Genomic DNA, 52,764 nt, shown 5'->3' on the forward strand with positions numbered 1-52,764 from the left:
TTTATAAGCGAAAGGAAAGGTTTTATAAGTCTAAAGGAAAGGTTTTATAAGCATAGGGAAAGGTTTTATAAGCCGGAAGGAAAGGTTTTATAAGCCAAAAGAAAGTTGCCAGGGGGAAAACTTTCCTTTCTGCTTTCTTTTCGGATTCGGCTGCTTACTTTTGCTTTCACCACCACTTTCCGAAGGCTATGCAAGGTCTTGATACTGCGGCAGCTATCAGCCATTCCACGGGGCTGGAGATTCGTCAGCACAACGCTATTACCACGGCGCGCTACGAGATGACGGCCTGTGAGATGGACATTGTGTTCTACCTGCTTTCGCTGCTCAAGAAGGAGGACCGCATCGGTACCTTCTACCGGGTCAAAGTCCTGGACCTGCAGCACCTGACCGGCCGGCAGTGGAACTACCAGCAATTTCTGGAGGCCACCTCGGCGCTGCGCACTCGCGAGTACGTGATTGAGGACAACAAGCGCATCCTGCAGGTGGGTTTGCTGGCCTCGGCCGAGTACATCAAGGGCGAGGGTGTCATCGAGCTGGAAATCTCGGAGAAGATTCGCCCCTACCTGATTGACTTGAAGCGCAACTTCACCTCCTTCCGGCTGCAGGCGGCCTTCAGCCTGAGCAGCAAGTACGCCAAGCGCATCTACCAGATTGCCTCGCAGTGGAAGGACAAGGCCGAAACCCGCACCTTCTCTCTGCACGACCTCAAGGTCATGCTGGCGCTCAAAGACCCCAAGGGGGTCGAGCCCGAGCAGTACACCAAGGTGTCGATGTTCCAGAAGTACGTGCTCGACGTGGCCGTCACCCAAATCAACCTGAACACCGACCTGCACATCGGCTACGAGCTCGTCAAGAAGGGCCGCTCGTTCGAGAGCATCCGCTTTCAAATCAAGCAGCAGGAGCCCCAGCAGCTCCCCCTGCCCTTTGAGCAGCCCCTGGACGACTCGCGGCTGCAAATGGCCCGGCAGCGCCTGGCGGAGCTGGATATCCGCGATGCCCGGCTCACGGAGCAGATTCTGGGTGAGGCCCGGATGGTGGACGAGCTGTTTGCGTTCTGCTACAAGCTGAAAACCGGTAAAATCAAAGCTTCCTCCAACCCCGGCGGCCTGTTTCTGACGGTCGTGGGGTTGCGCAAGCCGACCCCGGCGCCGGTTAAAAACTAACGCAGAAGTGGTACAAAATACTGCATAAACCTCCCCGATTCTAGAGCTTTTAAGCACCTAGTGATTTAGTAAAAAAAGGCACAAACGTGATTAACATTTTTTACTTTTTAATACTTTATTATCAGCGTGTTAAGCACTAGTTGACAGTTGAGCTTAAGTGGCTTAGTCAACGGTCCGCGCCGTTATCAATGTAGTACCTCCCGCGGCCCTTGCAGCGGCGCAGTGCGCCGGCTGCAAGGGCCGCTCCGGCTCGGCAGGATTACCCCGACCAAGCCGGGACTCCTCCCCTACTCGCTAGCCTTGTTCCCAGGCTCGGCCTCTGGGGTTTCGTAGCTGGGCACGATGCCCAGAATGTGGTTGGCCGCTCGCTGGGCCTGGCTGGCGGCGGAGATAATCAGGCGCTTGTCGTTGCGCAAGGCCTGCAGCCAGTTGGCGAGGTAGCCGGCGGTGCTTGGCTCGGTCCGGGCCAAGTCCAGGCCGGCGGCGTTGCTCAAGAAAGCGGCGCCCAACTCGGCCACCAGCTCTTCCTTAGCGTAGGTTTCGCTGCCGAAGGAGGCCTTCTCGGTGAGCGTAGCCCGGTCCAGGCGCTTGGCGTGGCCGGTGGAGTGGGCCAGCTCGTGAAACAGGGTTGCGTAAAAGTCCTCGGGCGTGTGAAAGTTGCCGGCCTCGGGCACGGTTACGGTGTCGGTGCTGGTGCGGTAGTGGGGTTCGCTGCCCGCGTAATGCACGCGCGGTCCGTCGACATACCCGGCCAGTATCTGCTCGGCCGCCTGCTGGGGGGTGTGCTCGCGCTGGGGCAGCTCGGGCAGCTCCCAGTCCACCCCGTCAATCTGGGCGATGTTGAACACGGTGGAGTACTGCAGGATGGCCACCTTCTTCTCCTGGCCTTGGGCGTCCTCCTTCTTGGAAACCTTGTAGAACACTACGGGCATGCCCTTTTCGCCTTTGCGCACTTGCCCGCCGAGCTCTTTGGCCTGGTTGAAGGTCAGGTAATAGGGCTGCTCGTGGGGCAGCATGCCCAGCAAAAAAGCGTTGATGCCCTGGTACACGTGCTTGCTGCGGTAGTTGCGGGGGGCACCGTGGGCCGCGTTCCAGCTCTGCTTCCAGGGCGCAACCCCGTTTTCCAAGGCCAGAATAATGCGGTTGGTGATAATGTCATACACGTCGGCGCGCGGGGTGGTTGAAGAGGCAGCTTTCATAACGAGGGGGGTTAGAATGAGCAAAGCGGGTTAGTAGGCGTAATCGGGATGCGCGGCGGGGCCTAGCTCCCGGGCTTCCCGGGCCAGCTCGGCATCTTCCCAGGCCTCGCACTCTTTCAGGGCCAGCAGCTTCCAGCGCAGCAGCTGGCTGGCGTTGGTGCTGGCGGTGAGTAGTAGCTCGGCTTGCTGCCGGCGCTCGGGCGTGAAGGCGGGGTGATTCAGCACTTGCCGCAGGTTGCGACGGGCCGAGGAAACCAGCAGCAGCGCGGCGGGGGAAATAGCGGCGGGCGGGGCGGTGAATTCCATAAGTAAGAGGCTGCTTTTGTGGGCGTTGCTTATACCTATTAAACGTAAAACGCCTGCTTATTGTTGCTTATTTAGCTTATTTATTTATGCTTATTTAGCTTATTTTATGGCATGCCTGTTGCTTTTTCCCTTTTGTTCCCCTCCCCCTTGACTTCAGTCTGTTGCCCCAGGGAAGGGTAGGGACAAGCGGACCTTTGGCAAAGGCAAGCAGTACGGAAAGCCCCTAATGGTCCATTTCAATCAATGCCGCCGCTGCGTCTTCTGCCGTTTTCTCCTTCTCTGCCAACTGCGCGGCTGGTTACGCTGCTCGCAAAATTCCAGGTGAGCCCTTTATGAACCCTTTAGCAGCCATTTCCAACACCCCATAAATTGCCCGCAGACATCCTAGCCGGTGGTTTTACCGCATCGCAGCATCTTCTCGGGAGCCCTTGCTGAACCCATTGATTCGTGTCCCGTGCCTACGGCGTTTCCATAGGGTGCAGCCTGGTCAGCGACCGGGGCTACCAGCACCAAAGTATCCGAAGGGCTTAGCACTTGACGTTCGACCCTACTTTCAAAAAGCCGTATCTTCGCCATGCAAAAAAAGTATCTGCCTCATCGGCTTGGTCGGTGCTGTTTGGTTGGTACCGTAATTCTGTTCTCTCACAAGCTTCGGCTTGCTGTTTGACCGGAAGCCCACCCCGCTGAGGGTGGTTTTTTTTGCCTATCCACCAAGCTGCCCCGGGCCCTGCGCAGCGGTAGCAAGCCGGCCATGAACTATGCACCGCAGCAAACGCGGGAACTGGCGCAATCTGGCCTTCATCCAGTTTCCCCGCCTAAGGGGCTGCGGCTAGCGCGCTTACTGGCGGCGCTGTCACCCCGTGGCGCAGGCTGCATTACTTATCCGGTATAGCGTACCGGGTAAGGAGATTACGATAGAGTAACAGTCCAAAGCTTAGTTTTGGAACGGTTAAAACTAAGCTTTGGACAGGTGATGCGCGGGCCTAATCCAAGGGTCTGACAAATCTTGGCCTTGGTTAAAACACGCCGGCGGCCGGGCGGTTGAGCAACGCCACCAGCAGGGCCGCGCCGGGCAGGGCCACGGCCGACGCGCGGCCGGAGCGGCGAAACCAGCCGATGGGCGGGGCTTTCCGCAGCCACTGCACCGCGCCGGCACCTAAAAACAACAGGACGGGCTCGGTGTAGGTAATGATGGTGACGGCCGCTGCCACGGCGTAGTACACCCACAGCCAGGGGTCGCGGCCCATGGACTTGCGGGTGAGCTTAACCGAGCTCACGGCGACGAGGCCGATGACGCCGGCGCCCACGCCGTAGAACACGGCCTGCATCCAGGGCAGGCCCCCGTGGGCGGTGTAGGCCACGCTCAGGGCCAGCACCATGAGGAACGACGGCAGCACGAACGCCAGACCCACCAGCGTGGCGCCCAGCAGCCGGTAGTGCACGTAGCCGAGGTGGATGGCCAGCTGCGCGGCCAGCGGCCCGGGCGCAATCTGGGCCAGGGCCAGGCCCTCGTGGTAGTCGGCGTCGCAAATCCACCGGCGCTCGGCCCCCAGGTCGCGGTGCATGGAGCCGATGAGGGCCACCGGCCCGCTGAAGCCCAAGCTGCCGAGGCGCAGAAAGTAGCGAATCAGCGCCCACAGCGGGTAGGACGCGGCCGGCGCTTGGGCAACGGGCAGGGGCGTTTCCATGGGGTAAGGGCATCAGAGGTCCGGGAGGAGCGGTTCACTCATCCGAAAGCAACTCGAGGGCAGGTACCGCTAGTGCTTCATCTCGCCGCGCATCCCTTCCCTGCCGCCGCCACGCTTGCCCTTGCCGAGCTGGTCGAGGGCGGCGCGGAAGCCGGTGGCGAGCTGGGCGGCGGAGCCGCGGCCGTAGTAGTGCAGAAACATGATGCGCGGGGTGTCGCCGAGCATGTGGTTGTGCACGGCCACCACTTCCAGGTTGTGGGCGCGCAGGGCCCGGATGACGGGGTTGACTTCGTGCTCGAGCATGGCGATGTCGCCGGCGATGTGGGCATCTTCCTGCTTGCCGGCAAAGGCGGCCCACGAGTTCAGGCCGATGGCCGCGGTCATTTCCGTGTTCATCATCAGCGACTGCACATCGTCGCGGCCCACGGTGTACTTGTAGGTGGGGCCGTTGACCACGCCCTTGTACTTCACCACGGCGTCGAGCGCGGCCAGGTCGAACAGCTCTTTGCCCGTGGGCGGGCCGGCAGCCGGGGTGGCGTTGTTGCCCTGGGCCGCAGCGGGCGCGGGGGCCGGGGCTGGTTGGCGGGCAGCAGCTTAGAGTCTTTGAGCGTGGCGGCGAACTTGCGGGCCAGCTCGGCGGGCGTGCCCATGCCCGAGACGTGCATGTAGAAGATGCGCGGCTCCTCGTAGAAAAAGTGGTTGTGCACGGCCCCGATTTCCAGCCCGTTGGCCAGCGCGGCCGACATGAGCGGGTTGACTTCTTCCTGCAGCAGCACGGTGTCGCTCATCAGCATCGCCGACTTGCCGTCGAGGGTGTGCTTGATGGCCACCCACCCGCCGAAGCCAAACGAGATGGGCACGGGCTCGCCCTTGATTTTCACCTTCAAATCATTGCGGGGCAGGGCAATGAGGTGCGTGGCCTGGGCCTCGTTGTAGGCGCCTTTCTTGCCCATGGCGGCATCGATAGCCGCAATGTCGGCGGCGCTCAGGGCCGGGGTTTTGCCGGCGGCTGGGGCCGACACGGCGGCCAGTGTGTCGTCGATGCTCAGCAGGGAGGTAGCGCCCAGCACGGCCGTGGCCTTAAGGGCCTCGCGGCGGGAAACGGGGGAATGCAGCATGGCGGGGGTGGGGAATGGTAGGAAGAGGCGTGGGAAGAGCCGCAAACCTACCGGTGGCGGCAGTGGAAAAATAGAACGATTTTATTCTTTGGCAGAATCTTTACGTGCGCGGCCGGTTTTTGCGGTAGGCGGCGGGGCTTTGGCCGGTGTGCTGCTTGAAAATCCGGGTAAAGTGGCTCTGGTCAGAAAAGCCGGTGAGGTAAGCAATTTCGGCCAGCGGGTACGCCGTGGTGTCGAGCAGCTGCCGGGCCTTGTCGATGCGTAGCTTGCGGAGATACTCGCCGAAGCTCATGTTATCGAAGTAACGGGCAAATTCGCGGGAGAGGTAGCTGGGGTTAACCTGCAGTGTGTCGGCGGCCTCGGTCAGGCGCAAGCTCAGGTTGGTGTCGAGGTGGTCCTGAATCAGCTCGCGCAGCTGGGTGGTCCAGGCCGGGGGCGGGGCATTTTTATCCTGGACGCGCCGCAGGTAGGCCGTGTATACCTGCACCAGCAGCTGCTCCTCGGGCTGCTGGGTGTGGGCCTGCCCTTGCAGGTGCGCGGCCCAACTGTAGAGCGCATCATACAGCACGAGGCCCTGCTGCAGGAGTTGCTGGTCGTCGCGGATGTTGTGGGCCAGTCCGGCGGAAATGGCCCACAGGCCCGCCGCCTGCGGGGCCAGGGCGTGGTGGTCGGTGTCGGCACCGCGGATGATGGGGGCCAGCGCGTGCAGGGCCGGGTCCGCCAGGGCGTACTTTTTCAGAAAGTAGTCGAAGGTGCAGTCGGCGCCGTAGTGCGAAAACTCCACGTTCGGCACATCAAAAGGAATGGCCCCGGTGCGCTCGGCGGTGCCGACCACCTCGGCGGCCGGCACGTACAGAATCTCGGCCGTCGGGTCGATGAAGCGCAAGATAAGCCAGGGGCAGGCCAGGCGGTCGATTTTGGGGTGTTCGCGGGTGACCCACTGCATGGCCGAAGCGGTAAGGGATGGGGCCGCAAGGTAGAAGGTTCGTCAAGTGGCCGGCACCTCCTGCCGTGGACGAGGGGGTGCCGACAACGGCTTAAAGCTGCGGGGAGTGCCTATCCTCTCCCCTATCGAACCGGGCTTAACTCATTTTATTCCTTCACGGCATGCCCCTTCCAACGCTTTGGCTCCTTTTACAAGCCTGCGCCACCCCGTCTTTGCCCGGCTCTACGCGGCTCAAGCCACCTCGCTGCTCGGCGATGCCCTGACCTGGGTGGGCCTGGCGCTGCTGGCCTTCGAGCTGGGCTTATCCGCTCGTGCACCGGGTGCTGCTGCGCGGCCTGCTGGACCGGGCCATGGTCCTGCCCCTCTACCGGAACGGGGGTCTGGGCGTCGCCGTCAGCATCGCGCTGCGCAAGCGCCGCCCCGCCACCACCCACACGTTGCTCACTGGCCGGCGGCTGGCCTTTTTTACAACTCTTCTAAATCCCGGCGCGTCCGCTCGCTTTCCACGTTGCCGGTGTTGAGCGTGGTTTTGGGCTCTATCATCAGAATCCAGGTTTCGGCCTCGGTGCGGGGGCGGTGCTCGGTGCCGCGCGGCACCACCAGCAGCTGACCGGGGTGCACCTGCTCGGTGCGGTCGCGGAAGTCCATGAGCAGCTTGCCCTGCACCACCATGAACAGCTCGTCCTCGTCGGCGTGGCTGTGCCAGATGAACTCGCCGTTCACCTTGGCAATCTTGATGTGCTGGTCGTTTAGCTCGCCGATGATGCGCGGGTTCCACAAGTCCTGGAACTGGGCGAACTTATCGGTTAGGGTAATGGGGCTGGGAGTCATAAGAGGCAGGAATACCGGCCGGGTTCGGCCGCTGATTCGTCAAAGGTCGTAAAGAGGGAGCTGGGCAGGTGCAGGAACCTTAACTTTCCTACCCCACGTGGATTAAGAAGCTAGGCTAAACAGGACATCATGGACTTGCAAAAAAAGAAGGTACTCATTACCGGGGGCAGCGTGGGCATCGGCAAAGCCCTCGTGGCCGAGCTGGTGCGGCGCGGCGTGCGGGACCTTGCCGTCATGGGCCGCCGCCCGGAGGCGCTAGCAGCCCTGGCGGCCGAATTCCCCGCTGCTGAATTTCTGCTGCTGCCCGGCGACGTGGGCCGCGTAGCCGACCTGGACCGGGCCGTGGCCGCCGTGACCGAGGCCTGGGGCGGGCTGGACATCCTCGTCAACAACGCCGGGGTGGTGAGCGCCGGCCTGCTCACGGAAGTGAGCGACGAGGACGTCATCGGCCAAATAACCATCAACCTGACGGGCCTGATTCTGCTCACCAAGAAGTGCCTACCCCTGCTGCAGCAAAGTCCGGAAGGCGCCATCCTGAACATCTCCTCCGGCTACGGCTACATCGCCATGCCCTTCTACAGCGTGTACGCCGCCACCAAAGCCGCCGTGGGCCAGTTCTCGGACGCCATGCGCCGGGAGCTGGCTCAGTACCCGCTGCACGTGCTGACCGTCTACCCTTCGGCCACCGACACGGACATGATGAAAACCGCCGTGGTGCGGAATATGGACTCGGCCCAGGACGTGGCCCGGGCCGCCGTGGAGGGCCTGCTCAAGGGGGAAATCAACGTCATTCTCGGCGGGCCGGACCGGGAAGCGCAGATAAAGCTAAATTTCCTGGAGCCCCGGAAAATAGACGAGGTGGCCAAAGCCAACTTCGAGGCCCTGCGGGCGCGGACCCAAACCCACCGTTCCATGTAGGCCCGGCGGTAGTAAGCCGGGCGATGCCCCGGCGCAACTAAGCACGGCCGGCCAGCTGCCGCAGTACCTGCCCAGCGGCGTAGCGGCCCGATTCCACGGCCCCGTCGAGCCGGCCCCATTCGCTGGCCGAGGTTTCGGCCCCGGCCCAGTGCAGGGTGCCCGCCCACGCGGGCTGCCGCAGCAGCGCGGGCCCCTGCAGCGGCACCGACGAAGGCGGCTGCTCGTCGCCCGGCACACTGGTGAAGGGCTCCCGGGACCAGTCCAGCTCGTGGTAGGCCAGCGGCATGCCGGCCGGCGGGCCAAACAGGCGCACGAGCTGCTGCAGCACGGCCGCCCGGCGCTCGGCGGCCGGGGCCTGGCGCAGGGGGTGCGGGGCCGCAAAAAAGCCGAACAAGGCCCCTGGCTGGCCTTCCGGGGGCGAAGCGTCGTGAATTTCGACCAGGGGGCCCGGCTGGCTGACGGCGTAGTCCGACCACCCCTGCGCCCGCCAAAACGGCCCGGCGTACACCACCACGGTTTTCATGGCGTGGCTCATCCAGGTGGGCACGGCGCGCAGCGTGTGCCGCAGCGGGGCCGGCAGGGCGGGGTTAAACACCATGCTGTGGGCTACCAGCCGCGGGGGCAGCGCCAGCACCACCGCCGAAGCCGCGCACATCTCCGCATCCGGGCCGGCCCCGATGCGCAGCGCAATGCCCTGCCCGGCGGGCAGCTGACGCAGCTCCGTGACGGGGGCCTGAAGCTGCACGGTTCCGGCCGGAAGCCGGCGGGCCAACTCCCGGCACAGGGCGGCCGCCCCGCCGGCGAAGCGCAGGTACCCGGCCGAGCCCGCCGGCTGGGGCAGCCGGTGCACGGCGTCGGGGGTTTCGTAGGTGGTGGCCCCGGCGCTGGGCTGCACGAAGGGCGTCATCTCCAGCTCGCCGAGCAGACGCATCAGGTACGGGTGGTGGTCCCAGCCCCAGGTGGCGCCCAGGTCCAGCCCCTCCGCCTCCGGGCTACCCGGCTGGGCGGGCACGGCCAGGGTGCGGCCCCCGACCCGGTTACGGGCCTCCAGCACCCGCACGGGCACGCCGGCCGCGTGCAGCACCCCGGCCGCCGTGAGCCCGGCCAGTCCGGCCCCAACGATGATGACCGGGGCTGCATCGGCCGGGTTTAAAAATATAGGGACAGTCATACTCAGGGGCAAAGCAATACGATGCTGCTACGGGAACCTCCGGCATCCAACGCTGCCTAAACACAGTCGGACGGGAATTGTCTGGCTTTGTGGGCGGCCCGGGCCCGCGACGGCCACCCGCTGCCGCAAAACTACCCGTGCCTAGGCCCGGGCGCGGTGGTTACGCTCGCCTGCGTCCATCGCCGGCCCGAAGGCCCGTTGGCCCGCTAAAAAGGCCGTCTTGAATGCCCGGCCAGCGCGGCTCCGGCGGGTTTCGCTACCTTTAAAGCGCATGAGCACGACCGCAGGGCCCTTGAAAACGCCGCAGAAGACCCCGCCCCTGGTGAGCGGTCCCACCATTGCCCTGGCGTGGCTGCTGTTCAGCGGGTTCATGGTGCTGCTGATTTTCGGGCAGAACCTCTCGGCCGGCACGCCCACCGACTGGCGCGAGGCCCTGGGCGGCCGCCTGCTGCACGGGCTGATTTGGGGGCTGCTCACGCCCGTGGTGTTCGCCCTGGCGGCGCGCTTCAACCTCCTCGAAAGCCGCCACCGGCTGCGGCACCTGCTGGCCCACGCGGCGACCAGCTACATCCTCACGCTTGCTTACCGCCTGGTATACGCCGCCGTGATGCACGGCAGCGGGGCCACGCCGGGCCACTTCTCCCTAAACACCGTCATCGCCAACGCCAACAACTGGGTGCCCATCTACTGGATGCTGCTCTGCATGGCCTACGCCGTGCAGTACCGCGAGCGCTACCGCGAAGGGCGGGTGCGCGCCGCCCAGCTCGAAACCCAGCTCGTGCAGGCGCAGCTGCAGGCCCTGAAGATGCAGCTCCAGCCGCACTTCCTCTTCAACTCGATGAATGCCGTGTCGGCGCTGATGAGTCAGGACGTGAAGGCCGCCCGGCGCATGCTGGCCCAGCTCAGCCAGTTTCTGCGCCTGGTGCTAGAAGGCACCGACGAGCAGGAAGTGACCCTTGAACAGGAGCTGCGCCTCACCCGCCTCTACCTCGAAATTGAGCAAACCCGCTTCCCCGACCGGCTGGCCGTGCACTACGACATCGCCCCCGGCACCGAGGGTGCGCTGCTGCCCGCCCTGCTGCTGCAGCCGGTGGTGGAAAACGCCGTGCGCCACGGCCTGGCGCCCCGCGCCGGGGCCGGGGAGCTGGCCGTGCGGGCCGAAAAGCAGGGCGGCCGGCTCCTGCTGCAAGTCAAGGACAATGGCCAGGGGGCGGCCGACACCGCCGCGCGGGGCATCGGCCTGCGCAACCTGGAAAGCCGGCTGGCCACGCTCTACGGCCCGGAGTATGCGCTGGCGGTGGAGTCGGCCCCGGCGTGCGGCTATTGCCTGCGCCTGTCCATCCCGTTCCGGCTGGCGGCGGCCGGTGCAACGCATTTGCCCGCATGAAGCTTATTCGCACGCTGCTGGTGGACGACGAGCCCCTGGCGCGCAGCCTGCTGCGCGAGCTGCTGGCCGATTTCCCGGCACTGGCCGTGACGGGTGAATGCGCGAACGGCACCGAGGCCCTGGCCGCCCTGCAAACCGGCGCCTACGACATCGTCTTCCTGGACGTGCAGATGCCCGACCTCGACGGCGTGCAGGTGCTGCGCCGGCTGCAGGCGGCCGGCCAGCCGCTGCCGCTCGTGGTGTTCGTGACGGCCTACGACCGGTACGCGGTGCAGGCCTTCGCCCTGCACGCCGTGGACTACCTGCTCAAACCGCTCGACCCCGACCGGTTTGCCGACTGCGTGGGCCGGGTGCCGCAGCAGCTGGCGCTGCGCCAGAGCCCGGCCCCCGGCCCCGCGCTGGCGGCCCTGCTGCACTGCTGGCCCGCCCCGGCCGTGCCCGACTACCAGGACCAGTTTCTGGTGAAGCTGCCGGCGCGCAGCTTCTTCGTGCCGGCCGCCGAGGTCTGCTACTTCGAAGCCTCCGGCAACGGCGTGCTGCTGCACGGGGCCGGGCACCATTACCCGCTGCGCACGGCCCTGGGCCAGCTGGCCGAGCGGCTGGACCCGGCCGTGTTCCTGCGCATTCACCGTTCGTGCATCGTCAACACCGCCCACATCGTCGACTTCAAGCACTGGTCGCACGGCGAGTACCTGTTTCGCATGGCCAACGGCCAGCACGTCACCTCCTCGCGCAGCTACAGCGCCGGGGTGCAGCAGCTGCTCAAGCGCTTCGCCTGAGCCGGCCCGGGCCGTTGAAGGCCGGTTCAAACGGGTATTGGTCCAGTTGGCCCTCCTGCGGCAGACATTTCCCCTGGTTGCGCGTTAGCCCACCAGCCCCCCGCTAACGGGGCGGCCCCGGTGCACGACATGACCAAATCCCTGCTCTTTTTACTGGCGCTCACCTGCGGCAGCGCCGTTGCGGCCCGCGCCCAACACCACCCGGCCGGCGCCCACCCGATGCCGGGCATGGCCCATTCCAGTCCGGGCATGACCAGCATGAAGATGGACCACGCGGCCGCACCGGGTACTCCGGTCGCCGCCTTCCAGCACGGCATGGATTCGGTGATGGTGGTGATGGACGAGGGGATGCGCCGCATGACCGGCGCGAGCCCCGACGACATCGACGCCAGCTTCGCGGCCATGATGCTGCCCCACCACCAGGGCGCCGTGGACATGGCCCGCCTGCAATTGCTCTACGGCAAAGACCCCGCCCTGCGCCGGCTGGCCCAGAGCATCATTGCCGAGCAGCAGGTCGAGATTCAGCAGATGGCCGCCTGGCTGAAGCAGCACCCGGTGGCCGCGCAATCTTCTAAATAAATAACTGCTTTCACCTAGAACGTCCTGCTGAGCGCAGTCGAAGCAGGACGTTCTTACCTTTTTCTCCCCGCATGAAATCCACTTTACTTGCCGGCCTGCTGCTGGTGTCGGGCGCGGCCGCGGCCCAGGCCGTAAGCCACCGCGACCGGGTGTACACCGCCGACCAGATTTCCAACACCGTTTCGGTCATCGACCCCGCGGACAACAAGCTGCTGGGCCAGATTATTCTGGGCAAGCCGCAGCCCGATTTGCTTTCGGCCCTCTACAAAGGGCAGGCCTTGGTGCACGGCCTGGGCGCTTCGCCTGACCACAAATTGCTGGCCGTGGTGTCGGTGGGCTCCAACAACGTGACGTTCATCGAAACCGCCACCAACGCCATCCGGGGCAGCGTGTACGTGGGCCGCGCCCCGCACGAAGCCACGTTTCGGCCCGACGGCAGGGAGGCCTGGGTAACGGTGCGCGGCGAGGACTACCTCTCCGTGATTGACGTGGCCCGCATGCGCGAAACCCGCCGCGTGCCCGTGCCCAACGGGCCCGGCCAAATCGCCTTCAGCCCCGACGGCCGGCGGGCCTTCGTGTGCTCCAGCTTTTCGCCCGAGCTGGCCGTGGTGGACGTGGCCACCTATAAAGTCATCAAAAAGGTGCCGGTGGTGAGCCCCTTCTCGCCCAACATCTTTCCCACCCGGGACGGGCAGCAAATCTGGTTCACCCACAAGGACGTGGGCAAGGTGTCGGTACTCGATACGAAGACGCTCACCATCAGCGGGGTGCTGGCGACCGGCCCCATCTCCAACCACGTGGCCACGGTGGACGTGGCCGCCGGCAAGTTTGCCTACGTGACCGTGGGCGGCGAGGACGTGGTGAAGGTGTACAGCCGCGCCCCGGACTTCCGGCAGCTGGCGACCATTCCCGTCGGGGCCAACCCGCACGGCATCTGGCCCTCCGGCGACGGCAGCCGGGTGTACGTGGGCCTGGAAAACGGCGACTCGGCCGTGGCCATCAGCACCACGAGCAATAAAGTGCTGGCCAAAATCAAGGTGGGGCAGGCCCCGATGGCGCTGATGTACGTGCCCAACGCCGTGCCGGCCGGCGCGGCCACGACCACCGGCCTGGGCCGGCAGCTGGTGGACCAGCCCGCCGTGGTGCGCACCCTCAAGCCGCCCACCGCCGGCCCCGCCACGGGCACCATGACGCTGCGCTCGGAAGGCCTGGTGGACCTGGCCACGTTCGCCCTGCGCGGCCTGCTGCCCAACACCGACTACGACATCTTCCTGACCAGCGGCACCAAGGCCCCCTATGCCCGCGACTACGCCCTGACCACCGTGCGCACCGACGCCAAAGGCGCGGCCATGGGCCAGGCCCTGGGGCCGGTGCAGCGCATCGCGGGCGGCGAGCTGAACCCGGCGGGCAAAAAGTTTTCGCGGGTAATCGTCGCGCCCAAAGCCACTGACGGCGAGCCCGCGCTGATGGCCGAATAGCGCGGCTAAGTACGGCGGCCGGATACTTATTCAAGACGGCTAGGCAACCGTGCCCCTCCGAACTGACGAACTGACCACATTCAACCGACTCTTATTTAACCTTAACCCATGCGTACCATTTCAAATCAATTGACTGCTTCCAATGGCCTGGTGCAGTCCTTGAAGCGCTTCCTGCTGCCGGTAGCGGCTGTTGCGCTGCTGCTCGGCGGCTGCAAGAAGGACAACGAGGCCATCACCGACACCAGCGCGCCGCCGGTGCTCAACATTGTCTCGCCGGTGGAAGGCGCCACCGTGGCGCCCGGCGCCCGCCTGGGCACCCCCACGGCGCTCGATTTCAACGGCTCGGGCTTCGCCATCAACCTGGAAATCGTGACCAAGGACACGGTGACCATTCCCACCCGCGAAAGCCTCAACATCCGCAACGCGGCGGCCGTGGGCCAGCCCAACGTGAACCTGCCCGGCTTCACGGCCAGCGTCGACGTGGATTTGATTAAGCCCGACGGCGGCACCATCCCCAAAGGCACCAACCTGGCCTCGCTCTTTAACGTCGCCGGCACCGACGACACGCCCGGACCCGGCGTGACCATCTGGGTGAGCTGGCACGTGCTTGAATCGGTAGCGGCCAACACCAGCAGCTTCACGCTCACCACCTCGGTGAAGGACCGCGCCGGACGCACGGCCACCGCCACGCGCCTGCTCAAGGTGGGGGCCGGCCCCAACGGCGCCCTCAGCGGCGAGGCCCTGACCCCCGCCCCCAAGCCCATTACGCTGGGCGGCGCCGACACGCCCGACGGCCCCACCGTGACCATGATTGCCCCGCGCACGCCCAGCAGCGTGAGCCCCGGCCTGCAGGCGGCGGGCGTGCTGCCGGCCCCGCCCACCAGCGGCGCGCTGTTTTTCATTCAGGTGTCGGCGCTGGACAAGTCGCGCAACGGCCTCAACGTGGCCGAAAACGGCGCGGGCGCTTTTGGCAAGACTGACGCCGAGCGGGGTACGATAGAGGACAAGACGCAGTCGCGGGCCGGCGTGAACCGCTACGTGCCGGGCCTGAACGTGACCTTCGACGTGCCCCTGCTGCAGCCCAACGGCAACGTGATTCCGGCCGGCGGCAACCTGGCCCCGGTCTTCAACACGGCCGGCAGCGAGCTGGACCCAAGCGGCTTCGTGCGCACCACCTTCGGCTGGAGCGTGGGCGGCACCCTGCAGCTCGGCGGCAAAACCAGCGTCACCATCAAATCCTCGGTGACCGACGCGGCCGGCAAAACCGGCAGCGCCACGCAGGTGGTGCAAATCAGCCCAATCGAAAACGGCCAGCTGCTGACGCCGGCCCCGCGCTAAACCCCTAAATATTAATCGGTAGCGCCGCAACGGTCCGAAGGCTGGCCCGTTTCTTCAAGGGCCAGCCTTCGTTTTTTCGCAGTCCTTCCACTTCACTCCATTCCACACCGCGATGCGCATAGCCAACTTCTCCACCTGGGCCCTGGCGGCCACCCTGCTGCTCGGGGCCTGCTCGAAAAAAAACAGCGAGGAAACCGAACCCGACATGGTGGTGCCGCCCGACCCCGGCCCCATCGCGGCCAGCGCCGCCGACCGGGTGTACCTGGCCGACCAGTCGTCGAACACCGTGTCGGTGCACGACCCGAGCACCAACCGGCTGCTGGGCGTGATTCGCCTGGGCAAAGGCCGGCCGGAGTTCCTGAGCCCGCTCTACGACCTGGAGTCCAACGTGCACGGGCTGGGCGTGTCGCCCGACGGCAAGACGCTGGGCGTGATTGCCACGCTCACCAACGCCGTTATCTTCATCGACCTGGCCACCAACGCGGTGAAAGGCAAGGTGTACGTGGACCGCAACCCCCACGAGGGCTTTTTCACGCCCGACGGCAAGCAGTTCTGGGTGGCCGTGCGCGGCAAGGACTACGTGACGGTGATTGACGTGGAGAAAATGGCCGTGGTGAAAAACATCGCCACCGAGCACGAGCCGAGCATGGTGGTCTTCCGCCCCGACGGCAAGGTGGCCTTCGTGGACCACTCCCAAACGGCGATGCTCGACGTGATTGACGTGAAGAAGCGCGAAGTCATTGCCCGCGTGCCGGTGGTGAGCAAGTTCTCGCCCAACCTGGTGGTGACCGAGGACGGCCAGCAGGTGTGGATGACGCACAAGGACGTGGGCAAGGTGACGGTGGTGAACGCCCAGACCTACGCCGTGGAGGGCGTGATTGATACCGGCCCCGGCACCAACCACGTGAACCTGGCCGGCCCCGGCGGCGGCACCCGCTTCAGCGGCGCGGCGGCCGGCGACTTCGCCTACGTGACCGTGGGCGGCGAAAACGCGGTGAAGGTGTACTCCCGGCAGCGTCAGCTGCTGGCCACGATTCCGGTGGGCCCGAACCCGCACGGCCTGTGGCCCAACGGGGACGGCAGCAAGCTCTACGTGGGCCTGGAAAACGGCGACGCCCTGGTCAGCATCGATACCAAAACGAATACCAAGCTCACCGAAACCGGCAGCGGCCAGGCCCCGCAGGCCCTGCTCTACGTGGTGAAGGCGGGCGGCGGCAGCCCCGGGTCGGGTGGGCTGGAAGCCTTCACGCCCGTTGCGCCGGTGAACATCCGCCTCGTGCCTTTGGGCACGCCGCCGGTGCCCGGCGTGGGCGGCGGGGCCACCATCCGCCCCACCGAAGACGTGGACGAACTGGTGCTGGCGCTGAAACAGCTGGCGCCGAACACGAGCTACACCCTGTACTTGTCGGACAACAAAACCACGCTGGTGGCCCCGGAGCCCGTCATCACCTTCAAAACCGACGCGGAGGGCAAGGTGGAAGTCAACGCCTATTACCAGATTCGGCTGCGGCTGCCCGGCCGGTTTGCCGTGGTGGTGCTGGGCGACAAAAACCCCGCCGGCGCGGTCACGCTCACGCAGCCGTAAGCCGGCCGACGACGGCGAAGGCCCTTGGTGCATGGCGCTTCAGGGGCCTTTTTTTATTGGCGCAAGCCTACCGCTTTGGGTAGCGCCGGGCGGGCGGTATGATGGGTATCTCCTATAGTTCAGCTATCCGGGAGCTGGCAGGCCGCCAGCTCCCGGCGGTGCGCCCGGAAGCGCAGCAGCCCCACCGCTAATACCAGCCCCGCCACGGCCAGCGCGGAGTACCCCAACCGGCCGCCCCGCTCGGGGTGTAATCGAATGAGCGCCAACCCGAAGCCCACCAGCGCCAGGCTGGTGCGCACGTAAGTCAGCAAGGTCCGCTCATTGGCCAGCCGGTCCGAGAGGGCGAGTGGGCTGGTGGGGGAAAGAAGCGTAAGGGGGCGGGCTACGGGAGGATAATGGCATTGCCCGGTTCGGCCAGCCGATGAAACGTAATGCCGTGCTTTTCAAAGTACGGCCCGTAGTTCTCGTAACGCTGCTGGATGAAGAAGGGCTTGAGATAGCCGTCGTGCACGGGCAGAATTTGCTTGGGCCGCATTTTCAGGGCGAAATCGGCCACCACCAGCTCCGTAAGAAAAGGTGCGGTGACGGGCAGAATGAGCAGCTCCACGCCCGCGAACCGAAGCAGGTTGTGGGCAAAAGAATCAGCCGGGTTCAGCACCTTGCCATTCACGAGCCAGGCGGTCATCTGTGGCAGCGGGCTGTCGAGAATGGCCTCGTGCTGCACCGGAATGGCCAGCAGCTGAAACGCGCCCAGGTCCAGGGGGCCTTCCTCGTGGATTTGCACCGTGAGGCCGTGTGCTTTCAGTTCGGTCGCCACCTCGCGGTTGGAAATGATGACGGCCTGGCGCAAAGCCACGATTCGCTTCAGCGCCGCCACATCGAGATGGTCGGGGTGGTTGTGGGTGATGATGATGACCGATACGTCCTTAAAAACCTCGGGCTGCACCAGGCCTTCGATGAAGGAAAACTTGCCGGGGTCGAAGAGGAGCTGCTGGCCGTCCAGCTCGAACAGCAGGCAGGAGTGGATGTATTTGGTGATTTTCATAAAACAGCGGGTTGGCTAGGCCTTTTAAGAACGTATGTCCCATTCCTGTAGCCAGTACCCCACCGTAAAAGGCTGGGTTACCGGCTACGGCAATGGCTAACCACGCGCCGAAAACGCGGCCGGCCGGGCGCTTTTGGCGGACCTAGCCAGCGGCTCGGTTTACCTCGCGCGAAGACTCGAACAGGAACCAGGCGCGGCGTTCGGCTTCGTCGATGTACACCTCCAGCAGGCTGGCGGTAGCCACGTCGTGGATGTCGTCGGCAATCTGGTGCGTTTCGCGCATGTGCTGGGCGAGGTGGCGGTTTTCGCTGAGTAGGTCGGCCAACATCTCCAGCGGGTTTTCGTAGTGCTCGTCGTTGTCCTTCACGCGCTGCTTGCGGCCGATTTCGCCGATGGAATGCACCGTTGGGAAGCCGAGCTTGCGCACCCGCTCGGCCGTGGGGTCGATGATGGCAAAAAGCTGGTCGGCCTGCTCATCAAGCAGCAGGTGGTAGTCGCGGAAATGCCGGCCGCTCATGTGCCAGTGGTAGTTCTTGGTTTTGAGGTAGAGCGCGAACAGGTCCGAGACCAGCACGTTCAAGCTGTCGCTTAGCCGGGCCCGGCCCCGTTCGTCGAGGTCCGAGGGCGTGTGCAGCAATTGGGGTTTGGAAGGGGCAGCCATAAGATAAAGGGGGCAAGTAAAGGGTGATTAAAATGAGTGAAAAGCAAAGGCGTCCGCTTAAAATGACAGTCTCAGGCGTTTTGTTTCAGGCCCCGGCCCCAGCTGTCTGGCGCTGGCGCAGGTACGCATACACCCCGCCCAGCACCAGCCCAAACACCGCATTGGCAACAAAAAAGTACGCTATGCCGCCGGCCGTGAGGGCGTGCACGCCCGCCACGCCCTGCCCCAGCAACGGCAGCACCACAAGGCCGTTGATGGCCCAGGGCAGCAGCGAAAACAGGCCGCCCTTCACCCAGCCCTTGCCCGGCAGCCGCGGCTCGAACACCAGCACGTACAGCCCCACCATGCCCAGCCCCGTGAGGTAGTGAAACAGCAGCTTAAAGCCCGCGGCCTGGACCACGGGCAGCAGCCCGGCCGGCAGCAAGGGCGTGGTGTGCAGCAGCGCGAGTTTCAGCAGGCCGCCGCTTTCGGCGTTGACGGGCAGCAGCGGGGCGGCTTTCAGCACCAGCGTGTTGGCGGTGATGGCGACCAGGCCGGCCAGCAGGCCCAGGAACAGGCGGGGGTGTTTTTTCATGAGCGGGTGCGGCATGGGCATAGAACAGGCAAATGGGGAGTATTGGACCACCAACCGGGCCCCGATAGGTGCTTCAGTCGCCCAGCCAACGGTCGGCGACCAGGCCCAGCGCGTAGTTGAGCTGTACCAGCAGCAGCAGGCCCGCCCCGGCCGGCACGCTGATAAAGCACAGCCCAGCCGCCGCCGCGTACTGCACCTGCATCAGGCCCAGGCGCCGCACCAGGGCCCGGCCCACGGCCGCGTGCTCGGGCAACAGCAGGCCGTGGTGCCGGGCGTAGCGGTAGCTGCCCAGCAGGGCCGCGCCCAGCAGCAGCAGGTTGGCCCAGTACACCAGCACGGCCCCGCGCAGCGGGAAATGGGTGGTGAGAAAGGCCGTGGAAAAGGGCAGCAGCCCCACCACCAGCAGGAAGGCAATGTGCCACCAGGCCAGCCGCCGGTCGCTGCGCGCCAGGTAGGTGAACTGCGTGCTCTGGCACACCCAGAAAATGCCCAGCGACAAAAAGCCCAGCACGTAGCCCCCAACGCTGGGCAGCAGGGCCCGCAGCGCCGGCCCCACGTCGGCCTCGGTGCGCACCAGGGCGGCCGCCGGCACCCGCAGGTTGAGCACGAGCAGGGTCATGGCGATGGAAAACACGCCGTCGCTCAGCGACTCGATGCGGCGCAGGCTCTGGCCCGCCACCTCGGTGTAGGCCAGGGATGGCGCGTGGGACGAAGACATGGCCATCGGCTAGCGCGGCGGGCCGGCTGCACGCCGCGTTTTGCGTGGGGCGGGGGCATGGCGGTGGTCCAGGCGGTCTTCCTCCCGAATGAGCTTGGGCTCTTTGCTGAGGCTCTGGCCGTGGTTCACGTGGCCGTCGCGCAGCATGCGGCGGTTCTCGCGCAGCATCTTGCCGTCGGTTTTGCCTTCTTTTTTGAGCATTTCGCCGCCTTCCTGGCCGTGGGCCGATGGGCTTATCCCGGTGAATAGCAGGCCGGTTAAGGCGAGCAAGCTAGCGAGTTGAGTGAGTCTGGTCATGGTGGTTGGGGAATGAGGGAGAAGCTATTACCGCGTGTACGGCAGCGGGCTTTTTCTAACCTACCTTTTTAGCCGGCGGCTCGCGCTATTCGCCACTGGCCTGGCCTTGCCACTGCTGCTCCTGCGGCAGGTTCGACTCCGGGGTTTGCAAGAAGGGCACGGTTTGGGGGATGAAGTCGGCCACCGCGCCGGGCTTGCTGTAGTCGTAGGGCCAGCGGTACACGGCGGGCACCGCGCCGGGCCAGTTGCCGTGCCCGAGCTCCACGGGCGTGGTCCATTCCAGCGTGTTCGAGCGCCACGGGTTTTCGGTGGCCCGGCGGCCCCGCCAGATGCTGTGGAAGAAGTTAGCCAGAAAAATAAACTGCGCCAGAAACACGGCAATGGCCGCCAGCGAGATGAACCGGTTCAGGTCGCCGAACTGGGCGAAAGCATCGAAGGCCGTCCAGGCGTAGTAGCGGCGGGGAAAGCCGGCGATGCCGATGTAGTGCATCGGCATGAACACCAGGTACACGCCCACGAAGGTGAGCCAGAAATGCAGGTTGCCCAGCTTTTCGTTCAGCATGCGCCCGAACAGCTTCGGGAACCAGTGGTACACGCCCGCAAACATGCCGAAGAAGGCCGCCGAGCCCATCACCAAGTGGAAGTGGGCCACCACAAAGTAGGTGTTGTGCAGCTGAATGTCGAGCGTGGCGTTGCCCAGCACGATGCCCGTGAGGCCGCCGGCCACGAACAAGCTCACGAAGCCGATGCTGAAGAGCATGGCCGTGGTGAAGCGGATGTTGCCGCGCCAGAGCGTGGCCAGCCAGTTGAAGGTTTTGACCGCCGAGGGCACGGCGATTATCAGGGTCAGAAACATGAACACCGAGCCCAGGAAGGGGTTCATGCCCGTCACGAACATGTGGTGGCCCCACACCACGAACGAGAGCAGCAGGATGCCCGCCAGCGAGCCAATCATGGCCCGGTAGCCGAAAATGGGCTTGCGGGCGTTGGTGGCCAGAATTTCCGACACGATGCCCATGCCCGGCATAATCACGATGTAGACCTCGGGGTGGCCCAAAAACCAGAACAAATGCTGGTAGAGCACCGGCGAGCCGCCCTGGTTGCTCAGGGCCTGCCCGGCAATGTAGATGTCGGAGAGAAAAAACGAGGTGCCAAACGAGCGGTCGAACACCAGCAGCAGCAGCGCGGCAAACAGCACCGGAAACGTGAGCACCCCCAGAATGGCCGTCATCAGAAACGCCCAAATGGTGAGCGGCAGCTTGGTCAGGCTCATGCCCCGGGTGCGCAGGTTGAGGATGGTGGTGATGTAGTTCACGCCGCCCAGCAGCGTGCTCACCACGAACAGCACCATGCTCACGAGCCAGAGCGTCTGGCCCAGGCCCGAGCCGGCAATAGCCTGTGGCAGGGCCGAAAGCGGCGGGTACACCGTCCAGCCGCCGGCCGCCGGGCCGGTTTCCACGAAGAGCGAGGCAAACATGACGGCGCTCGACAGGAAGAAAAACCAGTACGAGAGCATGTTCATGAAGCCCGAGGCCATGTCGCGCGCCCCGATTTGCAGGGGAATGAGCAGGTTGGAAAACGTGCCGCTGAGCCCGGCCGTGAGCACGAAAAACAGCATGATGGTGCCGTGCATCGTCACCAGGGCCAGGTAAAATTCGGGGTTGAGCTTGCCCTCCACAATCCAGTGGCCCAGCACCGGCCGCAGCCACGCCATCGAGCCCTCCGGCCAGCCCAGCTGCAGGCGAAACAGCGTGGAGAGCGTGCCCGCCACCAGCGCCCAGGCCATGCCCGTAAGCAGGTACTGCTTGGCAATGGTCTTGTGGTCCTGACTGAACACGTAGCGAAACAGCCACGACGGCGTTTCGTGGGCCGCGTGGGCCGTCGCAGCATCGGCTGCGACGGGCACGGGAACCGCTAGGGAGCCCGCAGCGGGGTCCGGCAAGGGCATAAGGGGGAAGTCAGCCATGGCGTACGGCGATAAAAGCGTGAAACACAAATAGACTGGTAACCCGGCCCGCCCGGTGCCCGGCCGCAAGCAGCCCTACTCCCAGCCGTTGCGGCGGAAAATGGCGTGCCCGTCGGCCGACTGCAGAAAGGCCACGAACTGCCGGGCCGTGGCGGCCTGGGTGGTGCGCTGGGTGAGGGCCACCGGCGTGCCCCGGCTCACGCGCTGGTCGCGGGGCAGGCGCACCAGGGCCGAGCCGGGCAGGCGCGGCTGCCACGAGGCGTAGGTAATCCAGGCGTCGTAGTCCTGGGGCTTTTGCTGCCAGAGGTCCACGGCTTCGGCGCTGGTTTTGACCGACGTTTTGGTGTTGTGCTGCAGGTTGCTGATGAGGGCGCTGCTGCGGGCCATGTCCTCGGTCATGCCCATCTGGCCGGCCCCGTTCACGTCGAGCAGGCGCACGCCGGGCCGGGCCAGGTCTTCGAGCCGCTTGATGTGCAGCGGGTTGCCGGGGCGTACCAGCACCGCCGACTCGCGGGCGTAGAGGCTGGTGCGGCTGGCTTCGTCGAGGAAGCCGGGGTGGGCCAGCGCCGTTTGGGTGAGCATGTACTCGGCCCCGCCGTACACCACGTCGGCATCCTGCTGGGCCTGCTCGAACCACTTGGGCTCGGGGCCGGCCGTGACTTCTACCGCCAGGCCGGTTTGCTTGGTGAAGGCGGCGGCGCATTCCTTCATGGCCGTGGCCGGGCCGCCGGGGCCGTACACGTGCAGGGTTTGGGCGGCGGCCGGCGCGGCCGCGAGCAGAGCAGGAGACATGAGCAATAGAGCGAAGCGGCGGAGCCGGGTGAGCGGGGACGTTTTCATGGGTAGCAAGGCGTTATTTCACGGGCGGCAAAAAGCCGTATTTCTGGTACACGGCCTGCCCGGCGGGGCTGTTGAGGAAGGCCACAAAGTCTTCGGCGGCCTTGGCGTGGGGCGCGGCTTTCATCACCCCGGCCACGTAGTTGGCCATGATGTTTTCCTTCGCCGGGATGTCCACGCTTTCCACCGGATGCCCCAGCATTTTTTGATAAAAGGCCTCCGTGTACCACACCGGGGCCGCGTCGGACTGGTCATACAGCACCCGCATAGGCGACTGGCGGTGGTGAATCTGGGTCAGGTAGGTGCTGCCGGCTTTCACCTTGGTCGTCATCACGGCCGTTTTCAGGGCCGCGCCGCCGGCCTTTTCGTACGATTCCTCGATGCGCTTGCCGATGCCCTCCCAGGCCGGGTTGGGCATGCTCACGCGCACCTCGGGCCGGCCCAAATCGCGCAGGCTGGTCACCTTCTTGGGGTTGCCCTGGCGCACCAGGATGGCCAGCCGGTTCTGGGCGTAGCTGGTGGTGCGGGCAAACCACTCCGGCGTCATGTCCATGCGGTTTTTGCCGGCCGCGTACACGTCGGGCTTCAGCTCGATGCGCAGGTTGCCCACCACCAGGCTGCCCTGCGCAATCTGCTTGGCCAGGATGCCGGGCGGCAGCGTCTCCACGAAAATGCGCACGTACTCGGGGTGGGCCTTGCGAAACTCCTTCAGCAAATCATCGAGCACCATGAACTGGTTGCCCCCGAAAAACACCACCAGCTGCGGGTCCACCACGTCGCCGTAGAGGTCGGGCGCGTTGTCGATGCCCGGCACCGTGAAGGGCACCCCGGCCTGAAACGGCGCGTTCCAGGGCGGGTCGAAATGGTGGGCCGGCTCCACGGGGGCGGGCTTTGGGGTGGGCATGGTCTGGGCCGAAAGGGCGGCCGGGGCGGCCAGGAGCAGCGCCAGCAGCAGGTGCGGAAGGGGTTTCATGAGGTTGGATTAGTCAAGCGGAGAAAAGCAACGCAGCAGCGGGGAGCCCGGCGTTACGGGTGCACCAGCGACCAGCCCTGGGCCTGGCGGATAATCAGCTCCCCATTGCCGCTGGGCACGTAGGAAATCAGCGGCAGCAGCTCGTCCTTGCTGATTTTCTTTTCCTTGAGTGTGTTCAGGCACTGGGCCAGAATCACGCCTTTCTGCTTCAGGGCCGTGAGCTGGGCCTCGTAGGGCTGGTCCTTGCGGTAGAGCGTGGTGCCCCCGCCGAAGGCAATCAGCTCCACGGTGAGCTTGCCTTTAAGCCGGCTGTCCTCCAGCGCGTTGCCGATGTTGCGCAGCGTCTGCTGAATCAGCTTGGGGTCGTCGCTGTCGAGCTGGTAGATGACGTGGTACTGGGCCTGGTCGGCCGTGGCCCCTTGGAAGGTACCTTTCTGAAAAGCTTCGCGGTCATTCATGGCGGTGGCGTTGGGGGTGGCGGGCGTCTGGGCGCGGGCCGAGAAGGTGAGGCCGGCGAGCAGCGCGGCGGTCAGCAGCAGGTGTTTCATGGGAATCGGGTATGGCACCACCGAAGCAGTGCGGTGAAAAATGAACAGAAGGAGTTGGGAACCGGCGGCGGACCTACTCGCCGCCCTTCTTGCCCGCTTCCATCGCCGCGTAGGGACCAAACTGGTGCTGGTGCTGCGTAAACGGGTCGGCGTAGGGCGGGTAGGGACAGTCGGCAGGCTTCTTTTTCAGGTTGGGGTAGTCCTTTTCCAGGTGGGCCATGCGCGGCCGGGGCAGCGAGTTGATGTAGGCGGCCACGTCGTAGGCGGCGTCATCGGTGAGGATGGTGTGCTCAGCCGTGGCCCCGAAGGGCATGTTGGCCTTGATAAAGCGGGCCGCCGTTTGCAGGCGGTGCATCCCGGCCCCGTCGTTGTAGCTGTCCGGCCCCCACAGCGGCGGATACTGGTAGCCGTCCGAAGCCAGCGTGCCGTTCAGGCGGCCCTGGCCATTGGCCGCGTGGCAGCTGGCGCACTGCTGGGCGAAGACGATTTTGCCCTGCCCGAGATTCGCCTCGCGGTTGGGCATGGTGAACTTCACGAAGCCCTGGCCCTTCACCTTCTCCCCCACCGGCACCTGGCGGCCCAGCCATTTCATGTAGGTGATGATGGCCTTCATCTCCTTGCCGTCCAGCGGCAGGGGCCGACCATTGAGGCTGCGCGTCATGCAGCCGTTGATGCGGTCTTCGAGGGTGCTGATGGCATCCTCCCGCCCCTTGTAGGTGGGATAAATGCCCCAGATGCCCACGTAGGGAGCCGAAAATGCCTTCTGGCCGGCCTGCAGGTGGCAGTTCTGGCAGGCCAGGTTGCTGCCGGCCAGCCGCAGCGCCGGGCTGGCTGCCTGCGGCCCGAGGTAGTGGGCGGTGTGAGCAATCAACTCGTGGCCGTAGCGGATAAGCTGGCCCTCCGGGTCAGGCTTCACGCTATCCAGCAGAAAGCGGGCGGGCTGGAAAAAATTGGTTTTGCCCGCTCCGGCCCCGCCGGCGACGGCCGGGCCGCTCGCAGCGGCGGCCGTTGTGGCCGGGGCATCGGCCAGCAGGTCCGGCGTTTTGGGGTTGAAGATGACGATGTAGGCCGTGAACGCCACCACCAGCACCATCAGGGCAATCACCCAGGTCAGCAGGCCGGCGATTTTGATGAAGGCCTGCTTGTCTTCCGGCTGCAGGCGAGGCGAGGGGTCGGGAGTGGTTTCCATGAGGCCAGGGAGAGAGGTGAAACAGGCGGCAAAGACCAGCCAGCGCGCAAAACAATATGTTTTGCGGAATACAGACAGTCAACAAGTTAAATCGGGTAAAGCCGGCGTTGCCATCTGGCCGCTTTGCCCCGACCAAGCATCTATACCGTGTGTAGAATCACGTAGAGCGAGCCGGTCGAAATCACTACCCAGAGCAGGATGCCCAGCACGTAGGGCTTGATGCCCACCGAGCGCACCACCTTGGCCGACAGGCCCGCCCCGATGAAGAACAGCGTGACGGTGAGGCCGATTTTGGCCAGGTTCACCATCACCGGGCCCAGGGGCTTCGCGGCGGGAATAAAGGTGTTGACCAGCATGGCGGCGATAAAACCGAAAATGAAGTAGGGAATTTTCACCTTCACGCCCTTCTGCTTGAAAATCATGGCCGTGCCGATGGAAATCGGGATAATCCACAGGGCGCGGGCCAGCTTCACGGTGGTGGCCACTTCCAGGGCCTGGTTGCCGTAAGCGGCGGCCGCGCCTACCACCGAACTGGTGTCGTGGATGGCAATGGCGCACCAGAGCCCGAACTGGTTCTGGGTCATGGCCAGGGCGTGGCCGATGGGCGGGAAGGCGAACAGGGCCACGGCATTGAGCACGAACACCGTGCCCAGGGCTACCGACATTTCCTCGTCCTTGGCCCGCAGTACCGGCCCGATGGCCGCGATGGCCGAGCCCCCGCAAATGGCGGTGCCACACGAAATCAAATGCACCACGTGCTTGCCCAGCCCCAGCCAGCGGCCTACGACCAGGCCCAGCAGCAGCGTACCGAAGATGGAGACCACCGTGAACAGGATGCCCTCCTTGCCGGCCTGCACCGCCGCGTGGGCATTCATGCCGAAGCCCAGCCCGATAACCGAGAACTGGAGCAGCTTGGCCGTGGCCTGCTTGGTTTGCGTGGTGAAGGGGTTGCCGATGGTTTGGGCCAGCAGCAGGCCAAGCGCCAGGGCAATGGGCGGCGAGGCCCAGGGCGTGAGGCAGAACACGAAGAACAACACGAACACCACCTGCTTCAGGGTGAAGTCCTGCCCGAACGCCACCCGGGGCGTATGCAGGTGCCGGAAGAAACCCGTGGTTTCGTTGAATTCGGGGGCGGCTGTCTCTGCCGCCGGGTCGAGCGGCGAGTTAGAGGCTTGGGGAGTAGCGGAATGAACCGGGAGTGCCATGAGCGGGAGGGGTTGGTTTCTGAGGCAAATATACGGGAACCCCAGCGCCAAGGATTATCCAATCGTGTTATCCTGCATAACCAAAAGTTATTATAAGCTTCAGGCCCGCTCCCGGCACAAGGCCAGAAACTGCCGGGCGGCTTCCGGCAGCGCCGGCTCGCTGCGCCACACCGCCAGCAGCTCGCGGGCCAGCAGCAGGCCCCGAATCGGAACTTCCTCCAGCTGTCCGCTCACCAGTTCGGTCACCAGTGCCCGCCGCGAGATAAAGCCCAGCGTGCCCGACTTAGCGAGCAGCAGGCCCTTGATGGCCTCGGTATCGGCGCAATAGGTGAGGGCCGGCAGGCTGGCCAGGGCAATGCCGTGCGCTTGCAGGGCCGCTTCCAGCACGTCGAGGGTACCCGAGCCGGCTTCGCGCAGCACCAGCGGGTGGGCCAGGGCCTCGGCCAGGGGCAGCGACGCAACGGGGGGCCCGGCCGCCGTGGCCCCGCGCACGGCCACCAGCTCATCGAAGAGCAGGCGCTCGTAGTGCAGGCCGGGGGCGCGGGCGGTGCCTTCCACAAAGCCCAGGTCCAGCGCGCCCCGCACTAAGGCGGCCGCCACCAGCGCCGAGTTGGCGGGCTGCACCCTGAGCGCCACGGCAGGCCAGCGGCGCTGGAACTCGGCCAGCAGCGGGGGCAGCACATGGTGGGCCAGGGTGGTGCTGGCCCCCAGCCGAAGCGCCACCGCAGCAGCAGGCATATCCTCAAGCATAAGCAGCCAGCCGAAAAAACCAGTAGAAAGGAAATGCATCGGGCCGGCCAGCGCTACGAGCCGGAGCGGTACTTACAAGCTGGTTTGCTGGTCCTTCAAATCGAATACATCCCCGCCGGCCATGCGCGGGTCATCGAGGGCGTAGGCGGCCTTCTGCTCGTCGGGGGTGCCATCTTCGGCCGCCTGCACCGCCTCCGTAGCCTGATTCTGCTCCACGTGCCCGCGCTGTAAATTGGGGTCGGCAATGGCTTCGGTCATGCAGTAGTGCTCGGTGGGGGCGGCGTGCTTGCCGCGAAATTCGCTGAACTCGTCGGGGTTGTCGTTCGAGCCGTCGTTGGTCGGGGCCTGGTAGTGGCGGGGCGCGGTGGGGTCGGCGGGGTGGCCGAAGTCGCCGTAGTGCGGGGTGCCATCGTGGGCGGCCGGTTCGGCGGCGGGTTGCGCATCGGTTGAGGCGGGCTGCGGAGTGTTTTCCATGAGGATAAGCAAGTAGGGTGAAGATGGGCGAACCACCCGGTCCGCACTACGCTGCAATGGTACGTAAGCTGCTCCTCAAGTAGTGCAAACAGCGGATACCGAATGGTTATCCGGCATCACCATTTTTTATTTGCCCCCCTTCAGCTGCCCCTGCACGAAGCTTAGGAAACGCTGCGCCGGCCGGGCCAGCACCTGCCCCTGCACCGATACGGCCTCGAACTGCCGGGCCAGGTGCAGCCCCTGGATGGGCACGATTTCGAGCAGCCCGGCCGCCAGCTCGCGGTCCAGGGCCCGGCGCGACACGAAGCCCAGGGCCGTAGGCGCGGCTTCGAGGTAGCGCTTGATGGCTTCGGTGCTGTCCAGGTAAATGGCCACGGGGAGGGCGCTGAGCTTGATTTGCTGGGCCCGCAGGGCAAATTCCAGGATTTCCAGCGTGCCCGAGCCGCGCTCGCGCAGCACCAGCGGATGGGCCAGGGCGTCGGCCCGGGGCAGCGGCACGGCGGGCGGGCCCCCAGGTGTGGCGCGGCGCACGGCCACCAGCTCGTCGGGCAGCAGCAGCTCGTAGTGCAGGTCCTGGCTTTTGGTGCGGCCTTCCACGAAGCCCAAATCCAGCTCGCCGCGCAGCAGGGCCTCGGCAATGCGCTCGGAGTTGGCGTTCAGAAACGAGAGCTGCACCTGCGGGTAACGCGCCTGGAAAGCCGGCAGCAGGCCCGGCAGCACGTACTGGCTCAGGGTGGTGCTGGCTCCCAGGCGCAGGCGGCCGGCGGCTTCGTTGGGGTCGCGCAGGCCCAGCAGTTGGTCTTCGAGTTGCTGCTGGGCGGCAGCGGCGGCCTCGGCGTGGGCGTGCAGCAGGCGGCCGGCCTCGGTGAGGCTCACGCGGTTGCCGCGCCGTTCCAGCAGGCGCTGGCCGTACTGCGCTTCCAGCTCGCGGATGTGCTTGGTCACGGCCGGCTGGCTCACAAACAGCTCCTGGCCGGCCTTGGTAAAGCTCAGGTGCCGGGCCACGGCGGCAAATACGCGAAGGCGAAAATCAGACATGGAGGCAAGGTAGGGAGTTTGCCTCAGCCTGGGGGCGGCTGCTCCCCGCTCCTCCTGGGGAACCACCCTCCCTCCCTTCCGACGCCGCTTACCGGGCGAGCTTGTCCAGCGCGGCCTTGAACTCCGGCGTGTCGTACTCGGCCATGCCGTCGTGGCGGGCGGCCACCTGGCCGTCGGGGCCTAGAATGACGGTGGAGGGAATGGCGTTGGAATCGAAGGGCGCGGGCAGCTCGCCCGTGCGCAGGTACACCGGGAAGGTGTAGCCCTGGCTCTTCACGAACTTCCGGGCCTTGGCCGCGTCATCGTCGAGGGAGAGCATCACGAAGGCCACTTTCGAGGGGTCCATCTTTTTATACAGGGCTTCGATGCCGGGCATCTCGGCGCGGCAGGGCGGGCACCAGCTGGCCCACAGGTTCACGAACACGACCTTGCCTTTCAGCTCGCTCAGGTTGACGGCTTTGCCGTCGAGGGTGACCAGGGGCAGGTTGTGCGGATAGGCAGCACTGCTGGCGAGCGCTACGGGCATTGCCGGGGTGGGCGTGGCGGGCGCTTCGGCTTTCCAGAGGCCGGTGGCCAGCAGGCCGCGCTGCACGCCGCCGAGTACGATAGGCCGCAGGGGCGTGAACAGAACGAAGGCAAACAGGGCCAGCGGCAGCCACGAGGTGAGGGTCTTGCGATTCATAGTTGGGAAATTTAAAAGCGGGACAAAGTTAATATGAACAAAGTTTCATTTGTTAAGCGCCGACGGGCTTAGCCGGGGCCCCGGTCAAGGACTCAGCGGCTACCTGCCCGGGCTTTTCGTGCACCAGCTCGCCGCCAAAGGCCAGGGCATTGCCGGCTTGCTGGGGACAGATTAGCGGAGTTTCTTAGGAGAAAGCGAGGGCTGCCCTGCGGAGGGAGAGCAGCGAATAGGGCCTCATGCGGCAGCGAACCACTAGCCGCGGGCACCGGTCAGGCCAGGAAAAACCCGGCGGCCAGACCCGCCAAACGGGTCCGACTAACCGGGAATAGCCCCCGGCTCAACTGCGCTTGTTCCTAAGAAAAGCGGACGGGCGGAGCCTTGTTGGGGTGGTTAGCAAATACCTGCGCGGAGCCGGCACTCGGACCCCGCGTGGGGTTCAGGGTCGGCTCGTGGGCCGGGAAGCGCAGCCCGAGAGACCGGGTCACGCCGTCACCACTCCGCGTAGCAACGAGCGGCAGCCGCTTGGTCGTAGTCAGTTGCTTCTTCTCCGCCTTTGGCTCGGCCTGCACCGTTTGCGGCTTCTTCCTGCAGGTGGCGTTGCGGGGTGTTTCCTGCCGCGCACCGCTGCCGGCTACCGCATTTGCGGCCCCAACGGGCAGGGGCTGGCAGTGCAGGTAGAGACCCGCATACAGCAGCAGCAGCAAATGGGACAGCAGTCGTTGCATGGAGGAGGTGCGCCGGCCCAAGGGTGCGCGCATGTTGAGCGGCCGAAAGAAGGCCAATGAAAGGCCCTGTAAGATGCCGTGGGGTTGCACGCCGCGCTTGCGAGCCGATGCCGCCGCGAACGAGGCGACTGCCGGGCAAAATTCGTTTCCGTGCGAAGGCCTCGGTGGCTGGGTACGCCAGCAGCCGGGGTAGCGCTTTGACCCGACGTGCGCTATTTCTTGGCCGGTAGGATGCGCACGGCGGCCAGCTTCGGCGGGACCACGGTGCCGCGCCGCCGGAGCCCGACTTCGACAACGTCGGTCACGCCTTGGTCTCTTTTTAGGATGTTGCGGCCCTCGGCGAAGGTGGTGTAGTGGTGGATGCCGGTGAGCATGCCCGAGTGCGTCACGACGCGGTAGCTGCGGTCTGTGTTCAGCGGCCGGCCGTTCACCCGCACGCCGCTCACCCGCTGGCCGGTGGGCAGGTTGAGGTCGGCGGTCCAGTCCAGGCCGCTGGATTGCAGCAGGCCGCCCACCCGCTTTAAATCATCGCCGGGGCTCAGGTTGGTGGCGCTCTGTTCGAGCAAAGCCGTCAGCTGGCGGCCCGTCAGCTCCAGGGTGACGACCTTGGACGGATGCGGCAGCAGCGTGTAGAGGGCTTCGCGGGTGACGGGGCCGGGCTCGAGTGACACCCCGTAGCCCACGCCGGGCATAAACGCTACTTCCGCCCCCGTGGCTTCGCACAACAGCTCGCCGGTGAGCTGGTCGAAGGGACTGGCCGACTTGTACTGCCGGCCGACTCGCCCCGAGGCGGTGGCAATTACTTCTTCCAGCTGCGCTTTGTAGGGGGCGCGCAGCGAATCCACCAGCCGGGCCACGGCGGGGTCGGCGGGAAAATCAGCCGTCCACAGCGTGGGGGCGAGGCCGTCTACTTTCGTGATTTTGCCGTCTTGAACCTGCACCGTGAGCTGGCCCAGCACGGCCGCATCGGACAGGGCCTGCACTATCCAGGTCTGGTTGACCCGGCGCGGGGGCGTAATCCGGTCGTGGGAGTGGGCCCCCACGATGAGGTCGATGCCCGGCACCTCGCGGGCCAGCTGCTCGTCTACTTTGGTGCCCTGGTGCGAGACCACGACCACCACGTCGGCCCGGGCCCGCAGAGCGGGCAGGTAGCGCCGGGCGGCCTCCAGGCCGTTGCCGAAGGTCAGCTCTTTGGTGTTGTCGGGGTTGCCGGTCAGGTGGGTGTTGTGGTAGGCCAGCGCCAGCAGGCCCACGCGCACCCCGCCCACGGTGAGCACCGTGGTGGGGTCGCCGAGGAAAGGCTGACCGGTGGCTTTGTCCAGCACGTTGGCCCCGCGCAGGGGGAAGCGGGCCAGCCGCTGCAGCTCCCGGGTGCGGGCGCTGCCGTACTCGAAGTCGTGGTTGCCGAGCGCCATGAACTGGTAGCCCACGGCGTTCATGAGCCGGATGATGGCCGCGCCCTTGGTCAGGTTGCCCAGCAGGTCGTCGCCGAAGGTGTCGCCGCCGTCCACAAGCAGCACGTTGCCGGCCCCGCGCGCCTGCCGCACCCGGTCAATGGCCGTCGCCAGGTGGGCAAAGCCGCCGACCTGGCCGGCCCGCTCAAACGAGCTGGCCGGCCGGCCGGGGTCGCCGGTTTGGGCCGTGGCGTTGCCGGGCGAGACGGCAAAGGGCCGGTGCCGCCCGTGGATGTCGTTGGTGTGCAGGATGGTGAAGGTGCCGGAGGCTGAAGTCGCGGCAGCCGCGGTTTCCACGCGCTCCGCGGTAGAATGGGTCTGGCAGCCCGCCAACAGCAAACCCGCCCCCCAGGATAACCCGAATGGAAGGGCCACGGCAAGGAAAGAGAAAGCACGGGTCACGTTTCGGACCGGGTTGAGGAGTGGAAGGAGCGGCGGCATAATTTTCAGAAATGGTGAACTAATAGGTGATAAAATCTTGTACGTATGAAAACATGTTCATACATTTGCCTCAGATATGACTGCCACTTCCCCCGCCACCCCCGTTGACATGAATCTCACGAGTGAGAAGATGGAAAAGGTGGCGTTTATTCTCAAGACCACGGCCCACCCCACCCGCATCGCCATCGTGCAACTGCTGGCGGCTACCGACAGTTTATCGGTGACCGACATCAGCGACAAGCTGAACGTGGAGCAAAGCCTGCTTTCGCACCACTTGTCGGGCATGAAGCTGAAAGGCATTCTGAGCTCCCACCGCGAAGGGAAAAACATTTTCTACGCCCTGAAAATGCGCGAGGTAATCGACGTGATTCAGTGCCTGGCCGGGTGCACCTTTCTGTAAGAGGCCCGGCCCTTTTTTTGCAAATGTACATGAACAACCTTTCATAACTTCATACGTTCACCTGTTTTACCATGTTGCACTACTTCGGCTATTTCGCGGCCATCTTCATCGGCCTTTCGCTCGGCATCATGGGCGGGGGCGGCTCCATTCTCACCGTGCCGGTACTGGTGTACCTGATGGGCGTGAGCCCGGTGCTGAGCACGGCCTACTCGCTGTTCGTGGTGGGCTCGACCTCGGTCGTGGGCGCGTCGGGCTACTTCCGCAAGGGCCTGGTGTCCATCCCCACGGCCCTGGTATTCCTGCTGCCCTCGCTGGCGGCCGTCTTTCTGGTGCGCAAGGTGCTGATGCCGGCCATCCCCCACGAGCTCTTCACCCTGGGCAGCATCGTCTTCACCAAAGATTTGCTGGTGCTGGTGGCCTTCGCGGTGCTGATGGTGGTGGCGGCCACGTCGATGATTCGCAGCAAGCAGGCCGAGGAAGTATTGGACCACGAGTTGGGCCATAAAGCCCCGCTCAACTACCCGCTCATTCTGGGCATCGGCCTGGTGGTGGGCGTGCTCACGGGCTTTGTGGGTGCGGGCGGCGGCTTCCTCATTATTCCAGCCCTGGTGCTGGGCGCCCGCCTGCCCATGAAGCTGGCCGTGGGCACCTCGCTGGCCATCATCGCCCTCAACTCGTTGATTGGCTTTTCCGGTGATTTGAGCGCGGGCACGCCCATTGCCTGGTCGTTTCTGCTCGGCTTTCTGGCCTTTGCCCTCGGCGGCATCGTGCTGGGCACCTACCTGGCCCGCTTCATTCCGGGGGCCAAGCTCAAGCCGGCCTTCGGCTGGTTTACCCTGGCCATGGGCACGTTCATTCTGGTGCGCGAGCTGGTCTTTCGCTAAGCCCACTCCTCCCCATTCTTTTACTTGTCACTCTCCCTAACCACTTGTTGTCATGAAAATTGAACAGTTTGAAGACCAGGGCCTGTCCCATTTCTCCTACGCCATCCTGAGCGAAGAAACCCGCGAAATCGTGCTGGTGGACCCGGCCCGCAACCCCGAGCAATACTACGACTTCGCCAAGACCAACGACGCCAAGATTGTGGCCGTCATCGAAACCCACCCCCACGCCGACTTCGTGAGCAGCCACGCGGAAATTGCCCGGGAGACCGGGGCCGCCGTCCGCGTCAGCAAGCTGCTGGGCGCGGGCTACCCGCACCAGGCCTTCGACGAAGGTGACACGCTGACCGTTGGCCAGCTCACCTTCCGCGCCCTGAACACGCCCGGCCACTCGCCCGACTCCATCAGCATCGTGCTCGCTAGCGAGGGCCAGGACAAGGCCGTGTTCACGGGCGACACCTTGCTCATCGGCGACGTGGGCCGGCCGGACCTGCGCGAAAACGCGGGCCACCAGACCGCCAAGCGCGAGGAGCTGGCCCGGCAGATGTACCACTCCACCCGCGAGAAGCTCATGACGCTGGCCGACGACGTACAGGTGTACCCCGCCCACGGCGCGGGCTCGCTCTGCAGCAAAGGCATGGGCGGGGCCAGCAGCAGCACCATTGGCGCGGAGAAAAGCGGCAACTACGCCCTGCGCCCGCTTTCGGAGGAAGCGTTTGTCGAGGAGCTACTGGCCGACCAGTCCTTCATCCCCAAGTACTTCGGCTACGATGTGGAACTCAACAAAGCCGGCGCGCCCGATTTCGCGCCCAGCGTGGCGAAAGTGGCCCGCCTGGCCCCCGGCTCGGCGCTGGAGCCCGGCGTGCTGGTAATCGACGCCCGCCCCGAGGCCGACTTCAAGAAAGGCCACCACGAAGGCGCCCTCAACGTGCAGCAGGGCGGCAAGTTCGAAACCTGGCTGGGCTCCCTCGTGGGCCCCGAAGAAAGGTTCTACCTGGTAGCGCCCGACGAAAAGACCCTGGAAGACCTGATTGCGAAAACCGCCAAGATTGGCTACGAGCCCCTGATTCAGGGGGCCCTGGTGGGCACGCCTTCCTCGGAGGCCACCCTGCCCAAACTGGACGTGGACGCTTTCCGCGCCCACCCCGACCGCTACACGATTGTCGACATCCGCAACGCGTCGGAAAGGAAAGCCGAGCCCCTGTTTGCCGGCGCCCTCAACATTCCGCTGCCCGAGCTGCGCGAGCGAGCTGCCGAAATCCCGACCGGCAAGCCCGTGGTGGTGCACTGCGCCGGCGGCTACCGCTCGGCGGCGGGCAGCAGCATCGTGGCGCCCGCGCTGCCGGGCACCGAAGTATTCGACCTCGGCGAGGCCGTGAAGTCTTTCCAGTCGCCGGCAGCGGCCCACTAACTCATCGGCCCGTCGGCTCCGGCGCAGTGCCGGGGTTCAGAGCCACTTATTTTCCCTTTTCATTTCTCATACCCCTTTGCCATGTTCGGTTTCAATAAATCTTCCGCTCCTGCTTTCCACAACCTGACGCCCGCGCAGTTTGCCGAGGGCCTGCGCCAGCCCGGCGCGGTGCTCGTGGATGTGCGCCGACCCGACGAATTCGCCGGCGGCCACCTGCCCGGCGCGGTCAACCTCGAAGTCACCGCGCCCGACTTCGGCCAGCGCGTGGCGGCCCTCGACAAAACCAAGCCCACCTACGTGTACTGCCGCAGCGGCGCGCGCTCGGCCAACGCGGCCGGCCAGCTCACCACCGCCGGCTTCGCGCAGGTCAGCAACCTGCTCGGCGGCGTGCTCGACTGGCCGGAGCCACTGACTACTAAATAATTAAGCCTCCTCAATTCGACCGCTGTTTTCATGCTTGAACTCCTGCAACAACCCTGGCCCTGGTACGTGGCCGGCCCGCTTATCGGCCTGACGGTACCCGCGCTGCTGCTCGTGGGCAACAAGGCGCTGGGCATCAGCAGCTCGCTGCGCCACGTGTGCGCGGCCTGCGTGCCGGCCGGCATCCCGTTTCTGACTTATAACTGGCGCGCCGAAATCTGGAACCTGGTGTTCGTGCTCGGCATCGCGCTGGGCGGCTTCATCGGCTACCGGCTCCTGGGCCACCCCGACGTGGTGGGCATCTCGGCCGCCACGGTGCGCGACCTCAAAGCCGAAATGCACCTGACCGACTTCACCGGCCTGCTCCCGCGCGAGCTGTTCGCCCTCGACAACCTGGCCAACTGGAAAGGCTGGGTGTTTCTGGTGCTGGGCGGCTTCCTAGTCGGCTTCGGCACGCGCTACGCGGGGGGCTGCACCTCGGGCCACGCCATCTCGGGCCTCTCCAACCTGCAGTGGGTATCGCTGGTGGCCGTCATCGGCTTCTTTGCCGGCGGCCTGCTCATGACCTGGGTGATTTATCCGATGATGTTTTAATCCCTGAAAGCACCGTTTTATGGAAGCTGCTGCCCCCACCGCCGTTGATTTCTGGGATGCCCGCTACGAGGGCGAAACCTACGCTTACGGCACCGAGCCGAATGCCTACTTCCGCCAGCAGCTGGATGCGCTGCCGCCCGGCCGCCTGCTGCTGCTGGCCGAGGGCGAGGGCCGCAACGCCGTGTACGCCGCCAAGCGCGGCTGGCAGGTGACGGCCGTGGACTTCAGCGACGAAGGCCGGGCCAAGGCCCTGCGCCTGGCCGTGGCCCAGGGCGTGCGCCTCAATTACCAGGTGGCCGACCTGACGGCCCTGGGCTGGCAGCAGCCCGGCCACTACGATGCCGTGGGCCTCATTTATGCCCACCTGGCCCCGGCTGACCGTCAGGCAGTGCACGCCGCCGCGGCCGCCAGCCTGGTCCCCGGCGGGCACCTCATCCTGGAGGCCTTCAGCCCCCGGCAGCTGGGCCTGCCCTCGGGCGGCCCCAAGTCAGCCGACATGCTCTACGAGCCGGCCACGTTGGCCGCCGACTTTGCCGGGCTGAACCTCCTGCAAAACCACGCGCTGGGCGTGGTGCTGCACGAAGGCAGCTGCCACGCCGGCCCGGCCAACGTGGTGCGCCTGCGGGCCACCCGCGATTCCACTACTGAACTCACTTCCTCCATATGAAATACGTTAAATACCTGGTGCTGGGCGCCTTGTTCGGCATCATTCTCACCAAGAGCGAAGTCATCAGCTGGTGGCGCATCCAGGAGATGTTCCGCTTCCAGAGCTTCCACATGTACGGCGTCATCGGCTCGGCCATTCTGGTGGGCATGGTGTCCATTCAACTCATCAAGCGCAACCGCCTCAAAAGCCTCGACGGCGAGCTCATCACCCTGGCCGACAAGAAGTACAACCACGGCACCTGGATAGGCGGCACCATTTTCGGCCTGGGCTGGGCCTTGACCGGTGCCTGCCCCGGCCCGCTGTTCGCCCAGATTGGCACCGGCGTGGGGGTGGGGGCGGTGGCGGTCCTGATTCTGGCCGCCCTGGCCGGTACCTGGACCTACAGCGCCCTGCGCGACAAACTGCCCATGTAAGGCCGGCTGCATTACCCGGCACGATTTTTCACCCGATTTCTCCTCTTGCCATGACCCACCCCGAAGAAGCCGGCCGGCAACTTGCCTCCGTGGCTCGCCTGTTGATGCTGCTGGCGGCCGCCCTGGGGCTGGTGGTCGTGGTCGTCGTCACGCAGTTGTACTGGCCCGCCCACCCGGCCGCGCCGGTGGCCGTGGCGGATGAAGCGACGGAAGGGCCGCCGCCGCCCGGCAGCTACCACCGGCCCGCCTTCGCGGCCCCCGACCCGGCCCTGATTCCGCGCACGGCCACCGGCCGCGAGATTCGCTACGGGCGCGAGCTGGTGGCCCACACGGCCCGCTACCTGGGACCTAACGGACTGGTGGGCGCCTACACCAACGGCCTGAACTGCCAGAACTGCCACCTGCAGGCCGGCACCCAGGGCTTCGCCAACAACTACCTGGCCGTGGCCGCCACCTACCCCAAGCTGCGGGCCCGCTCGGGCACGGTGGAAGGCATTGAGAAGCGCGTGGCCGACTGCATGGAGCGCAGCCTCAACGGCCGCGCCGTGCCCGATAACAGCCGCGAGATGCGGGCCATCGTGGCCTACATCAAGTGGCTGGGCCAGGACATTCCCAAGGGCCGGAAGGTGCACGGCACCGGCTTTATGAAGCTGCCCTACCTGGACCGGGCCGCCGACCCGCAGATTGGCCGGGCCGTGTTTGCGGCCAAGTGCCAGAGCTGCCACGGCCCCGGGGGCCAAGGCAAAAAAATGGCCGACGGCCGCGAGTACCAGTACCCGCCGCTCTGGGGCCCCGACAGCTACAACGACGGCGCGGGCCTGTTCCGGGTGAGCAACTTCGCCAAGTACGTGAAGGCCGCCATGCCTTACGGGGCCACCTTCGACCACCCGCAGCTCACCAACAAGCAGGCCTGGGACGTGGCCGCCTTCGTGAACTCGCAGCCGCGCCCCCACCTCCCCACCCCCAAAGATTGGCCCGACATCCGTAAAAAGCCCGTCGACCATCCCTTTGGGCCCTACGCCGATGCGTTTTCGGAGCGGCAGCACAAGTTCGGGCCCTACCAGCCCATCGAGGACGCGCACCCGCAGCCGGCCAAAGCCAACTGAACTTCCCGTCCATGAACCGCCTCTTCCACTTCTGCGCCGCCGGCTTGCTGCTGGCCCCGGCTGCCGCGCAGGGGCAGCCGGCCCCGCCCGCGCCCACGCCGCCCGTGACCGGGCGCCCCGACCTGAAACCGTACTCCCTGACCCCGGTAGCCGATACGGCCAGGGCCCGCACCCTGGGCGAGGCGTTCCGGCGCGGCCAGTGGCACGGGCGGGTGCGCAACTACTTCATGGCGACGATTAACCGGGGCGGCTTGCCCGACTACTACGCCAACGGCCTGGGGGCCGGGGCGCGGTTTGAGACAGCCCCGCTGCACGGCTTCCAGCTGGGGGCGGGCGGCTTTTTCTGGGTGAACCTGGCCTCGAGCGACCTGGCCACGCCCGACCCGGCCACCGGGGCGCTGAACCGCTACGAGGTGGGCCTGTTCGACGTGACGGAGCCGGGCCGCCGCCAGCTCACCGGCCGGCCCGAGGAGCTGTTTGGGCGCTACCGCTTCCGCAGCTCCGTGGCCACGTTCGGCCGGCAGCTGCTCAGCACGCCCCTGCTCAACCCCTACGACGGCCGCCTGACTCCCTCCTACGCGCAGGGGCTGTGGCTGGAAATCGGCGAGCTGCCGCGCACCACCATCACGGCCGGCTGGCTCACGCACCTGGGTCCCCGCTCTACCACGGCGTGGTATTCGGTGGCCAATTCCATCGGGGTTTACCCCTCGGGCGTGAGCGAGACGGGCCAGCGGTCCGCCTACGCTGGCAACCTGCGCAGCCGCGGGCTGGGCGTACTGGCCGTGAGCCGGCAGCTCGGAGAACGCACCCGCGCCCAGGTCTGGAACTACTACGCCGACAACCTGTTCAACACCGTCTTCACCGAAATCACCACGAGCCGGGACGCGGGCGCCGGCCAGCTCACCCTGGGCGGGCAGTTCCTCTACCAGCGCACGGTGGGCACCGGCGGCAACGCCGACCCACGCCTGGCCTACAGCGTGCCGGGCCGCGAGGCCCAGGCCCTGAGCGCGCCTGGGCTATCAGCGGGGTGCCTGGCGCGTGAGCGGCAACTACACCCGCATCACCCGCGCCGGGCGCTTCCTGTTCCCGCGCGAATGGGGCCGCGAGCCGTTCTACACGTTTATGCCCCGCGAGCGGGAAGAGGGCGCCGGCGGGCTGGACGCGGCCGTGCTGCTGGCCAGCTACGCCGTGCCCGCCGCGCCGGGCCTGAAAGCGGAAGTGGGCTACGGCCGCTACTACCTGCCCGATGTGCGCGATGCCCGCCTCAACAAGTACGGCATGCCTTCCTACCAGCAGCTGAACGCCTCGCTGGCCTACCCGTTCCGGGGCTGGGCGACGGGGCTGAAGGCGCAGCTGCTGTACGTTTACAAGGGCGCGCGGGGCGACACCTACGGCGAAGCCCGCTACGTGGTAAACAAGGTGGACCTGCACCTGCTGAACCTGATTGCCAACTACGATTTCTAGAAGCTCCGACCCGCCCATCATGAACCCTTTACTCCAGTACCCGGCTCTGGCCGCCGCCCTGATGTTGTCCCTGCTGGGGAGTCCCAGCCAGGCGCAGACCACCGCGGCCGCCCCGGCTGCCCCGGCGCCCGCGGGGCCGGCTCCCGTCCTCGGTTCGCCCAACCCCGCGGCGGCAATTCACGCGGCCCGGTTTCACGGGGCCACGGCCCGCAAGGCCCACTACCGGGCCATTTACCAGCTCAACAGCAACGACCCCAAGGTCATCGCCAAAACCCTGCAGGCGCTGCAGGCCGCCCTGGCCGACCCGCGCCTCAAGGGCAAGCTGGCGTTGGAGCTGGTGGTGTTCAGCGGCGGCACCGCGGCCTTCCGCAAAAATCAGCCCTACGAAGCCGACGTGCTGGCCCTGCAGCAGGCCGGCGTCATTTTGGCGCAGTGCGAAAATTCGATGAAGGCGCAGAGCCTGACCAAGGACGACATGCTGCCTTATATCTCGTACGTGCCTACGGCCAACGGCGAGCTCATCATTCGCCAGGCCGAAGGCTGGTCGCTGGTGCATTTGTAGCCGGGGCAGCGCGCCGGTAGAGCCCCGGCTTTTCATCCGCTTATTTCTGAATCCATGGTACCCCAACTCACTTGCCGCCTGGGACTCTCGCTGCTCCTGCTGGGCACTGCCGCCTGCCGGGGCCAGGCGCAGCAAGCGCCCCCCACCACCAGCCCGCTGTATTCGACCATGCTCCAGGGCCTGCTCAAACAGTCGGTGCCCTTTGTGAGCGTGGCGCAGCTCCGGCAACAGCCGCCGGCGGTGCTGCTCGACACGCGGGCGCCCGCCGAATTTGCCGTCAGCCACCTGCGCGGGGCGCGCTGGGTGGGCTACGAGGAATTCCAGCTCGCGCGGGTGCAGGACCTGCCCAAGAACACGCCCATCGTGGTGTACTGCTCGGTGGGCTACCGCAGCGAGAAAATAGGCGAGCAGCTGCAGCAGGCCGGCTACACCCACGTGCGCAACCTCTACGGCGGCCTGTTTGAGTGGGTGAACGAGGGCCAGCCGGCCGTGACGGCGGGCAACGCGCCCACCGCCCGGGTCCACGCTTTTTCGCGCAGCTGGGGCATCTGGCTCCAGCGCGGCCAGAAGGTGTACGAGTAGGCGCCCCCGCAGACATTTCGGCCGCTAACTAGCGCTTTATTCCATTATCTTCCTAGCTGTTACCGCATCGTATGGCCGCGCACGATTCCCCCGTTTCAGCCCTGCTGGCGCAGAAGTGTCCCCGCTGCCACCGGGGCCACCTGTTCACGCACGGCATGTACAACCTGGCCCACTACACCGAGATGCCCGTGGCCTGCCCGGTGTGCGGCCTGGCCTTCGAGCCCGAGCCGGGGTTTTACATCGGGGCCATGTACATCAGCTACGTCTTCACCACCGGCATCGTGCTCCTGGTCGGGCTGCTGGTGTACCACCTGCTCGGCGACCCCGACACGTGGGTGTACGTGGCCAGCGTCACCGTGGCGGTGGTGGGGCTGCTGCCGGTGCTGCTGCGCTACTCGCGCACGGTGATGCTGTACTTCTTCGGCAATGCCGGCTACGACCCCCACGCCACCCGCCGGGCCTGGCACGGCGGGGGCGATGAGTAGGCTGCGCCGCTACCATCCAACATCCGTTTGTGCGGCGTCACGCTTCGCCCGTTTTCTTACTTCCCACCTCTTTTTCCATTCTCAAGCATATGGCTTCCTCCTTGATTCGCCCCATTCTCACCGCGCTGCTGCTCAGCGGCTTCGCTCTCACCGCCACCGCCCAAACGGCCAAGCCCAGCGCCGACCAGGCGGCCTTCGCGAAAGGCACTTTCCAGGGCGCAACCGCCGACAAGGCCCGGTACGACGTGATTTATCAGCTCGACAGCGACGACCCCAAATTGATTAAGATGACCTTGCGCAACATCGGCAACGCCCTGGACGACCCCCGCCTCAAGGGCAAGCTGCAAGTCGAGCTGGTGGCGTTCGGCGGGGGCATCACGGCCTTTCGCCGCGACCAGCCCTACGAGGCCGAGCTGCTGGCCCTGAAGGAAAAAGGCGTCATTCTGGCCCAGTGCCTGAACACCATGCGCGAGCGCAAAATCACCAAGGAAGAGCTGTGGCCTTTCCTTTCCTTCGTGCCCAGCGGCAACGGCGAGCTGATTATCCGGCAGGCCCAGGGCTGGGCCCTGGTGCATCCCTAACGGCTACGCCCGATGGCCATTCAACTCGGTTTGCGCGCCAACTGGCGGCAATTCAGCCTGCTCGTGCTCATCAATGCCTTCGTGGGGGGCATGGTGGGGCTGGAGCGCACCATCCTGCCCCGGCTGGCCGAGCAGGAGTTTCACCTGGTGGCCCGCTCGGCCATTCTCTCGTTCATCGTCGTTTTCGGGCTGACCAAGGCCGCGGCCAATTACTACGCCGGCGCCTGGGCCGGCCGGGTGGGGCGCAAAAACCTGCTGCTCATCGGCTGGCTCTTCGGCTTGCCCGTGCCGCTGCTGCTGCTCTGGGCCCCGAGCTGGGGCTGGGTGATTGCCGCCAACGTCCTACTGGGCCTGAACCAGGGGCTGGCCTGGTCGAGCACCGTGGTGATGAAGATGGACCTGGTGGGTCCCCGGCAGCGCGGGCTGGCCATGGGGTTGAACGAGTCGGCCGGCTACCTTGCGGTGGGCGCTACCGCCTTCGCCTCGGGCTGGCTGGCCACCGAGTACGGCCTGCGGCCCTATCCGTTTTACCTGGGCCTGGGGCTGGCCGGGATGGGTTTGCTGAGCTCCCTGCTGGTGCGCGACACCCGGGCCCACGTGGCGCTGGAAGTGGCGCAAACGCCCGCCGGCCCCGCGGGGCCCACGCTGTCGTTCTGGGACGTGACCTGGCGCCACCCCAACCTGGGCTCCGTCACGCAGGCCGGCTTGGTGAATAACCTCAACGACGGCATGGTGTGGGGGTTGCTGCCGCTGTTGCTGGCCGGCAAAGGCTTTACGCTGACGCAGATTGGCACCGTGGCGGCCGTGTACCCGGGCGTGTGGGGCCTGGGACAGCTGCTGACCGGCCCGCTGGCCGACCGCCTCTGCAAGAAAGACCTGCTGTTTTGGGGCATGCTGCTGCAGGGCGCGGTGCTGCTGGCCATGCTCTTTGTTGGTTCCTACCCCGCGTTCCTGGGATTGGCCGCGCTGCTCGGGGCCGGCACGGCGCTGGTGTACCCTACGTTTCTGGCGGCGGTGGGCGAGTACGCCCCGGCCCCGCAGCGGGCACGCAGCGTGGGCATCTTCCGCTTCTGGCGCGACGCGGGCTACGCCATCGGGGCTCTGCTCACTGGCATGCTGGCCGATGCGTTCGGGCTTTCGGCCGCGCTGGCGGCCATTGGCGGGCTCACGGTGCTTTCGGCGCTGGTGGTGCGTTCCCGCATGTATTGTCTGCCCGATGCCGCTAGCGCCCCCGGCACCGCCCCGGCCTGCCCGCGCCCGGCGACTGGTTTTTTACCGGCCGGCCGCGAGCGGCGGTTTTCCCTTCGTTCGTGCCCGGCCCCGGCCGGCTAGGCCGCCCCGCCGGCCATTTCTTCCCCTTTATCCTCCCGACCCATGCTCGAAAGCCCCCGTCGTTTCCTGTTGCTGCTCATTAGCAGCTTGAGCCTGAGCTTGCTCGCGCACGGCCAACCCCTGCACGTGTACGGCCCCGGCGGCCCGGCCGAGCCGATGAAAGCCTGCGCGGCGGCCTTCACCAAGCAAACCGGCGTGGCCGTGGACGTAACCGCCGGCCCCGAGGCGCAGTGGCTGGAGAAGGCTTTGCAGGACGCTGACGTGGTATACGGCGGGGCCTAGTACATGCTCACCCAAACCGTGCTGGCCCACCCCGGCTTTCTCAACGAGAAAACCCGCGTGAGCCTCTACGCCCGCGAGGCGGCCGTGCTGGTGCGCCCCGGCAACCCCAAGGACCTGCACCGGCTGCAGGACCTGGCCCGGCCGGGCGTGCGCCTGCTCGACGTGAACGGCGCCGGCCAGCTGGGCATGACCGAGGACATGGCTCGCAGCACGGAGTTGATTGCCGGCCTGCAGCGCAACGTGGCCCGCTCCGTGAAAACCAGCGCCGAGGCCGTGGCCCTCTGGCAGCAGGAGCCGCTGGGCTTCGATGCCTGGATTACCTACGCCTCCTGGCAGCCGCGCCTGCCCGGCTCGCAGCTCGTGCGACTGCCCCGCGCCCAGCGCGTGAGCCGGGGCACCCCGGTGGCCCTGACCGCGCGCACCACCCAGGCCGCGGCCGCCGCGCAGTTCGTGGCCTTTCTGCAATCCGACGCCGGCCACGCCATTTTCCGTCGCTGGGGCTGGCAATAAGGACCCTGACTATTCCTCCTTTCCCCGCCTGCCCATGAACCTGACCCTGTTCCAACTCAACGACGTGCACGGCTACCTGAACCCGCACCAGGAAGTGTTTTACGGCCCCGCCGGCCCCGAATACCGCCGCTGCGGCGGCTACGCCCGCATTGCCAGCCTGCTCGGCGCGTTGCGTCAGTCCTACCCGGACAGCCTGCTCTTCGACGGGGGCGACACGTTTCACGGCACCCGGCCGGTGGTGGCTACCCAAGGCGACATCCTGCCTCCCATCCTCAACGAGCTGGGCTTCGCGGCCATGACCGCGCACTGGGACTTTGCCTACGGCCCGGCCCACCTGCGGGAGCTGGTGGGCCGGCTAAGCTACCCGCTGCTGGCGGCCAACGTGTTTCACCGGGACAGCGGCGCGCTGGCCTACGCCCCCACCCTGCTGCTGGAAGTGGCCGGCCTGCGCGTGGGCGTGGTGGGCCTGGCCTGCCCCATCGTGGACAAGACCATGCCCGCCCACTTCAGCACCGGCCTGCGCTTCACCGACGGCGCGGCCGAGCTACCGGGCCACGTGCAGCGCCTGCGAGAGCAGGAGCGCGCCGACCTCGTTATCCTGCTCTCGCACTGCGGCTTCCCGCAGGACGTGGCCCTGCTCGAAGGCTGCCCCGGCATCGACGTGTGTTTGAGCAGCCACACGCATAACCGCCTGTACCAGCCCTTCGTGGCCGGCGGCGCGCTGGTCATTCAGTCGGGGTCGCACGGCTCCTTTCTGGGCCGGCTCACGCTCACCATCGAGAACGGCCGCGTGACGGGCCACGCCCACGAGCTGCACGAAATCAGCGAGGACATTGTGCCCGACGCGGCCCTGCAGGCGCGCATTGACGCGGCGCTGGTGCCCTTTGCCGAGCTGCGCGAGGTGGTCGGCGTCACGGCCACCGGCCTGCACCGGGGCACCTCAGTGGAGTGCCCGGCCGATGATTTTCTGCTGGCCAGCCTGCAGGCGCTGGTGCCGGCCGACCTGTACTTCTCCAACGGCTGGCGCTACGGCGCGCCCATCCCGCCCGGCCCGGTGCAGCTCAACGACCTCTACAACCTCGTGCCCATGGACCCCGAGATTGAAACCGTGGAGCTGACCGGAGCCGAGCTGCACGAGCTGCTGGAGAAGAACCTCGAAGGCACCTACAGCCAGAACCCGCTGCACCAGATGGGCGGCTACGTGAAGCGGGCCCTGGGCCTGCGCGCCTACTTCAAGGCCGAAAACCCGAAAGGCAGCCGCCTGCAAACCGTGTTCGTGCAGGGCCAGCCCCTGGACCCGGCCCGCACCTACACGGCCGCCTTCATCACCTCGCAGGGCGTGCCGCACCAGTTGGGCCGCAACCGCCAAAAAACCGGCCAGCACGCCGTGGCCGCCATGCGGGCTTTTCTAAAGATGCACCGGCCCTTGGTCGTGCACGCGCGCGACACGTTTACCGTCGTATAAGCGGGTTACCTCCGCCTTGCCTGCTTGCCTCCATGCCGTCTCCTGCTCCCCTTCCCGCCAACTACGACCAGCAGCGCCTGGCCGCTGCCCGCACGCGCATGGCCAACGAGCGCACCTTCCTTACCTACCTGCGCACCAGCCTGGCCCTGGTGGGCTTTGGGCTGGCCCTGATTCAGCTGCATCCGTTGCGCGGGGCCGGCATCGGCTACGGGGCGCTGGGAGTGGCGGGCATCATGCTGCTGGTGGGCTGGCTGCGCTTTCGGATGCGGCGGCGCGAGATGGAGGAATGCCGACTGCCCGCCCCGGTTACGCCATAGGCGGCCGGAGCGGGCAGTTGGGGAAAAGAACAGAGCCGGGAAAGGGCGGCTAGCTATGGCTACCCAGGGAGCTAGCGGGCCCGGCTTCCTCGGGCACTGGGCCGAGCACCTCGCGCAGCTTCGGCCCATCAAAAGGTAAACCCGCCAGCGGGGAGAGCAGGCACCAGTCAAAGGCGCCCATGGCCAGCGGCAGCAGGCCCGCCACGGACAGGCCCCAGCCTTTGCGGCCCAGGGCCAGGCCCGTGCCGATGAGGGTGGTGCCGATGGCAATGCGGGCGGCGCGGCCACCGGGCGACGCAATTAAACGCAGGAGATTATCCATAAAGAGCGGGGAAAGAAAAGTATTCGGGTTACCCGGGGCTATACGGCAATCGGGGCGGCGTGGCCACCGCCGGGAGGGCAGCGGGCAGCGCCGGGGCCGAGGGCCGGGCCAGTTGCGCGAAGGGCTCCACCTGCTGGGCTAGGAAGGTAGCGGGGTAGTGCTCAACCCCCTCAAAGCCCAGGGGCAGGTCGGCCTGCTCGGTGGGCACGTAAGCTGTTTTGAACAGGTAGTCCCACACGGTGAGCGTGAGGGCGAAGTTCACCCCGTGGCGCCTTGCCTCGGGCAGCTCCTGGGCGTGGTGCCACAGGTGGGTCTGGGGGTTGTTGAAGAGGTACTTGAGCGGCCCGAGCGGCGCGTAGAGGTTGGCGTGGTTGAAGTGGCCCACGGCGAGCGTGAACAGGTGCACCAGGAAAAAGTCGGTGAGCCCGAAGCCTATCATCGCCAGCGGCACGTACTCGAAGAAGCGGTACACCACCGTTTCGACGGGGTGGTAGCGCAGGTGGGCGGCAAAGCCCATTTCCTCCACCGAGTGGTGCACCTGGTGGAAGGCCCAGAGCCAGCCCACGCGGTGCAGCAGCCGGTGCACGTTCCACTGAATGAAGTCGCGCACAACGAACAGCGTCAGCAGCCGCGCCCACAGCGGCCAGTTCCCGATTTCGACGGCCACCAGGTTGTGGATGCCGACCAGCCCCAGCCCGTCCTTGAAAAGCTGGACGAAGACGTTGGAGAGGGCGTTGTAGACGACGAGCGAAAACAGGAAGTAGTTGAAGAACATGTAAAACACGTCCAGCCAGAAGTCCTGCCGGAACGCGCCCTGGTCGCGCCGCCACGGCCAGGCCAGCTCCAGCCCCCAAAAGCCCAGCGAGATGGCCACCAGCCAGTAGAAGTAGTTGCCCCAGTGCGGGTGCAGGACCTCCGTGAGCAAGTAGTGCCCGTAGCCCGTGAACGAGTCGTGCACCACCTGGCCGTAATCGGTACTGAGCTGCAGCAATAGCGTCATGGGCTGATAACAAATAAAATGGGCACTTGGTGCGGCGGCCCGGGGAGGTTCAACCTACGGCGTGGCTCCTGGCAACGGATTGAGCCGGCCCGCGTAGGGCAGAGGAGCGTTTACTATGCGCTAGTACCCCGCCTTTTCACTCTTCGCCGCCATATCGCACGACCCCAGCCGCCGCCGCACCTCTTCCGAAACCAACCAGCAGCTGGACCGCGAGGCGGCCGCCTGCGTGCGAAAATGCGCCGAGGCCGGCCCCGAGGCGCTGGAAAAACGCATCGAAGAGCTGGACCAGGAGTGGGACCTGGACCGGGTGCTCATGGCCAACGCCTCCACCCTCTCGCTGCTGGGGTTTGCGGCCAGCCGCGCCGTAAGCCGGCGCTGGCTGGTGCTGCCCGGCGTCGTTTCCTCGTTTCTGCTCTGGCACGCGCTACAGGGCTGGTGCCCGCCGCTGCCGGTGTTCCGCAAGCTGGGCTACCGCACGCGCCGGGAAATCGACGCGGAGAAGTACGCGCTTAAAGCCCTACGCGGCGACTTTGCCGGCGTTACGCCCCGCCGCCCGGACCAAGCCTGGGAAGGCGCGCAGCGCTAGCACTGGGCACGGCGCGTACCGCGGGCAGCGCGGACATACGTGGGGGCGATGCCCCGCAAGCAAAGCATTACCCCACGCTGCTCAGAATTGTAAGCAGCCGATTTTACCGCCGGCCGGCAGCTGGCTCAGCATCCACCCGGCCCGCGCGAATCAGCGCCCAGCCCAGGGCGAGCTGCAAGGCGCCAAAGGCGAGAAAGCCCAGGTCAGCGGGCAGGTGGTTATCGGTGTACTCGTACACGTGGTGCAGGCCCAGGACTTCGTGGTCGATGATGCCTTCGATGACGTTGAACAGGCCCCAGCCCAGAATCAACGCCCCGCTGAAGCTGCGGCCCGACCAGGGCACGTCGCGGCACGACGCTGGACGACATCCTGCACCGCTACCAGTTCGACAAACAGCTGCGCCTCCTCTGCCTGGAGGCCATTGAGCGGCTGGAAATCTCGTTTCGCACCCAAATCATCTACCACATCACCCGCTACACCGGCGATAACAACTGGTACGAGCAACCGCGCTACTTCAAGCGCGGCACCCCGATGAGCAAGCGGCCTCGGCCAAGCCGCTGGCTACGATTCGAGGCAAATTGTCCCGGGCACAGGGCAAAACTTTTATCGCCGACTACTACCGCTTTTACGACCAGCCCCGCAACCCGCCCGCCTGGATGGTGCTGGAGCTGCTCTCCTTCGGCACCCTGCACAAGCTCTTCCACTTGTTCGTTGATGCCAAGCCCAGGTTGGCCATCGCCAACCACTTCAACGTGGCCCTGCGGGTGTTTGACTCCTGGATGCACAGCATCAATTTCGTCCGCAACAAGTGCGCCCACCACGACCGCCTGTGGGACATTGCCATGAAGTCGATGCTCTCCAACCAGCGGGGCCACGCCGGGTACTGGCTGACCGAACCCAACGTGACGGCCATTAACACCAAGGGATGGTGCAGGTCAGCCACACGTCCCGCTTTGGCTAGAAAGCGGTGCGCCTGCTCCACGAGTACGACATCGTCGGCCTCGGCCTGCACCGCCAGCACATGGGGTTCCCGGTGGGGTGGGACAAGGAAATCATGTGGCTGGAGCTATAAGCACGGATAAAAATTGGGGGGTGAAGGCTGGGGCCGCGCGGCGCGCAGCTCCTGCTAAGGAGCGCACCCCGTTGCCGCTGATTTCTATATTTGCCCGCGTTCTACCCCCCTTATCCAGCCCCCTGCGTCCTGTGCCGGCGCAGCGCGGGTAGCCGATTAGGCTTTTTGCTCCCCTAAACTGACCATGACTTATCTTGATTTCCCCACGTTCAATGCCGCGCTCGGCGTCGACTACGAAGAGGGCCTGCGCCTGGTGCGGGGCTATTTTCGCAGGTCGAGCCCGCGGCGCTAGCCGACCTGCTCACTCAATGCCAGGAGTTGGGCAAGCCCGTTGACGAGGAAGCGCTGCACAAAGTATACTATGGCCCTTTGCTCCAGGCAGAGCCCGCGTTGGTTGGAACCCTGCTGGGCGTATTTGGCTACCAGGCCCAACACATCGGCTTCGAGATGGGACCGGTGGCGGGCAAGCGGCGCTACTTGTTTTTCCTGGCCACGGAAGGCCGGTTAAACCGTTTTAAAGCCGAACTGGCGGCTTTTGATGCGGACCCGCTTTAGGCACTATCATTCCAACAGGGCGCCCCAGCCCGGTGTCAGCAATTAGGGCAGGACAATGCCCACGGCCGCGCCTACGGCCCCGTTCGAGTAATAGGGAGTTACCATGGCCCGGTCGTTGAGGCCGCGCAGCAGCACCCGGTGCACCAGTGGGTAGGCCCAGTAGGCCAGCTCCGTGGACAGGATGCCCACCCCGGCCCCGGCCAGCACGTCGGACAGCCAGTGCTTGTTGCCCAGCACCCGGATGGCCGCCGTGGCCGTGGCTACCGAGTAGCCGCCCACGCTGTACCAGACGCTGCGGCCGCCGTACTCGCGGTGCATAAAGGTGGCCGCGGCAAACGCCGCGCTGGTGTGCTGGCTGGGAAAGGAGCTATAGTCCTGGTTGCCGTAGGGCCGCTCCACCTGCGCCAGGTTCTTGAGGTTGCTGGTCAGCGTGTTGTTGATGGTGTAGGCCAGAAAGAAAATCACCCCCTGGTTGGCCGTGCTGTGCACGCCCTTCACCCCGACCAGGCTCAGGCCCAGCGTGGCCACGGCCGGCACGTGGCGCAGCTGGTCATCCAGAGACGTTTGAAAACGGGGAAAATGCTCCCGCACTTCCTCCTGCACGGCTTCGTCGGTTTCCAGCGCATCCACGCCCTCGGTGCTCAGCACGGCCACGCCCAGCAGTGCCGCCGGCAGCGCCAGCTGGCGCAGCGTCGGGCGGTACGGGTGCAGCGGTCGGACCGTGACGGAAATGGAATCCGCCGGCGCCACGGGCAGGGGCAGCGCCTGGGCCCAGCTTTTGCCTGTTAACAAAAGGGCAACCAGCCCGAAGCCGGCGGAAAAACGGAAAGGCAATGAAAGCATGAGGCGCAGTGGCTAGGGCGGTCAGGAAGGTTGGCGGTGGCGGTGGGCCTGGTGCCGGTGCCGGACCGAGCCCCAAAACGCCCGCAGGGTGGGCGAAAACAACACGTGCACGCTCGTCACCCACCCCACGGAGGCCACCCAGCCCGAGAGCACGTCGCTGGGGTAGTGCACGCCCAGATACACGCGGGAAAAGCCCACGCCCAGCACAAAGAGGCCCCCGAGCACCCAGGCCGGCCAGCGCCACTTCGAGCGGGCCAGCAGCAGGCCCAGGGTGAGGGCCAGCGCGGCCGTGCCCATGGCGTGCCCGCTGGGAAAGCTCGTCGAGGTCTCCGGGGCCAGCGCGACACCCACAGCGTGGGCCGCGGGCGCCCCAGCAGCGCTTTGGCCAGCAGGTTAAGGGCGGCCGCGCCGACGACCGCAACCCCGAAAAACAACGCCCGGCGCCGCTGCTTCCGCCACAGCAGCCATGCAAAAATCATCCCGCTGGCCAGCGCCATCCAGGGCGGGCCGCCCGCGCGGGTCAGCAGCAGGTTCACCGTATCAAGGGCCGGCGTGGCGTGGGCATGCACCAGGCGCAGGGCCTGCTGGTCGCCGGCAAAGCCTTCCTGCTCGTGAATCTCCCACCCCACCCGCACGAAGAGGCCCCAGGGCACGACCACCCCCAGCAGCAGCAGCCACGCCAAGCGCCGGTAGGGAGGACGGAACAGGGGCCAAAAAACGGTTAATCGCGCATTGCTCATGGCGGGCATTTTCAGCGTGAGGCCAACCCCAACCGGGGCCGGTGCCCAAGATTACGGCCGCATTCTGAGCAAAGCTTGAGCATGCAGCACCCCGGCGCGCTGGCGCTTCCCCGCGCCTTGCGCTGCTTTTGGGGCCTGCCGGGGCTTCCCGCCCCATGCTCCGAATTAACTCAAAATTGGCTTGTAGCCTTGCGGCTCCAAACGACTTGTCCATCTCATGCTCAAACCCCTTTTCGCCGCCCTGCTGCTCACTGGCTGCGGCAATACGCCCCCGGCTTCCGACCCCACCCGGCCGCTGACGACCTCGCCACCGGTCTCGGCGGGCAGCCCGGCGGCCAGCGCCTACAACTTCACCCGGCCCGCCGTGACGTACGCCGTGCCGCCGGAGCTGCAGGAGCTGTCCGGACACACCCTGGTGGGCGACGAGCAGCTGGCCGGCATCGAGGACGAGTCGGGCACGCTCTATTTCTACAACCTGCGCACCCAGCGCCTGGACAGCACCGTGCAGTTCGGGCCCAAGGGCGACTACGAGGACGTGGCGCGGGTGCCCGGCGGCTACCTTATTCTGCGCAGCGACGGCACATTGTTCAAGCGCAGCGGCCGGGTGACCACCACCTACGCCACCGGCCTGAGCGCCGCCAACGAGCCCGAAGGCCTCACCTACGACGCCAGCAGCCAGACCCTGCTCGTGGCCTGCAAGGGCGAGCCCGGCGCGGGCCTTGGCGACACCAAGCGGGCCGTCTACCGCCTCAACCCCACCTCCTACCGCATCGAGCCCACGCCGGCCTACGTGCTCGACATCGAGGCCATCCTGGCCCGCTCGCCCGACGCGGCCCGGCGGGGCAAAGCCGCCAAGAAAGCCGGCCGGCTAAGTCAGTTTGCGCCCTCGGCCGTGGCCGTGCACCCGCGCACCCACCACGTGTTCGTGCTCTCGGCCCGCGGCAACGACCTGGTGGAGCTCGACGCGCAGGGCCGCCTGGTGGCTGCCCAAACCCTGGACCCGGCCCGGTTTCCGCAGCCCGAAGGCCTGGCCTTCGCGCCGAACGGCGACCTGCTGGTGTCGAGCGAAGCGGGCAGCAAAAAAGGCCAGGGCCGCCTGTACCGCTTCACCGAAACGCCTGCCCAACCCTAACCCTCTGTAGCCTCATGTGGTGGATATATGCGCTTCTCTCGGCCGTGTTCGCGGCCCTCACCGCCGTGCTGGCCAAAATCGGCATCAAGGGCGTCGACTCCAACCTGGCCACGGCCATCCGCACGGTGGTGATTCTGGTGCTGGCCTGGGGCATTGTGTACTTCCGGGGCGGGCTGGAGCACATCGGCGACCTGACCCGCACCAACTGGATTTTTATCGGCCTCTCGGGGCTGGCAACCGGGCTTTCCTGGGTGTTCTACTTCCGGGCCCTGCAGCTGGGCAAGGTGTCGCAGGTGGCTCCGGTTGATAAGCTCAGCGTGGCCATTGCCATCGTGCTGTCGGTGGTGTTTCTGGGCGAAAAGCTGACCTGGCACACGGGCCTGGGCGCCGCCATGATTATTGGCGGCACGCTGGTGCTGATTTTTTAAGCCTTATTCACCAAGTAGGTTCTGTTATGCGTTTTCCCCTCTTCAAATCCGTGGGTCTGAGCTTGCTGCTTGCCGCTCCCTTCTCTCCCACCCGTGCGCAGCAGGTGCCCAAGCCAGCGGCCGACACCCTGCACAAATTCGAGCGCCCCGCGACCGGCGTGGGGGCGGTGGTGAAAAAAAGCTTTTTCCAGAGCAAGGGATTTCGGGCCAGCGTCGTGCCGGCGGTGCTCATCGGCTACGGCATCAGCACCATTCACGGCCACGGCTTTTACAGCAGCTACGACGCCAAGAGTGACATCAACCACCTCTTCGGGCCCGGCCGCCATACCCACGTGGACGACTTCCTGCAGTTTGCGCCCTACCTGGAGTTGGGCGGGGTGCTGCTGGCCGGCGTGGAATCCCGCAACGACCGGGTGAACCTGGGCCTGGTCATCCTGAAAAGTGAGTTGATTATGGTTTCCAGCGTGTTCATCGTCAAGTACGCCACCAACATCGACCGGCCCGACGGCACGCCCACGGCCTTTCCCTCGGGCCACACGGCGCAGGCCTTT

At 65.9% G+C, this 52,764-nt stretch carries 62 protein-coding genes and 3 pseudogenes (1 of these 65 only partly in view); 33 read left to right on the plus strand and 32 right to left on the minus strand.

The genetic code is table 11. The features are described 5' to 3' along the window. Nucleotides 1-188 precede the first annotated feature (188 nt). On the plus strand, nucleotides 189-1,163 hold the full coding sequence (locus KYK14_RS00865) for a replication initiation protein (RefSeq protein ID WP_219156135.1): 975 nt from the start codon (nucleotides 189-191) through the stop codon (nucleotides 1,161-1,163). 287 nt (nucleotides 1,164-1,450) lie between these two features. Here KYK14_RS00865 and KYK14_RS00870 read toward each other — a convergent pair whose 3' ends face one another. The 7 genes from KYK14_RS00870 to KYK14_RS00895 form a co-directional block, all read right to left on the minus strand. Further along, entirely contained in the window at nucleotides 1,451-2,362 is a 912-nt protein-coding gene (locus KYK14_RS00870; RefSeq protein WP_219156137.1) for an ArdC family protein, read from the minus strand. Between the two features lie 30 nt (nucleotides 2,363-2,392). Then, a complete protein-coding gene (locus tag KYK14_RS00875) occupies nucleotides 2,393-2,668 on the minus strand; it encodes a hypothetical protein (protein ID WP_219156139.1) in 276 nt (91 codons plus the stop codon). Nucleotides 2,669-3,684: 1,016 nt separating this feature from the next. After that, nucleotides 3,685-4,356, minus strand: a complete 672-nt coding sequence (gene chrA / locus KYK14_RS00880) for a chromate efflux transporter (RefSeq protein ID WP_219156141.1) — start codon at nucleotides 4,354-4,356, stop codon at nucleotides 3,685-3,687. Between the two features lie 69 nt (nucleotides 4,357-4,425). Continuing rightward, entirely contained in the window at nucleotides 4,426-4,827 is a 402-nt protein-coding gene (locus KYK14_RS22015) for a DUF1259 domain-containing protein (protein WP_343217041.1), read from the minus strand. Then, on the minus strand, nucleotides 4,824-5,474 hold the full coding sequence (locus tag KYK14_RS22020) for a DUF1259 domain-containing protein (protein WP_246601621.1): 651 nt from the start codon (nucleotides 5,472-5,474) through the stop codon (nucleotides 4,824-4,826). Before KYK14_RS22020 ends, KYK14_RS22015 begins: the two co-directional genes overlap by 4 nt. Before the next feature lie 100 nt (nucleotides 5,475-5,574). Next, nucleotides 5,575-6,420, minus strand: a complete 846-nt coding sequence (locus tag KYK14_RS00890; RefSeq protein ID WP_219156143.1) for a chromate resistance protein ChrB domain-containing protein — start codon at nucleotides 6,418-6,420, stop codon at nucleotides 5,575-5,577. A gap of 465 nt (nucleotides 6,421-6,885) precedes the next feature. Further along, nucleotides 6,886-7,251, minus strand: coding sequence for a cupin domain-containing protein (locus KYK14_RS00895; protein WP_219156145.1), 366 nt, complete (start codon nucleotides 7,249-7,251; stop codon nucleotides 6,886-6,888). Between the two features lie 129 nt (nucleotides 7,252-7,380). Between KYK14_RS00895 and KYK14_RS00900 the strand changes: the two genes are divergently transcribed. Next, nucleotides 7,381-8,169 carry an SDR family NAD(P)-dependent oxidoreductase gene (locus KYK14_RS00900; RefSeq protein ID WP_219156147.1) on the plus strand — a complete coding sequence of 263 codons (789 nt, stop codon included), beginning with the start codon at nucleotides 7,381-7,383 and terminating at the stop codon, nucleotides 8,167-8,169. Between the two features lie 37 nt (nucleotides 8,170-8,206). On the opposite strand, the gene KYK14_RS00905 is transcribed toward KYK14_RS00900, so the two are convergent. The 3 genes and pseudogenes from KYK14_RS00905 to KYK14_RS22280 form a co-directional block, all read right to left on the minus strand. Beyond that, nucleotides 8,207-9,100 carry a flavin monoamine oxidase family protein gene (locus tag KYK14_RS00905; RefSeq protein WP_246601630.1) on the minus strand — a complete coding sequence of 298 codons (894 nt, stop codon included), beginning with the start codon at nucleotides 9,098-9,100 and terminating at the stop codon, nucleotides 8,207-8,209. A gap of 6 nt (nucleotides 9,101-9,106) precedes the next feature. Beyond that, nucleotides 9,107-9,340: pseudogene (locus KYK14_RS22025) on the minus strand (NAD(P)-binding protein); the annotation flags it as partial. A gap of 141 nt (nucleotides 9,341-9,481) precedes the next feature. Beyond that, complete coding sequence (locus KYK14_RS22280; RefSeq protein WP_281421265.1) at nucleotides 9,482-9,613, minus strand: hypothetical protein; 132 nt, start codon at nucleotides 9,611-9,613, stop codon at nucleotides 9,482-9,484. Between KYK14_RS22280 and KYK14_RS00910 the strand changes: the two genes are divergently transcribed. From KYK14_RS00910 to KYK14_RS00935, 6 genes are all read left to right on the plus strand, one after another. Next, nucleotides 9,612-10,727, plus strand: coding sequence for a sensor histidine kinase (locus KYK14_RS00910; RefSeq protein WP_219156151.1), 1,116 nt, complete (start codon nucleotides 9,612-9,614; stop codon nucleotides 10,725-10,727). The genes KYK14_RS22280 and KYK14_RS00910 overlap by 2 nt on opposite strands. After that, nucleotides 10,724-11,506, plus strand: coding sequence for a LytR/AlgR family response regulator transcription factor (locus tag KYK14_RS00915; RefSeq protein WP_219156153.1), 783 nt, complete (start codon nucleotides 10,724-10,726; stop codon nucleotides 11,504-11,506). Before KYK14_RS00910 ends, KYK14_RS00915 begins: the two co-directional genes overlap by 4 nt. Nucleotides 11,507-11,734: 228 nt before the next feature. Beyond that, nucleotides 11,735-12,085: a CopM family metallochaperone gene (copM, locus tag KYK14_RS00920; protein WP_219156155.1), complete on the plus strand. Its 351-nt coding sequence runs from the start codon at nucleotides 11,735-11,737 to the stop codon at nucleotides 12,083-12,085. Between the two features lie 71 nt (nucleotides 12,086-12,156). Continuing rightward, complete coding sequence (locus KYK14_RS00925; RefSeq protein WP_219156157.1) at nucleotides 12,157-13,563, plus strand: YncE family protein; 1,407 nt, start codon at nucleotides 12,157-12,159, stop codon at nucleotides 13,561-13,563. A gap of 108 nt (nucleotides 13,564-13,671) precedes the next feature. After that, nucleotides 13,672-14,901, plus strand: a complete 1,230-nt coding sequence (locus KYK14_RS00930; RefSeq protein ID WP_219156159.1) for a hypothetical protein — start codon at nucleotides 13,672-13,674, stop codon at nucleotides 14,899-14,901. 112 nt (nucleotides 14,902-15,013) lie between these two features. Beyond that, a complete protein-coding gene (locus KYK14_RS00935; protein WP_219156161.1) occupies nucleotides 15,014-16,486 on the plus strand; it encodes a YncE family protein in 1,473 nt (490 codons plus the stop codon). Nucleotides 16,487-16,605: 119 nt separating this feature from the next. On the opposite strand, the gene KYK14_RS00940 is transcribed toward KYK14_RS00935, so the two are convergent. The 16 genes from KYK14_RS00940 to KYK14_RS01015 all read right to left on the minus strand — a co-directional run bounded on the left by KYK14_RS00940 (nucleotide 16,606) and on the right by KYK14_RS01015 (nucleotide 29,443). Then, a complete protein-coding gene (locus KYK14_RS00940) occupies nucleotides 16,606-16,815 on the minus strand; it encodes a DUF202 domain-containing protein (RefSeq protein WP_281421269.1) in 210 nt (69 codons plus the stop codon). Between the two features lie 53 nt (nucleotides 16,816-16,868). Then, the gene (locus KYK14_RS00945; RefSeq protein WP_219156165.1) at nucleotides 16,869-17,531 is read right to left on the minus strand and encodes an MBL fold metallo-hydrolase; all 663 of its coding nucleotides are present in this window, start codon (nucleotides 17,529-17,531) and stop codon (nucleotides 16,869-16,871) included. Nucleotides 17,532-17,673: 142 nt separating this feature from the next. Next, nucleotides 17,674-18,192, minus strand: coding sequence for a Dps family protein (locus KYK14_RS00950; protein WP_219156167.1), 519 nt, complete (start codon nucleotides 18,190-18,192; stop codon nucleotides 17,674-17,676). An 85-nt stretch (nucleotides 18,193-18,277) separates the two neighbouring features. Beyond that, nucleotides 18,278-18,766: a hypothetical protein gene (locus KYK14_RS00955; protein ID WP_219156169.1), complete on the minus strand. Its 489-nt coding sequence runs from the start codon at nucleotides 18,764-18,766 to the stop codon at nucleotides 18,278-18,280. A 73-nt stretch (nucleotides 18,767-18,839) separates the two neighbouring features. Next, the gene (locus KYK14_RS22285; protein WP_219156171.1) at nucleotides 18,840-19,484 is read right to left on the minus strand and encodes a TMEM175 family protein; all 645 of its coding nucleotides are present in this window, start codon (nucleotides 19,482-19,484) and stop codon (nucleotides 18,840-18,842) included. A 9-nt stretch (nucleotides 19,485-19,493) separates the two neighbouring features. Continuing rightward, a complete protein-coding gene (locus KYK14_RS00965; RefSeq protein WP_219156173.1) occupies nucleotides 19,494-19,781 on the minus strand; it encodes a hypothetical protein in 288 nt (95 codons plus the stop codon). 85 nt (nucleotides 19,782-19,866) lie between these two features. Beyond that, a complete protein-coding gene (locus KYK14_RS00970) occupies nucleotides 19,867-21,747 on the minus strand; it encodes a cytochrome c oxidase subunit I (RefSeq protein WP_425514664.1) in 1,881 nt (626 codons plus the stop codon). Nucleotides 21,748-21,822: 75 nt separating this feature from the next. Beyond that, nucleotides 21,823-22,587, minus strand: coding sequence for a substrate-binding domain-containing protein (locus tag KYK14_RS00975; protein ID WP_219156175.1), 765 nt, complete (start codon nucleotides 22,585-22,587; stop codon nucleotides 21,823-21,825). Nucleotides 22,588-22,600: 13 nt separating this feature from the next. After that, nucleotides 22,601-23,557 (minus strand): molybdate ABC transporter substrate-binding protein, encoded by a 957-nt coding sequence (locus KYK14_RS00980; protein ID WP_219156177.1) that lies wholly within the window; start codon nucleotides 23,555-23,557, stop codon nucleotides 22,601-22,603. A 53-nt stretch (nucleotides 23,558-23,610) separates the two neighbouring features. Next, on the minus strand, nucleotides 23,611-24,105 hold the full coding sequence (locus KYK14_RS00985) for a DsrE family protein (RefSeq protein WP_219156179.1): 495 nt from the start codon (nucleotides 24,103-24,105) through the stop codon (nucleotides 23,611-23,613). Between the two features lie 73 nt (nucleotides 24,106-24,178). Continuing rightward, the gene (locus tag KYK14_RS00990) at nucleotides 24,179-25,294 is read right to left on the minus strand and encodes a c-type cytochrome (protein WP_219156181.1); all 1,116 of its coding nucleotides are present in this window, start codon (nucleotides 25,292-25,294) and stop codon (nucleotides 24,179-24,181) included. Between the two features lie 140 nt (nucleotides 25,295-25,434). Further along, nucleotides 25,435-26,499: a YeiH family protein gene (locus tag KYK14_RS00995; protein ID WP_219156183.1), complete on the minus strand. Its 1,065-nt coding sequence runs from the start codon at nucleotides 26,497-26,499 to the stop codon at nucleotides 25,435-25,437. 99 nt (nucleotides 26,500-26,598) lie between these two features. Further along, on the minus strand, nucleotides 26,599-27,237 hold the full coding sequence (locus tag KYK14_RS01000; protein WP_246601623.1) for a LysR substrate-binding domain-containing protein: 639 nt from the start codon (nucleotides 27,235-27,237) through the stop codon (nucleotides 26,599-26,601). A gap of 84 nt (nucleotides 27,238-27,321) precedes the next feature. Further along, complete coding sequence (locus tag KYK14_RS01005) at nucleotides 27,322-27,723, minus strand: hypothetical protein (protein WP_219156187.1); 402 nt, start codon at nucleotides 27,721-27,723, stop codon at nucleotides 27,322-27,324. A 126-nt stretch (nucleotides 27,724-27,849) separates the two neighbouring features. Further along, on the minus strand, nucleotides 27,850-28,761 hold the full coding sequence (locus KYK14_RS01010) for a LysR substrate-binding domain-containing protein (protein WP_219156189.1): 912 nt from the start codon (nucleotides 28,759-28,761) through the stop codon (nucleotides 27,850-27,852). A gap of 88 nt (nucleotides 28,762-28,849) precedes the next feature. Further along, nucleotides 28,850-29,443: a TlpA family protein disulfide reductase gene (locus KYK14_RS01015; RefSeq protein WP_219156191.1), complete on the minus strand. Its 594-nt coding sequence runs from the start codon at nucleotides 29,441-29,443 to the stop codon at nucleotides 28,850-28,852. A 572-nt stretch (nucleotides 29,444-30,015) separates the two neighbouring features. Here KYK14_RS01015 and KYK14_RS01020 point away from each other — a divergent pair. Further along, a complete protein-coding gene (locus KYK14_RS01020) occupies nucleotides 30,016-30,228 on the plus strand; it encodes a hypothetical protein (RefSeq protein WP_219156193.1) in 213 nt (70 codons plus the stop codon). Nucleotides 30,229-30,380: 152 nt separating this feature from the next. Here the strand turns inward: KYK14_RS01020 and KYK14_RS01025 are convergent, their stop codons facing one another. Beyond that, nucleotides 30,381-31,997, minus strand: a complete 1,617-nt coding sequence (locus KYK14_RS01025) for a bifunctional metallophosphatase/5'-nucleotidase (RefSeq protein ID WP_219156196.1) — start codon at nucleotides 31,995-31,997, stop codon at nucleotides 30,381-30,383. A 142-nt stretch (nucleotides 31,998-32,139) separates the two neighbouring features. Between KYK14_RS01025 and KYK14_RS01030 the strand changes: the two genes are divergently transcribed. The 17 genes and pseudogenes from KYK14_RS01030 (at nucleotide 32,140) to KYK14_RS01115 (ending at nucleotide 45,535) form a co-directional block, all read left to right on the plus strand. Next, nucleotides 32,140-32,463, plus strand: coding sequence for an ArsR/SmtB family transcription factor (locus KYK14_RS01030; protein WP_246601625.1), 324 nt, complete (start codon nucleotides 32,140-32,142; stop codon nucleotides 32,461-32,463). 71 nt (nucleotides 32,464-32,534) lie between these two features. Further along, complete coding sequence (locus KYK14_RS01035) at nucleotides 32,535-33,347, plus strand: sulfite exporter TauE/SafE family protein (protein ID WP_219156198.1); 813 nt, start codon at nucleotides 32,535-32,537, stop codon at nucleotides 33,345-33,347. 52 nt (nucleotides 33,348-33,399) lie between these two features. Then, complete coding sequence (locus KYK14_RS01040) at nucleotides 33,400-34,755, plus strand: MBL fold metallo-hydrolase (protein WP_219156200.1); 1,356 nt, start codon at nucleotides 33,400-33,402, stop codon at nucleotides 34,753-34,755. Between the two features lie 81 nt (nucleotides 34,756-34,836). Next, nucleotides 34,837-35,178, plus strand: a complete 342-nt coding sequence (locus tag KYK14_RS01045) for a rhodanese-like domain-containing protein (protein WP_219156202.1) — start codon at nucleotides 34,837-34,839, stop codon at nucleotides 35,176-35,178. Nucleotides 35,179-35,208: 30 nt separating this feature from the next. Further along, nucleotides 35,209-35,769: a YeeE/YedE family protein gene (locus KYK14_RS01050; RefSeq protein WP_219156204.1), complete on the plus strand. Its 561-nt coding sequence runs from the start codon at nucleotides 35,209-35,211 to the stop codon at nucleotides 35,767-35,769. Nucleotides 35,770-35,788: 19 nt separating this feature from the next. After that, nucleotides 35,789-36,436 (plus strand): class I SAM-dependent methyltransferase, encoded by a 648-nt coding sequence (locus tag KYK14_RS01055; RefSeq protein ID WP_219156206.1) that lies wholly within the window; start codon nucleotides 35,789-35,791, stop codon nucleotides 36,434-36,436. Beyond that, nucleotides 36,433-36,849, plus strand: a complete 417-nt coding sequence (locus KYK14_RS01060) for a DUF6691 family protein (RefSeq protein ID WP_219156208.1) — start codon at nucleotides 36,433-36,435, stop codon at nucleotides 36,847-36,849. The genes KYK14_RS01055 and KYK14_RS01060 overlap by 4 nt, the downstream gene beginning before the upstream one ends. A 50-nt stretch (nucleotides 36,850-36,899) precedes the next feature. Further along, nucleotides 36,900-37,955, plus strand: a complete 1,056-nt coding sequence (locus tag KYK14_RS01065) for a c-type cytochrome (protein ID WP_219156210.1) — start codon at nucleotides 36,900-36,902, stop codon at nucleotides 37,953-37,955. An 11-nt stretch (nucleotides 37,956-37,966) separates the two neighbouring features. After that, entirely contained in the window at nucleotides 37,967-39,442 is a 1,476-nt protein-coding gene (locus KYK14_RS01070; protein ID WP_219156212.1) for an OprD family outer membrane porin, read from the plus strand. Next, on the plus strand, nucleotides 39,439-39,981 hold the full coding sequence (locus tag KYK14_RS01075; protein ID WP_219156214.1) for a DsrE family protein: 543 nt from the start codon (nucleotides 39,439-39,441) through the stop codon (nucleotides 39,979-39,981). Before KYK14_RS01070 ends, KYK14_RS01075 begins: the two co-directional genes overlap by 4 nt. Before the next feature lie 54 nt (nucleotides 39,982-40,035). Beyond that, on the plus strand, nucleotides 40,036-40,563 hold the full coding sequence (locus KYK14_RS01080; RefSeq protein WP_219156216.1) for a rhodanese-like domain-containing protein: 528 nt from the start codon (nucleotides 40,036-40,038) through the stop codon (nucleotides 40,561-40,563). 71 nt (nucleotides 40,564-40,634) lie between these two features. Beyond that, complete coding sequence (locus tag KYK14_RS01085) at nucleotides 40,635-41,048, plus strand: DUF983 domain-containing protein (RefSeq protein WP_246601626.1); 414 nt, start codon at nucleotides 40,635-40,637, stop codon at nucleotides 41,046-41,048. Between the two features lie 89 nt (nucleotides 41,049-41,137). Beyond that, nucleotides 41,138-41,629 (plus strand): DsrE family protein, encoded by a 492-nt coding sequence (locus KYK14_RS01090; protein WP_219156218.1) that lies wholly within the window; start codon nucleotides 41,138-41,140, stop codon nucleotides 41,627-41,629. 12 nt (nucleotides 41,630-41,641) lie between these two features. Continuing rightward, entirely contained in the window at nucleotides 41,642-42,961 is a 1,320-nt protein-coding gene (locus tag KYK14_RS01095; RefSeq protein WP_219156220.1) for an MFS transporter, read from the plus strand. A gap of 42 nt (nucleotides 42,962-43,003) precedes the next feature. After that, nucleotides 43,004-43,753 (plus strand): annotated as a pseudogene (locus KYK14_RS01105) (substrate-binding domain-containing protein). 34 nt (nucleotides 43,754-43,787) lie between these two features. Continuing rightward, nucleotides 43,788-45,218, plus strand: a complete 1,431-nt coding sequence (locus tag KYK14_RS01110; RefSeq protein ID WP_246601627.1) for a bifunctional metallophosphatase/5'-nucleotidase — start codon at nucleotides 43,788-43,790, stop codon at nucleotides 45,216-45,218. Nucleotides 45,219-45,250: 32 nt separating this feature from the next. Continuing rightward, complete coding sequence (locus KYK14_RS01115; protein WP_219156226.1) at nucleotides 45,251-45,535, plus strand: DUF202 domain-containing protein; 285 nt, start codon at nucleotides 45,251-45,253, stop codon at nucleotides 45,533-45,535. 49 nt (nucleotides 45,536-45,584) lie between these two features. Here KYK14_RS01115 and KYK14_RS01120 read toward each other — a convergent pair whose 3' ends face one another. Continuing rightward, complete coding sequence (locus tag KYK14_RS01120; protein WP_219156228.1) at nucleotides 45,585-45,857, minus strand: YgaP family membrane protein; 273 nt, start codon at nucleotides 45,855-45,857, stop codon at nucleotides 45,585-45,587. Nucleotides 45,858-45,885: 28 nt separating this feature from the next. After that, nucleotides 45,886-46,857: a sterol desaturase family protein gene (locus KYK14_RS01125; protein ID WP_219156230.1), complete on the minus strand. Its 972-nt coding sequence runs from the start codon at nucleotides 46,855-46,857 to the stop codon at nucleotides 45,886-45,888. Nucleotides 46,858-47,083: 226 nt separating this feature from the next. On the opposite strand from KYK14_RS01125, the gene KYK14_RS01130 reads away from it, so the two are divergent. Next, complete coding sequence (locus KYK14_RS01130) at nucleotides 47,084-47,443, plus strand: hypothetical protein (protein WP_343217042.1); 360 nt, start codon at nucleotides 47,084-47,086, stop codon at nucleotides 47,441-47,443. Between the two features lie 103 nt (nucleotides 47,444-47,546). Here the strand turns inward: KYK14_RS01130 and KYK14_RS01135 are convergent, their stop codons facing one another. Beyond that, nucleotides 47,547-47,786, minus strand: coding sequence for a DUF2243 domain-containing protein (locus tag KYK14_RS01135; protein WP_219156232.1), 240 nt, complete (start codon nucleotides 47,784-47,786; stop codon nucleotides 47,547-47,549). A gap of 14 nt (nucleotides 47,787-47,800) precedes the next feature. Here KYK14_RS01135 and KYK14_RS22645 point away from each other — a divergent pair. The 3 genes and pseudogenes from KYK14_RS22645 to KYK14_RS01150 form a co-directional block, all read left to right on the plus strand. Beyond that, a pseudogene (locus tag KYK14_RS22645) lies at nucleotides 47,801-47,974 on the plus strand (Abi family protein); the annotation flags it as partial. A gap of 26 nt (nucleotides 47,975-48,000) precedes the next feature. Next, a complete protein-coding gene (locus KYK14_RS01145) occupies nucleotides 48,001-48,525 on the plus strand; it encodes an Abi family protein (RefSeq protein ID WP_281421270.1) in 525 nt (174 codons plus the stop codon). 308 nt (nucleotides 48,526-48,833) lie between these two features. Then, nucleotides 48,834-49,070 (plus strand): hypothetical protein, encoded by a 237-nt coding sequence (locus tag KYK14_RS01150; RefSeq protein WP_219156236.1) that lies wholly within the window; start codon nucleotides 48,834-48,836, stop codon nucleotides 49,068-49,070. A gap of 42 nt (nucleotides 49,071-49,112) precedes the next feature. Here KYK14_RS01150 and KYK14_RS01155 read toward each other — a convergent pair whose 3' ends face one another. Next, nucleotides 49,113-49,913 carry a phosphatase PAP2 family protein gene (locus KYK14_RS01155; protein WP_219156238.1) on the minus strand — a complete coding sequence of 267 codons (801 nt, stop codon included), beginning with the start codon at nucleotides 49,911-49,913 and terminating at the stop codon, nucleotides 49,113-49,115. 21 nt (nucleotides 49,914-49,934) lie between these two features. Further along, entirely contained in the window at nucleotides 49,935-50,264 is a 330-nt protein-coding gene (locus KYK14_RS01160; protein ID WP_219156240.1) for a phosphatase PAP2 family protein, read from the minus strand. A 606-nt stretch (nucleotides 50,265-50,870) separates the two neighbouring features. On the opposite strand from KYK14_RS01160, the gene KYK14_RS01165 reads away from it, so the two are divergent. The 3 genes in view from KYK14_RS01165 to KYK14_RS01175 are tightly spaced (at most 26 nt apart) and all read left to right on the plus strand, a layout consistent with a single transcriptional unit that may run on beyond the window. Continuing rightward, on the plus strand, nucleotides 50,871-51,785 hold the full coding sequence (locus tag KYK14_RS01165) for an SdiA-regulated domain-containing protein (RefSeq protein ID WP_219156242.1): 915 nt from the start codon (nucleotides 50,871-50,873) through the stop codon (nucleotides 51,783-51,785). A 14-nt stretch (nucleotides 51,786-51,799) separates the two neighbouring features. Next, nucleotides 51,800-52,213 (plus strand): EamA family transporter, encoded by a 414-nt coding sequence (locus KYK14_RS01170; RefSeq protein WP_219156244.1) that lies wholly within the window; start codon nucleotides 51,800-51,802, stop codon nucleotides 52,211-52,213. A 26-nt stretch (nucleotides 52,214-52,239) separates the two neighbouring features. Continuing rightward, a protein-coding gene (locus KYK14_RS01175; RefSeq protein WP_219156246.1) for a phosphatase PAP2 family protein crosses the window boundary here: on the plus strand, nucleotides 52,240-52,764 show its 5' portion. 291 nt of this gene lie beyond the right edge of the window; 525 of the gene's 816 nt are visible here — the first part of the coding sequence; the start codon lies at nucleotides 52,240-52,242; its stop codon lies off the right edge, out of view.

The sequence above is a fragment of the Hymenobacter profundi genome, from assembly GCF_019334315.1.
GTDB classification, from domain to species: domain Bacteria; phylum Bacteroidota; class Bacteroidia; order Cytophagales; family Hymenobacteraceae; genus Hymenobacter; species Hymenobacter profundi.

Coding starts and splice junctions, on each gene's coding strand:
- KYK14_RS00865 (WP_219156135.1), top strand. CDS start 189: ATGCAAGGTCTTGATACTGCGGCAGCTATCAGCCATTCCACGGGGCTG.
- KYK14_RS00870 (WP_219156137.1), bottom strand. CDS start 2,362: ATGAAAGCTGCCTCTTCAACCACCCCGCGCGCCGACGTGTATGACATT.
- KYK14_RS00875 (WP_219156139.1), bottom strand. CDS start 2,668: ATGGAATTCACCGCCCCGCCCGCCGCTATTTCCCCCGCCGCGCTGCTG.
- chrA (WP_219156141.1), bottom strand. CDS start 4,356: ATGGAAACGCCCCTGCCCGTTGCCCAAGCGCCGGCCGCGTCCTACCCG.
- KYK14_RS22020 (WP_246601621.1), bottom strand. CDS start 5,474: ATGCTGCATTCCCCCGTTTCCCGCCGCGAGGCCCTTAAGGCCACGGCC.
- KYK14_RS00890 (WP_219156143.1), bottom strand. CDS start 6,420: ATGCAGTGGGTCACCCGCGAACACCCCAAAATCGACCGCCTGGCCTGC.
- KYK14_RS00895 (WP_219156145.1), bottom strand. CDS start 7,251: ATGACTCCCAGCCCCATTACCCTAACCGATAAGTTCGCCCAGTTCCAG.
- KYK14_RS00900 (WP_219156147.1), top strand. CDS start 7,381: ATGGACTTGCAAAAAAAGAAGGTACTCATTACCGGGGGCAGCGTGGGC.
- KYK14_RS00905 (WP_246601630.1), bottom strand. CDS start 9,100: ATGCGTCTGCTCGGCGAGCTGGAGATGACGCCCTTCGTGCAGCCCAGC.
- KYK14_RS00910 (WP_219156151.1), top strand. CDS start 9,612: ATGAGCACGACCGCAGGGCCCTTGAAAACGCCGCAGAAGACCCCGCCC.
- KYK14_RS22280 (WP_281421265.1), bottom strand. CDS start 9,613: ATGCGCTTTAAAGGTAGCGAAACCCGCCGGAGCCGCGCTGGCCGGGCA.
- KYK14_RS00915 (WP_219156153.1), top strand. CDS start 10,724: ATGAAGCTTATTCGCACGCTGCTGGTGGACGACGAGCCCCTGGCGCGC.
- copM (WP_219156155.1), top strand. CDS start 11,735: ATGGCCCATTCCAGTCCGGGCATGACCAGCATGAAGATGGACCACGCG.
- KYK14_RS00925 (WP_219156157.1), top strand. CDS start 12,157: ATGAAATCCACTTTACTTGCCGGCCTGCTGCTGGTGTCGGGCGCGGCC.
- KYK14_RS00930 (WP_219156159.1), top strand. CDS start 13,672: ATGCGTACCATTTCAAATCAATTGACTGCTTCCAATGGCCTGGTGCAG.
- KYK14_RS00935 (WP_219156161.1), top strand. CDS start 15,014: ATGCGCATAGCCAACTTCTCCACCTGGGCCCTGGCGGCCACCCTGCTG.
- KYK14_RS00945 (WP_219156165.1), bottom strand. CDS start 17,531: ATGAAAATCACCAAATACATCCACTCCTGCCTGCTGTTCGAGCTGGAC.
- KYK14_RS00950 (WP_219156167.1), bottom strand. CDS start 18,192: ATGGCTGCCCCTTCCAAACCCCAATTGCTGCACACGCCCTCGGACCTC.
- KYK14_RS00955 (WP_219156169.1), bottom strand. CDS start 18,766: ATGAAAAAACACCCCCGCCTGTTCCTGGGCCTGCTGGCCGGCCTGGTC.
- KYK14_RS22285 (WP_219156171.1), bottom strand. CDS start 19,484: ATGTCTTCGTCCCACGCGCCATCCCTGGCCTACACCGAGGTGGCGGGC.
- KYK14_RS00965 (WP_219156173.1), bottom strand. CDS start 19,781: ATGACCAGACTCACTCAACTCGCTAGCTTGCTCGCCTTAACCGGCCTG.
- KYK14_RS00970 (WP_425514664.1), bottom strand. CDS start 21,747: ATGGCTGACTTCCCCCTTATGCCCTTGCCGGACCCCGCTGCGGGCTCC.
- KYK14_RS00975 (WP_219156175.1), bottom strand. CDS start 22,587: ATGAAAACGTCCCCGCTCACCCGGCTCCGCCGCTTCGCTCTATTGCTC.
- KYK14_RS00980 (WP_219156177.1), bottom strand. CDS start 23,557: ATGAAACCCCTTCCGCACCTGCTGCTGGCGCTGCTCCTGGCCGCCCCG.
- KYK14_RS00985 (WP_219156179.1), bottom strand. CDS start 24,105: ATGAAACACCTGCTGCTGACCGCCGCGCTGCTCGCCGGCCTCACCTTC.
- KYK14_RS00990 (WP_219156181.1), bottom strand. CDS start 25,294: ATGGAAACCACTCCCGACCCCTCGCCTCGCCTGCAGCCGGAAGACAAG.
- KYK14_RS00995 (WP_219156183.1), bottom strand. CDS start 26,499: ATGGCACTCCCGGTTCATTCCGCTACTCCCCAAGCCTCTAACTCGCCG.
- KYK14_RS01000 (WP_246601623.1), bottom strand. CDS start 27,237: ATGCCTGCTGCTGCGGTGGCGCTTCGGCTGGGGGCCAGCACCACCCTG.
- KYK14_RS01005 (WP_219156187.1), bottom strand. CDS start 27,723: ATGGAAAACACTCCGCAGCCCGCCTCAACCGATGCGCAACCCGCCGCC.
- KYK14_RS01010 (WP_219156189.1), bottom strand. CDS start 28,761: ATGTCTGATTTTCGCCTTCGCGTATTTGCCGCCGTGGCCCGGCACCTG.
- KYK14_RS01015 (WP_219156191.1), bottom strand. CDS start 29,443: ATGAATCGCAAGACCCTCACCTCGTGGCTGCCGCTGGCCCTGTTTGCC.
- KYK14_RS01030 (WP_246601625.1), top strand. CDS start 32,140: ATGACTGCCACTTCCCCCGCCACCCCCGTTGACATGAATCTCACGAGT.
- KYK14_RS01035 (WP_219156198.1), top strand. CDS start 32,535: ATGTTGCACTACTTCGGCTATTTCGCGGCCATCTTCATCGGCCTTTCG.
- KYK14_RS01040 (WP_219156200.1), top strand. CDS start 33,400: ATGAAAATTGAACAGTTTGAAGACCAGGGCCTGTCCCATTTCTCCTAC.
- KYK14_RS01045 (WP_219156202.1), top strand. CDS start 34,837: ATGTTCGGTTTCAATAAATCTTCCGCTCCTGCTTTCCACAACCTGACG.
- KYK14_RS01050 (WP_219156204.1), top strand. CDS start 35,209: ATGCTTGAACTCCTGCAACAACCCTGGCCCTGGTACGTGGCCGGCCCG.
- KYK14_RS01055 (WP_219156206.1), top strand. CDS start 35,789: ATGGAAGCTGCTGCCCCCACCGCCGTTGATTTCTGGGATGCCCGCTAC.
- KYK14_RS01060 (WP_219156208.1), top strand. CDS start 36,433: ATGAAATACGTTAAATACCTGGTGCTGGGCGCCTTGTTCGGCATCATT.
- KYK14_RS01065 (WP_219156210.1), top strand. CDS start 36,900: ATGACCCACCCCGAAGAAGCCGGCCGGCAACTTGCCTCCGTGGCTCGC.
- KYK14_RS01070 (WP_219156212.1), top strand. CDS start 37,967: ATGAACCGCCTCTTCCACTTCTGCGCCGCCGGCTTGCTGCTGGCCCCG.
- KYK14_RS01075 (WP_219156214.1), top strand. CDS start 39,439: ATGAACCCTTTACTCCAGTACCCGGCTCTGGCCGCCGCCCTGATGTTG.
- KYK14_RS01080 (WP_219156216.1), top strand. CDS start 40,036: ATGGTACCCCAACTCACTTGCCGCCTGGGACTCTCGCTGCTCCTGCTG.
- KYK14_RS01085 (WP_246601626.1), top strand. CDS start 40,635: ATGGCCGCGCACGATTCCCCCGTTTCAGCCCTGCTGGCGCAGAAGTGT.
- KYK14_RS01090 (WP_219156218.1), top strand. CDS start 41,138: ATGGCTTCCTCCTTGATTCGCCCCATTCTCACCGCGCTGCTGCTCAGC.
- KYK14_RS01095 (WP_219156220.1), top strand. CDS start 41,642: ATGGCCATTCAACTCGGTTTGCGCGCCAACTGGCGGCAATTCAGCCTG.
- KYK14_RS01110 (WP_246601627.1), top strand. CDS start 43,788: ATGAACCTGACCCTGTTCCAACTCAACGACGTGCACGGCTACCTGAAC.
- KYK14_RS01115 (WP_219156226.1), top strand. CDS start 45,251: ATGCCGTCTCCTGCTCCCCTTCCCGCCAACTACGACCAGCAGCGCCTG.
- KYK14_RS01120 (WP_219156228.1), bottom strand. CDS start 45,857: ATGGATAATCTCCTGCGTTTAATTGCGTCGCCCGGTGGCCGCGCCGCC.
- KYK14_RS01125 (WP_219156230.1), bottom strand. CDS start 46,857: ATGACGCTATTGCTGCAGCTCAGTACCGATTACGGCCAGGTGGTGCAC.
- KYK14_RS01155 (WP_219156238.1), bottom strand. CDS start 49,913: ATGCTTTCATTGCCTTTCCGTTTTTCCGCCGGCTTCGGGCTGGTTGCC.
- KYK14_RS01165 (WP_219156242.1), top strand. CDS start 50,871: ATGCTCAAACCCCTTTTCGCCGCCCTGCTGCTCACTGGCTGCGGCAAT.
- KYK14_RS01170 (WP_219156244.1), top strand. CDS start 51,800: ATGTGGTGGATATATGCGCTTCTCTCGGCCGTGTTCGCGGCCCTCACC.